The sequence below is a fragment of the Ruegeria sp. CDSA236 genome (assembly GCF_059611285.1).
The window spans coordinates 57,206-114,876 of the sequence record NZ_JBXWPG010000011.1 but is presented as its reverse complement, the minus strand read 5'-3'; the positions used below and the strand labels follow the sequence as shown (position 1 = coordinate 114,876).

Here is a 57,671-nt window from a genome sequence, read left to right as displayed (position 1 = left end):
CGCAAGACCTGCTCGCTGTCTGGCGGCTGAGAAAGTTCAAAACTTTTAGGAAAAACGACCCCCGGATGTCTGAGGGTCGTTTTTTTTATATCACTGGTCGGATGAATGTCGCGCGGTGGGCGCTGATTGCGCCATATGGTGGCAACAGATTCCAAGGGGAGACACCCGGCTATGAAAACCCAAGTCAAAGCACTGGTCGTTGGCGGCGGCGCCGTCGGCACTTCGATTGCCTATCATCTGGCCAAGGCAGGCTGGGACGATGTCATGCTGATCGAGCGGGATGAACTGACATCAGGCTCAACCTGGCATGCGGCGGGTTTGCTGCCGCTGTTCAACATGTCCTATGCTACCACGCATATCCACAAATACTCGGTCGATTTCTACAAGCAGCTTGAAGATGAGACCGGCCTGAACGCGGGTTTCGCCGTGGTTGGCAACCTGCGCATGGCGCAGACCCAGGAGCGCATGGACGAATACATGCTGTACGCGTCCACCGCCGAAACCTGTGACGTTGCCTATGAATGGCTGACTCCGGACCAGATCAAGGAACGCTGGCCGCTGATCGAGACCTCGGACCTGAAGGGCGCGATATATCACACCGAGGACGGCTATATTAACCCAGCAGACGTGACACAGGCGATGGCCAAGGGTGCGCGTCAACGCGGTGTTGAGATCGTTCGCAAGCTGCAGGCCGATGCCTTCCATTGGAATGGCACTCATTGGGAAGTCACCTGCACCAAAATGGTCGAGAAGGGCGGTAACCTCATTCCGTCGGATGAGCAGGTGGTTATCACCGCCGAGCATGTCGTGACCGCATCGGGCAACCACGCACAGCGGACCGCGAAAATGCTGGGCATCAAGATGCCCGCGATCCCGGTCGAACACACCTTCATCGTCATGGACAAAGACCCTGAGCTGGTCAAATGGCGTGAAGCGGGCAACCCCGAACACCCTGTTGTCCGCGATGCCGACAACGAATCCTACGCACGCGAGGAACGCGGCGGCTGGATTTTGGGGATCTATGAACATGGTGCGCCGGCGCAGTTCGAACACGGCGTGCCGGACAGCTTCCGTGCTGATCTGTTCCCGCTCGATCTGGACCGGATTGCGGATCAGTACATGGCGATGGCCGAACGTGTGCCGTCCTGTGCTGAATCCGGTCTGAAAGACGATTTCAACGGCCCGATCTGCTACACCCCCGACGGTAACCCGCTGGTTGGACCCGCGCCGGGTCTGCGCAATATGTGGCTGGCCGAGGGCTTCAGCTTTGGTATCACCGCTGCGGGTGGCACCGGTTATTATCTGGCCCAGATGATGGTCGATGGAGAAGCCGAGATCGACATGGCCTCGCTGGACCCCAAACGCTATAGCAGCAACTGGATGACCACCGAGTTCGCGGCGCGCAAGAACGAAGAGTGCTATGAGCACGTCTATATCCTGCACCACCCCGATGAAGAACGTGCTGCCTGCCGCCCGCTGCGGACTGTTCCGGCCTATGACCGTCAGAAAGCGCGTGGCGCACAGTTTGGCTGGGTTAACGGCTGGGAGCGCCCGAACTACTTCGGTCCGCTGGATGCACCCGAAAACTTCGACCATGATGCCCGCTCGTTCCGCCGCGGTGGCTGGTGGCAGCATGCCGTTGACGAAGCAAAGGCGATCCGCGAAGGCGTTGGCCTGATCGACGCATCGGCCTTCACAAAGCATGTCGTCAAAGGCCCCGGAGCGACCCAGTTCCTGGATTGGTTCACCTGCAACAAGCTGCCCAAGGTCGGTCGCATCAACCTGACCTACGCGTTGACCTCGCACGGTACCACCCGCACCGAATACACCATCGTCCGCAACGGCGAGAACAACTACTATATCGTCTCTGCCGGGGCATGGACCGAGTACGACGCCGATTACCTGCGCAAGGCGGCCGAGGACAAGATGGAGGAGTTCGGTTACATCGAGATCCAGGATGTGACCACTCAGTGGGGCGTTTTTGCCATTGCCGGACCCAAATCGCGGGACGTTCTGAAAGAGGTCATCAAAGACGCCGATCCGGAAACCGCACTGTCCAACAAGCGCTTCCCATGGCTGTCGGCCCGTCAGATCGAACTGGGCATGTGCCCGGTCAACGCGATCCGCGTGGCCTATACCGGTGAGCTTGGCTGGGAACTGCACCACCCGATTGAAATGCAGAACTACCTGTTCGACCTGCTGGAAAAAGCGGGTGAGAAGCATGGCATGAAGCTGGTCGGCGCACGCGCCCAGAACTGGCTGCGTCAGGAGAAATCCTATCGTGCCTTCGGCACCGAACTGGGCCGCGACGCGACCCCGCTGGAAGCCGACCTGCCACGCTTTGTTGACCTGTCCAAGGACTTCTATGGCAAGACCAAGCTGGAAGAGACCGGCGTGCGCGTGAAATGCTGCACCCTGCTGATCGACGGACCGGAGGATGCCGATCCGTGGGGCCGTGAAGTGTTGTATACGCCGGAAGGTGAACGCGTCGGTCGTCTGACTTCGGGTGGCTATTCAGTAGCCTTCGAGAAATCCATCGGCATGGGCTATGTGAAGCCCGATCTGGCGGTGGAAGGCACCAAGCTGAAGGTCAAGCTTCAGGACAAATTGTGGGATGCGGTCGTCACCTGCGACAGCCCCTATGATCCGAAAAACGAGGTCATCCGCAAGGACGGCTGATCTGGATAAGAACGGCGGCACCTTTTTGGTGCCGCCTTCAAATGCCCGCGGCACGCGGGCTTTTTTCATGCACTCAGCTCGTCGAAGCAGTCCAGCGCCTTAGAGGCGTACATCATCGACGGCCCGCCCCCCATCTGAACCGCCATGGACAGAACGTCCGAAACCTCGTCACGTGACGCGCCGGCTTTGATCAAAGCTTCGGTGTGCAGCATGATACAGGGTTCGCATCGGTCCGCTATGGATATGCCAAGAGCGATGAATTCTTTGGTCTTGTAGTCCAGCGTTCCGCCTTGCTTGACCGCCGCGCCAAGCGCACCGAAGGCGCGGGCGGTATCAGGGATTGCGCCGTTCAAATTGCGAAGACCTTTTCGCGTGTCGTTGATCTTTTCCTGCCAGGGCATGCTACATTCCATTTAACATCGTGTGTTTGGAATATGTTTAGTTGGCCTCGGTCGGGCTTTGATCTGGATCAGGTGTCAGATTTTTCCACGATGAAGGCCAGGTTATTTGCAGGCATCTCCGCGACTTCCAGGATTTTCAGGTCGTGATTGGCCAAAAGCTCAGAAACGTCTCCGTCGTTTTTATATCCGATTTCAGCATCCTGCTGGACCAGAGCTGCATGAAATCGTTGATCCCCCGCGCTGGTCAGGCGATTGTTGCGCATGAAGGGACCATAGAGGATCAACCGGCCATTCGCGTTCAGTGCTTGAGCTGCCTCGCCGACAAGCGTTTCCACTTCGGCCCAGCTGATCAGGTGCAAGAGATTGATCAGAACGATCAGATCCCTGCCGCCAAACGGCTGATGCCAACCCTCGATGGTTGCATCCAGAGCGACTGCTTTAGACACATTCGGCAGGCCCGCGGTGTAGGCATTGATGCTGGCCTGCCGTTCGGATTCAACCTCACTGGGTTGCCAATGCATGCTGGGGCGGCATTCGGCAAAGGCTGCGATGTGCTGACCGGTGCCACTTGCCAGTTCCAGCGCTTGTCCGGTCAAAGGGGCGAACCGGTCCAGAAGATCGCACAAAGCCCCGACGTTACGGCTGGCTGCCGGAGCGACCAACTGACCGTTCTCTCCTACAGTCGCGACGCTGGCGTTGGAGGGTAACGGGCGCTTGTTCATCTATGCAACCTGTCTGGTCTCAGAGAGGCGATGGTCGCCGTGTCCAGACTTGATTGGTTGCCGACTGTCAGATCCGCTACCAGTTGGGATGCAGCAGGGGCCGTCTGAAACCCGTAACCGCCCTGACCGGCAGACCAGATAAACGTAGGATCGGTCGGATCGGGCCCCAAAACCAGGCTGCCATCCGGTGCGAAACTGCGCAAGCCCGCCCAGTTGGTTTCGACCCGCGTCACAGGCTCGGTGACCATTGCCTCGTACCGGGCCAAGCCCTCGGCCAGAACCATGTCATCGGCAAACGCATCATGGGCGGCGGTCGGATCGGCATCGGCAGGTGAGACCAGCAATTTGCCCGCGTCGGGTTTAGCATACCAGCTTTCGCCCGCACCCAACATCATGGGCCAGGCGCGCAAGTCATGCCCGCCGGGGGCCGGGATACGGGCCATTGAGCGGCGGCGCGGCTGGATACCAATCGGCGCGATACCGGCCATCGCCGCGATTTCGTCAACCCAGGCGCCGGCTGCATTGACGATGTGTCGTGCCTCAAAGCTCTCGGTGGCCTCGACGATCCAGTGCCTATGTTTGCGAATTGCCGTGACGCTTTGCCGGGTCAGAACGGATCCACCATTCCCACGGATCGTCCGGGCGAAATCCTGCATCATGCGGTCGGTATCTATATCTTGTTCACTGTCGCTGTGCGCCGCGAACCCGACGGTTTCGGGGTTCAGGATCGGGATAAGGGATTGTGCCGCGTCAAAGGAAATCTGTCGGCCGCCAAGTTGATCGGCATCCCGGTGAAACACATCGTGTTGGTCTTTCCCGCCGATCAGAACCCAGCCGCGTGGCGACAGATAGTCATTCGTCTCAAAATGCGCTGCGCTGGCAAGGTTGAGGGCAATAACAGCAGGCGGACCATAGGCGGGTGCAAACATAGCCGCGGACCGGCCTGATGCGTGATAGCCCAGCGCCTCTTCGCCTTCGAGCACGGTGACCTGGCCGCGCTCTGACAACCGCGCGCCCGCGCTAAGCCCGGCAATACCGCCGCCGATAATCAGGAAATCTATCATGTCGCCCCTTTGCTGGCCGCAGTCGTGATTTTCTGACGTCGAATGCGCCCTGCACGACCGTAGAATTCTAATTGAGACTTTAAGCAGGGTTGAATTTGCGCATCAACCCATCCAAAGAAGTGGAAAGCATTTAGAGGAGGGCAGGGTGAGCACAGCAGATTTACACCCATTGGCCACGGGGCACATTCCGTCTTACGTGACCCAGGCGGATGGCAGCGATTTTCTTTTGACGGTCATGTTCATTTTCACGGTTGTGGTGATCATCCTGATCGGCGTTGGCTATTTCACCCTGCATTCGATCCCCGAAAAGCTCGCGCATGAATCCAACCACCCGCAGTTTCAGCTTGTGGGAATTCTTGCGCTGCTGGCTTTGTTCACTCATAACGGATTGTTCTGGATTGCAGCCATTCTGGTCGCCGGATTCCAGTTTCCCGACATAGGTGCGCCCTTGCGTGCCATTGCCGATGCGATCCGATCTTTGGCGCCGCAACCGCCTGCTGATCCCGATCCCGTTCCATCCCCCGAACCCGTCGCGCAGCAGGAGCAATAGGACATGCTTGAAACACTGATGTGCGCGCTGGTCACAGTGCTGCCCGATTATCTGTTCCGCCGCTTTGTGCAGGGAAAACGCATCGGGCATGAGATAACCCTGTTCACCATGTGGTACGAGCTGCGCTGGGGTCTGACAACCTGTGCCATTATGGCGCTGACCGTGATCACCACTCTGTTCTATTTTCACCCGGCCAGCAAAACTGCGGCGTCGTATTTCCGCACGGTTACGATCTTGCCGCAACTGGGTGGGCGAGTGTCCGAGGTCTATGTCTCCAACAACCAACAGGTCGTTGCTGGGCAGCCAATCTTCCGGATCGAGGACTTTACTCAGACTGCAATGGTTGAGGCAGCGCATGCGCAGATCGCGCAAGTTCAGGCATCACTGAAAGTTGCGGAGACCGATCTGGCCGAGGCCGCCGCCGGGATCGCGGGCGCAAAAGCGGCGCTGGATCAGGCGCTAGAGGACTTGCAACGCAATACGACCCTGCGGGACGAAGGGTCAAGCGCCGTCCGCCTGGCCGAGATTGACCGGCTGGAAAACCTTGTCGCTGAACGAGAGGCCAAGCTGGTTGCGGCTGAATCGCAACGCGCTGCCGTCGTACAGCAAATCGAAGAGCTGATCCCGGCCCAACTGGCCAGCGCCAATGCGAACCTGGATGCTGCTTTGACCGAGCTGGACAAGACTGTGATCAACGCGGGTGTGACGGGGAGGATCGAACAGTTCGGCTTGCAGGTTGGCGATTACGTCAGTCCTCTGCTACGTCCAGCAGGTATTCTTGTGCCGTCAAATTCCGGGCATGACCGCTTTCAGGCTGCGTTCAATCAGATGTCAGCGCAGGTTATCAAGCCCGGCATGGTCGGAGAGCTGGGCTGCATGACCAAGCCGTTCACGGTTATTCCGGTTGTGGTGGTCGAAGTTCAGGATGTGATCCCTTCGGGACAAATTCGCCCGTCAGACGAGCTTAGAGACGTGCAGTCCAACAAGGTGCCGGGCTCGATCCTGGTTTATTTTGAACCGCTTTATAAGGGCATGGCGGATGATATCCCGCCCGGCAGCAACTGTCTGGCGAATGTCTACACCGATAACCACGAGCGGCTGGAGCATGAAGATTTGGGCTTTTGGCAATCTGCTTTCCTGCATGTGGTCGACACGATCGGCGTGGTTCATGCGGCGGGTCTGCGCCTGCGTTTGATCCTGATGCCGGTGAACACGCTGGTTCTGACTGGGCATTAACGGCTCTTACGTAGATCAGAATTTGCCGTTGTCATTCGTCCACTCGCTACGGGGCGCTATGGTTTCCATAGTGCCCCAATGCTCGACGATCACGCCGTCAGCGACCCGAAACAGATCATAAAAGCTGGTATGTTTTCCGTGACTGGCACCTTCGCTCATGCACAGGACGAAATTCCCTTCTGCCAGCACACGATGGACGCGGTGATACTGAACGATCAACTCCGCGTCTGATCTAGCTTCAAGCACCATGCGATAGGCGTCGATGCCGTCAACGCCATCGGGATCGTGTTGTATCAGGTTCGCATCAACAAACGCCTTCATCCGCTGGGTTTTCCGGTCTATCAGGACCGTTTGCGAGAAGTTGCCAACCAATTCCCGGTTCTGTTCGGTTCTGTCAATATCTGTGATTTCAGTTGGCCCATCAAGCATGCCGCGTCCCGAAGCGTTTGGGCCGCGCAGGGGCTGAATGTTATCCCAGTGCTCAACAGCTTTGCTGTCTTCAAACCGAAAGACCTCGAACGCGGCCTTAACTTCGGCAAAATCATATTCGTTATGGGCAAAAGCGAATTCGCCATCTTCAAAAACGCGAACAAATTTAACCTTGGGATTTGTTTTCGACAGGCGGGCAAACAACGTGGCCAGCCCCTCGCTGCCTTCATGGGTCTGGGGATTGTGCTGGATGTATTTTTCTTCGTTGACGACGGTTGCGGCCTCGGCATCCCCGGTTTCGATACCTTTCAACAGTTTCTGCAGCAATTCGCGTTTTGAATTCATCTGGTCCTCGTTGATCGGTAGAGCCGCGGATCAATGTGCTTGGCGCTGGTTTCGGGCTATCGAAGATCAAGAGTGGCATAAAACAGGTGGCAAAATCAAAAAAGGCCCGCACATGGCGGGCCTTTCTGCGTTATCCTGTGCCGCCTTACTGCGGAATCTCACCTTCCAAGCCTTCGACATAGAAGTTCATGCCGGCCAGTGTACCGTCGTCTGCGGTCTCGCCTTCGGCCAGCCAGTCACTACCGTCCTGCTTTTTCAGCGGTCCGGTGAAGGGGTGGTATTCACCCGCGGCCATGGCCGCTTTCAGCGCCAGTGCCTCTTCTTTGACGTCAGCGGGAACCGCGTCCGAGATTTCGCCGATTGCAACCATGCCTTCGCGGATGCCATCCCATGTATTGGCGCTTTCCCATGTGCCATCCATGACGGCCTGGGTCCGTGCAATATAGTAAGGCGCCCAGTCATCGATGATCGACGAGACGCGCGGGTACGGAGCGTATTCGCTCATGTCCGAGGCCTGGCCGAAAGTGATGACGTTGCCCGCCTCTTGCGCAGCTGCTTGCGGTGCGGTCGAGTCGGTGTGCTGCAGGATCACGTCCGCGCCCTGTTCGATCAGAACAGTGGCGGCATCTGCTTCTTTCGCCGGATCGAACCAAGTGTAGGCCCAGATGATCTTGAACTCGACATCCGGGTTGACCTTCTTGGCGTGGATATAGGCCGAGTTGATTCCGCGGACCACTTCGGGGATCGGATAGGACCCGATATAGCCAACAATGTTCGACTTGGTCATCTTGCCCGCGATATGGCCCTGTACCGCACGACCTTCATAGAAACGTGCCGAATAAACCGAAACGTTGTCGGCTGTTTTATAGCCGGTCGCGTGTTCGAACTTCACGTTCGGGAATTTCTTGGCCACGTTGATGGTCGGATCCATGTATCCGAACGAGGTGGTAAAGATCAGGTCTGCACCTTCCAGCGCCATCTGGGTCATCACCCGCTCTGCATCCGGGCCTTCGGGCACGGATTCAACAAACACGGTTTCGACCTTGTCGCCGAACTCTTCTTCAACCGCCAGACGGCCCTTGTTATGTTCATAGGTCCAGCCACCGTCGCCCACCGGGCCGACAAATACAAAGCCGACCTTGGTTTTGTCTTCGGCTATGGCAGTAGTTGCCAAACCCAGCGCCATGGCGGCGCTTGCCAGAAATGTAGTAATTTTCATGTGTTACTCCCCAAGTTGGTTCAGTTGTCCCCGTCTAATGCGAGGCATGGAATATCCGGCCGAGTGAGGCAGGTGCGCTGCTTTTGTCGGCGGAAAGGATCACAAGCACAAGGATCGTGATGATGTAGGGCGACATTGCCAGATACTCGACCGGGATGGCAACGCCCGCTGCCTGCAAATTCAGCTGCAACACGGTGATACCGCCGAACAAATAGGCACCCAGCAGGGCGCGCCATGGCTTCCAACTGGCGAAGACGACCAAGGCCAAGGCGATCCAGCCGACACCGGCTGTCATGCCCTCGGTCCACTGTGGCACCCGGATCAAGCTGATATAGGCCCCACCCAACCCGGCACAGGCACCGCCGAACAGGATCGCCATGATGCGGATCTTGATCACTTTATAGCCAAGCGCATGCGCCGCATCGTGGTTTTCACCTACCGCGCGCAGGATCAGTCCGACGCGAGTGTATTTAAGCGTAGCCCAGACAGCCGCTGTCAAAGCGATGCCGACATAAAGGATCGGGTCATGCTGAAACAGGATCGGGCCGATCACCGGAATATCGCTGATCACCGGGATATGGATATCGCCCATGCTGGGGGGTTTGACACCCACATAGCTTTGACCGAGCAGGGCGCTGAACCCTAAACCAAACAGAGTCAGCGCCAGGCCGCTGGCAACCTGATTAGCCAGCGCCACCTGCGTCAGCAGCACAAACAGCAGGGACAGTACTGCACCGCCTATGGCGGCGGCGACAAAGCCCAGCCAGGGCGACCCAGTCTCGACCGAGATCGCAAAACCGCTGATCGCGCCAACGATCATCATGCCCTCTACGCCAAGGTTCAGAACTCCTGCTTTTTCGACGACCAATTCACCGATCGCGGCCAGAAGCAGGGGAGTTGCAGCCACCATCAGTGACGCGACCAGAAGTACGGGATTAATCTCACCAAGGTCCATGATTACGCCACCTCGCTACGGGCCGCACGGATGCGGTAGTTGGTCAAAAGGTCGAAGGCCAGCAGGAAGAACAGCAGCATCCCCTGGAATACTTGAATGGCCGCGGCAGGAAGACCCATTTGGGACTGCGCAATTTCACCACCGATATAGGTCAACGCCATTAGGCCACCGGCTAGCAGGATGCCCACCGGATGCAGTCGACCCAGAAAGGCCACGATGATCGCGGTAAAGCCATAGCCGACGTTAAAGTCGATGCTGACAACACCCGAGGGGCCCGAGACTTCGAACATCCCCGCCAGCCCGGCCAGTGCGCCTGACAGGCCAAGACAGAACAGGATCAGTCGTGCTGGGTTTACCCCGGCGAATTTGGCTGCGCGCGGGGCCTCACCCGTCAGGCGGATGTGAAAGCCCAGCATGTGCCGGTTCAGCAGGATATAGGAAAAGATCACGGCTATCAGTGCGGTCACAACGCCCCAATGCATCCCCGATCCTGCGATCAGCTCGGCATTATGCGCACTCTCATAGGATTGCAGATTGCGTGAACCCGGAAAACCGAACCCTTCGGGGTTTTTCAGCAGTCCCAGCGAGACCGAGGCCATCATCTGTTCAGCCACATAGACCAGCATCAGCGAGACCAGAATTTCATTGGTGCCAAAGCGCACCTTCAGAAAGGCCGGAATAGAGGCCCAGAGCCAACCGCCAAGCGCACCTGCCATCACCATGATCGGAAAGACATACCAGGCATCCAGCGGGTAAAAGGCCAGCCCGGCCCCCGCACCAAAGATGGCGCCCATGATATACTGACCCTCGGCGCCGATGTTCCAGATACCGGCGCGGAAGCCTAACGACAGGCCAATCGCAATCAGCACCAACGGCGCGCCCTTCACCAACAGCTGCGGGCGGTAATAAAAGGCGAATTCACCGAACAGAGGCTCCCAGAAAATGGTGCCGATGGCCTGAACCGGGTTTTTACCCAGGACGGCAAACAATATGCCGCCAAACAGCATCGTCGCCAGTACCGCCACAAGCGGGGTCGCATAAGACCACGCCTTGGACGGCTGTGGCCGTTTCTCCAATACAATCATCTGCTCACACCCCCGTCGTCATATTTTGTTTTGCATCAGACATGGGCTACCTCCATGCCATGTGCACCGCCCATCATCAGGCCGATCTCATCCACGGTCAGACCCGTGGTTGTGCGTGGCGCGCTGAGCCTGCCTTCGTTCAGGGCGGCAAAGCTGTCCGAGATTTCCATCAATTCGTCCAGGTCCTGGCTGATGCAGACCACCGCCGTGCCCTTGGCGGCAAGGTCCAGAATGGCCTGCCGGATCGACGCAGCGGCAGCGGCGTCCACCCCCCAAGTGGGTTGGTTCACGACCAGCACATCGGGGTTCTGCAATACCTCGCGTCCGATCACGAATTTCTGTAGGTTGCCGCCTGACAATGACCGGGCCGCATTCTCGGGCCCCGGCGTGCGCACATCAAAGGCGCTGATGATCTTTTCAGCAAAGCTTTTGGTATCTGCCCATTTCAAGAACCCGTTGCTTTCCAACCCTTCGCGGACCGATCCGGTCAGCAGGGCGTTTTCGGTCAGGCTCATGTCTGGGGCGGCTGCATGTCCCAACCGCTCTTCGGGGGCGGTCAGTACGCCCAGCTTGCGCCGTGCGGTTGGGCCCAGTTTGCCAATCGGCTGGCCATCGAATTTGATCGCATCGGCAGCTGTCTGGATTTCGCCAGACAGGACACCCAGCAGTTCGTCCTGTCCGTTGCCGGCAACACCGCCAATTCCCAGCACTTCGCCCTTGCGAACTGTCATGTGGACATTCTTCAGCGCGGTGCCAAATTCAGACGGTGAAGGCACGGAAAGCCCGCTGACATCCAGCGCGACCTCGCCGAACTCGCGGCCCCCGCGCTCAGGTGTTTGCAGGGTTGAACCGACCATCAACTCGGCCATCTCCCGGGCCGAGGTTTCAGACGGAACGCATTCGCCCACATTCTTGCCCAGACGCAAGATCGTAGCGTGGTCGCATAGGGTGCGGATTTCTTCAAGCTTGTGCGAGATATACAGGATCGATGTGCCTTCAGACCGCAATTTATTCAGCGTTTCGAAAAGGATATCGACTTCTTGCGGCGTCAGAACACTGGTCGGTTCATCCATGATCAAAAGCTTTGGATCCTGCAGAAGGCAGCGAATGATCTCAACCCGTTGGCGTTCCCCCGCAGACAGGTCACCGACTGTACGAAAGGGGTCCAGCGGTAGGCCGTAGGTTTCCGAAACTTCCCGAATGCGCGAGGCCAGGTCGCCCATTGGTGGCGGGTTCTCCATCCCCAATGCGATGTTCTCGGCCACGTTCAGCGCGTCGAACAGCGAAAAATGCTGAAATACCATCGCGATTCCGTCAGCACGCGCGGCGCGCGGCTCGGGCGGAGCAAAGGGTTGGCCACGCAACAGCATGGTGCCGCTGTCTGGCTTCACCAAGCCATAGATCATTTTGACCAGTGTAGATTTTCCCGCGCCGTTTTCGCCCAACAGGGCATGAACTTCGCCCTCACCGATGTCAAAGGACACCTGATCATTGGCCACGACGCCGGGATAGGCTTTGGTCAGTCCTTGCAAACTTAGCAGTGGAGTGGTCACGCGCTCAGATCCTTCTTCAAATTGTTTTGCCCGATCGGGCGCAGCAGTTGTGCTGCGACGCCCACGGCAATCATCTGCGGATGCTTGCCCAGGCCCGGGTCGCCAATCGGGCAGGTGATCCGGCTGATCCGCTCGGGCGAGTGCCCCAGCGCCGCCAGCCGGGACCGGAACCGCGCCCATTTCGTAGCCGAGCCGATCAGCCCCGCAAAGCGGAAATCGTGCGAAAGCAGACGGTTGCACAATTCCAAGTCCAGATTGTGTGAATAAGTCAGCACCAGATGTTCAGCATCACGCGACGCATGCCGAACCAGTTCCGCTGGTTTTGCGGCAGGGACGGCGGTGACTCCGTTCGGTACGGTTTCCGGAAACCGCTTGGATCCTGTATCGACCCAAGTGATTGCGAGATCGGGCAGCGGTGACAGGACATCCACCAAGGCGCGACCGACGTGACCCGCGCCCCAGACCCACAGTGTACGCGCGGGTTTGTGGACCGGCTCGACCATCCAGCCTTCGATCAGCTGTGCCTCTGGTGCAATCCCCTGTCCGCGGGCTTCGGTCAACAGGCGTTTGACCGACAGTGGCATGTCCTGGCCCGATGTTGGTCGCGCGATGATGCTGTCGTCCAGATCGTTGATGTTGTTGCGGTCATAGACCTCGCTTAGCAAGGAAACAGCGCCACCGCAGCACTGGCCCATGTCGGGGCCAAGCGCGTGATGGGTCAGGCGCGATTGGGCGGTTTGTATCCGCGCCGCTTCGGCTGCCTGAAACTCAAGTGTGCCGCCGCCGATCGTGCCGGATTGCCCGTCCTGCCAGACCAGCATTGCGGCACCAACCTCACGTGGGGACGAGCCATTGATCCCGGCGATGACTACCCGGATCACGCGCCCATGGGTTTTGACCGCCTCCCTCAAAGTCTCAAGGTCAAATCCCATCAGTCGTCCCCCTTCATCCTTTGGACACCATGCCAGACTTCTTCTGCCGTGGCGGGGGCATCCAATGCGGGGTAGCTGTTTCCGCAGGCCGCCACCGCATTCGACAGTGCCAGCCAAGCGGATATCCCAAGCATGAATGGAGGTTCGCCTACCGCTTTCGAGCGATAGATCGTGTCCTCACGGTTTTCAGCCTCCCAAAGCGCAACGTTGAAGATGTCGGGGCGGTCGGAACAAGCCGGGATCTTGTAGGTCGATGGCGCATGGGTGCGCAGATTGCCTGTGCCATCCCAGACGAGTTCTTCGGTCGTCAACCAACCCGCGCCCTGCACATAGCCACCTTCGACCTGACCGATATCCAGCGCAGGGTTCAGCGACGCGCCCGCGTCATGCAGGATATCCGTGCGCAAGATGCGGTTCTCACCGGTTAGTGTGTCCACGGCAACTTCGGTGATCGAGGCGCCATAGGCGAAGTAGAAAAACGGACGACCTTGGCCTTTGATCCGGTCCCATTCGATCTTGGGTGTCTTATAGAAGCCGGTGGCCGAAAGGCTGATGCGGCCCTGATAGGTCAGCGCAGCCGCTTCGGCAAAGGTATAGCGTTCCTCACCAACCGATACATGACCATCCCCGAAGGTGACAGCCGACGGGTCGGCCTGATGTCGCTCGGCCAGATACTCTGCCATCCGGTCGCGGATTGTGTCACAGGCGGCTTTCACCGCCATGCCGTTGAGATCGCTTCCCGAGGATGCCGCCGTTGCCGAGGTGTTCGGCACTTTGGCCGTGTCTGTGGCGGTGATCTTCACCATCTCTAGCGGAATACCAAAGCGTGAGGCGGCAACCTGGGCCACTTTTTGAAACAGGCCCTGGCCCATCTCGGTGCCGCCATGGTTCAGGTGCACGGACCCGTCCTGGTACACATGCACCAGCGCGCCGGCCTGATTCAGATGGGTCAGGGTGAAGGAAATGCCGAACTTGACCGGAGAGAAGGCGATGCCCTTTTTGATCACGCTGTTCTCGGCATTCCATTTCTGAATTGCTGCCTTGCGCGCGGCATAGTCGCTGGAATTCAACAAGGCTTCGGTCATGCCGTGAAGTTCGAAATCTTCGACTTCCATGCCATAAGGGGTGGTGTTTGGCGTATCGCCGCCATTGCGATCAGGGGCATGGTCATCGGTACCCGCCGGGGCAGCGTAATAGTTCCTGCGGCGCAGTTCGACCGGGTCCAGACCCAGCTCATGCGCGGCGTGGTCCATGACGCGTTCGATTCCAACCATACCCTGAGGGCCTCCAAACCCCCGATAGGCGGTGGCAGATTGGGTGTTGGTTTTCAGCCGGTGACTTTCGATCCGCGCATTGGGCAGCAGATACGCATTGTCGGAATGCAGCATCGCCCGGTCCGCGACGGGCAGCGACAGGTCTTGTGCCCATCCGCATATGGCGTGGTGCAGAAAGGATACCCCCTGAATATGCCCATCCTGATCGAACCCGGCCCTATAGCTAATGCGAAAGGCATGCCGCTTACCGGTGATGATCATGTCGTCATCGCGGTCATAGCGCATCTTGCAGGCTGTGCCGGTTGCCCGCGCAGCCACTGCGCAGGAAACAGCCAGAGCGTTGCCCTGGCTTTCCTTGCCCCCGAACCCGCCGCCCATGCGCCGGGTTTCAACGCGCACAGCATGCATGGGAACGCCCAGAGCCTCTGCCACTTTGTGCTGAATCTCAGTCGGGTGCTGGGTTGAACTGTGGACCAGCATATCAGCACCCTCATTCGGCACCGCCAGTGCAGCCTGACCTTCCAGATAGAAATGCTCTTGCCCGCCAAGCTCAAAACTGCCTTCGATCACATGCGCCGCGCCTGCGATGGCGGCGTCTGCATCACCTTTGGTGTAGATGCGCGGGCCGTCCTCGAACCGACTGTCGGCGGCCAGCGCCTCTTCAATCGTCAGAATTGGTGTTTCTTCAGTATAGTCGATCTTGCCCAGTCGTGCAGCTTTGCGCGCGGCCAGATGGCTGGTGGCGACAACCAAAAATACGGGCTGCCCGATATAGTGGACAGAGCCGTCCGACAACAAAGGTTCATCGTGAATGGACGGTGAGACATCATTCGCAAAGGGCAGGTCTTCGGCGGTCATCACCATGACGACACCGTCGGCGGCTTTGACTGCAGACAGGTCAATCGCGGCGATTGTGCCCTTGGCGATGGGACTGAGACCAAAGGCCAGATGCAACGTGCCTTTTGGTGTTGGGATATCGTCCACATAGCGGGCCGAACCGGACACATGTAGCGGCGCGGCGTCATGAGGCAGTGGTTTTGTCACGCTCATGCCGACACCTCCAGCACATTGGTTACCTGGCCCTGATCTTCAAGGAAATAACGTTCCAGCATCGCTTTCGCCGTCTCAAGGCGGTAATGAGCCGAGGCGCGCATATCTGACATTGGCGCGTAATCCTCGGCAAACATCGTCAGAGCGGATTGAACGGTAGCAGCTGTCCATGGCTTGCCGGTCAACGAAGCTTCGACTTGAGTGGCGCGTTTCGGAACGCCCGCCATGCCGCCAAATGCGATGCGCGCCTGAGTGACGGTACCTTCTGCAACGGTAATGTTGAAACACCCACAAACGGCCGAAATATCCTGATCAAACCGCTTGCTGAGCTTGTAGCATTTCAACCGATCCGCCTGGCGCGGGAAGCTTACGGCTTCGACGAATTCTCCGGGTACGCGATCCTGTTTTCCATAGTCGATGAAGAACTCTTCCAAGGGCAGCGTTCGCCTTGTGTCACCTTTGCGCAGGTGCAGGCTGGCGCCGAGGGCAATCAGTGCAGGTGGGTTGTCACCGATTGGTGACCCATTGGCGATATTACCGCCGACGGTTGCGGCGTGCCGCACCTGTACGCTGGCATAGCGGCGGATCATTTCAGCATAAGAGGGGTGCAGATCCCCCAGCGCTTCGCCCATGCGGTTCATATCGACCATGGCACCAAGGTGAATTTCATCGTCTGTAACCGTGATCTGTTTCAGATCATCGCAACCGTTCATGAAGATTACTGTTTTCAGGTCGCGCAACTGTTTGGTGACCCAAAGGCCTACATCGGTCGCGCCAGCGACCAGGGTGGCCTCTGGGTGTTCGGCATAAATGGCGGCAAGCTCGTCCGAGGACCGCGGCAGCATAGGAGACGCGGCGGGTGCTGCGTCAGGCTTGTCCTTGACCCAGACGGGAACAGGGTGCTTTTCGGCGGCTTTGGCGGCACGGATAATCGGCACATAGCCCGTACAGCGGCACAGGTTCCCGGCCAGCTGTGTGTCGTGATCGGTTGCACCATTCGCATGCCCGGCCACCATCGACATTACAAAGCCGGGGGTGCAAAAGCCACATTGCGACCCGTGCAGATCAACCATTGCCTGCTGAACCGGGTGGGCCTTCCCGTCCGGGCTGCTGGCGCCTTCGACGGTGCGCACCGCTTTGCCGTGGAGCTGAGGCAGGAACAGAATGCAGGAGTTTAGAGCTTTGGCTCCTCCCTGATCCGTCACCATGACAGTGCAGGCACCGCAATCACCTTCGTTGCAGCCCTCTTTGGTGCCGGTCAGAGAGCGATCCTCGCGCAGCCAATCCAACAAGGTGACTGTCGGATCGACATTCGCCAACTCCACTGTCTCTCCGTTCAGAAGAAACGTGATATCCATTCGTGAAACCCGTCGCGTTACCGAATTGCGCCTCTGAATGCTCTCCTTCGATGCGACGTAGAAAGAGTGCGGGCGGATAGCTTGCCACTAGATGTTAGAAACAGCGCAGCCAATCTGGCAAGAAAAACCGCGCTTCTGATGTATCATTTCATTGGTCCGATCCTTGTGTTTCATGTGGTTTCGATGTTCATCACCTTGAAACTAAAAGGTTTTGTAGCATGTTTCATCCTCAGAGTCCGAAGCACCTTATGGATTTCCCGAACAATCAACGCATGTTTTTTTGGCAATCCGAACCTACGGTTCAGGCTTTTGTACCACCACTGGCTGCGATAGCGTGGGCGGCATGAGCAGCACTCCACGATTCATCCACCTCCGCGTTCACACCGAATATTCCCTGCTGGAAGGCGCCGTGCGGCTGAAAAAGCTGCCTGGTCTGTGTGAAAAGCTTGAGATGCCCGCCGTCGCCGTCACGGACACCAACAGCATGTTCTCTGCGTTGGAGTTTTCGGTCACCGCCAGCGGAGCGGGCGTTCAGCCGATCATGGGGTGCCAGGTCGATCTGACCTACCTGCAGGCGCAACCGGGCGAGAAAGCGAAAGCCCCCGCGCCGCTGGTGCTGCTGGCGCAGTCAGAGGCCGGGTATGAAAACCTAATGAAGCTCAGCTCTTGCCTGTATGTGGACAAGGGCGGGCAGTTGCCGCAGGTGACATTGGATGAACTGGCAGAGCGCTCGGATGGTCTGATCTGCCTGTCTGGCGGCCCTGACGGACCGGTGGGTCGCTTGTTGCAGCAAGGGCAGCGCCCAGCGGCCGAGGTCTTGGTGGATCGCCTTGCAACCATGTTCCCGGATCGTCTGTATGTCGAACTACAGCGCCATCCAGGCGAGGGTGGTCAGCCCGAGGCCGAACGTCTGACCGAGCGCGGCCATGTTGAAATGGCCTATGCCAAGAACCTGCCGCTGGTGGCTACCAACGATGTCTACTTCCCGACCACGGACATGTACGAAGCGCATGATGCGCTGATCTGTATTGCCGAGGGCGCTTATGTCGATCAGCAGGATGGCCGCCGCCGTCTGACCGCACAGCATTATTTCAAGTCGCAGCAGGAAATGGCGACCCTGTTCGCCGATCTGCCCGAAGCAATCGAAAACACGGTCGAGATCGCCAGGCGCTGTGCGTTCATGGCCTATCGCCGCGATCCGATCCTGCCGAAATTCGCCGATGACGAGGTGGCCGAGCTGCGCCGCATAGCCAATGAAGGTCTGCAGAAACGTCTGGCCGTGATCCCGCATGCGGTAACCCCTGAAGAGTATCAGAAGCGGCTGGATTTCGAACTGGACATCATCGAGGGCATGGGGTTTCCGGGTTATTTCCTGATCGTTGCCGATTTCATCCAATGGTCAAAGGATCAGGACATCCCGGTTGGGCCGGGGCGGGGCTCGGGCGCGGGGTCGCTGGTGGCCTATGCGCTGACGATCACCGACCTTGATCCGTTGCGTTATTCGCTGCTGTTCGAACGTTTCCTGAACCCCGAACGGGTATCGATGCCTGACTTCGATATCGACTTCTGCATGGACCGCCGCGAAGAGGTGATCCGCTACGTGCAGCAGAAATATGGGCGCGACAAGGTTGGGCAGATCATAACTTTTGGCGCGCTGCTGTCGAAGGCCGCCGTGCGTGACATCGGGCGGGTTTTGCAGATGCCATATGGGCAGGTGGATCGCCTGTCCAAGATGATCCCGGTGGAAGGCGTCAAACCCGTCTCCATCGAGAAGGCGTTGAAAGATGAACCCCGGCTGCGGGAAGAGGCGCGTAACGAGGAGGTTGTGGACCGTCTGCTGACTTATGGCCAGCAGGTCGAGGGGCTGTTGCGAAACGCGTCGACCCACGCGGCTGGTGTGGTGATTGGCGACCGTCCGCTGGATGCGCTGGTGCCGCTGTATCAGGATCCGCGTTCCGACATGCCTGCGACCCAATTCAACATGAAATGGGTAGAACAGGCCGGTCTGGTTAAATTCGACTTTCTGGGTCTGAAAACCCTGACCGTGATCCAGAATGCGATGGATCTGATCTTCAAATCCGGGCGCGACCTGCACATCGCTGCTGATGGCACCGAGCTGTACGAAGCCGCCGAGGGGGCCGCGAACCAGATCAACGCCATCCCGCTGGATGATGAAGCGACTTACAAACTCTACTCAGCGGCCAAGACCGTAGCGGTGTTCCAGGTGGAATCCTCGGGCATGATGGATGCGCTCAAGCGGATGAAACCGGATTGTATCGAGGATATCATCGCCCTCGTCGCGCTATACCGTCCGGGCCCGATGGAGAACATCCCCAAGTTCTGCGAGGTCAAGAACAAGCTGAGCGAACGGGACACGCTGCACCCTTCCATCGACCATATCCTGGACGAAACCCAAGGCATTATCGTCTACCAGGAACAGGTTATGCAGATCGCTCAGGAAATGGCGGGCTATAGCCTTGGCGGAGCGGATTTGTTGCGCCGCGCGATGGGTAAGAAAATTCAGGAGGCGATGGATGCCGAGCGGCCTAAGTTCCTCAAAGGCGCTGCTGAGAATGACGTGGACGAGGCTAAGGCGACCGAGGTCTGGAACCTGTTGGATAAATTCGCCAACTATGGCTTCAACAAATCCCACGCTGCCGCCTATGCCGTGGTCAGCTATCAGACCGGCTGGTTGAAGGCGAACCACCCGGTCGAGTTCATGGCCGGGGTCATGAACTGCGATATCCATCTGACTGACAAGCTGGCGGTTTACTTCGAGGAAGTCCGCAAAGGGTTGGAACTGCCTTACATACCGCCCTGCGTGAACCGCTCGCAATCCACGTTTGACGTGGTGGATCAGCATCTGGTTTACGCGCTGGGCGCGTTGAAAAACGTCGGCGTTGAGGCGATGAATTTGGTAGTAGAAGGACGTGCAGGCAAACCGTTCGTCAACCTCTTCGACTTTGCCCGCCGCGTTGATCTGAAGAAGGTCGGCAAGCGGCCCTTGGAAATGCTGGCGCGTGCTGGCGCGTTTGATGAACTCGACAAGAACCGCCGCCGCGTCTTCGAAAGCCTTGATCCGCTGGTGCAATATTCAGCTGCGATCCACGATCAGAAGAACTCGAACCAGGTATCGCTGTTCGGCGAGGCGGGCGACGACCTGCCCGAGCCACGCCTTTCGCCGACGCCGGACTGGTTGCCTGCCGAGCGTTTGAGCGAAGAGTTCAAGGCCATCGGATTTTACCTGTCCGGCCACCCGCTGGATGATTATATGCCCGCCCTAAAACGCAAGCAGGTACTGACACTGGATGAGGTGATGGAAAAGGCACGCTCGGGTCCGCTGATCGCCAAGATGGCCGGTGTAGTGGCTGGGCGGCAGGAACGGAAATCTGCGCGCGGAAACCGGTTTGCCTTTGCCCAACTTTCTGACCCTACAGGTGCCTATGAGGTCACACTGTTTTCCGAAACGCTGGAGAAATCCCGTGAGTTTCTGGAAACCGGTGCACAGGTGGTGCTGACCGCCGAAGCAACGATGGAGGCCGATCAACTCAAACTGCTAGGCCGGTCCGTCGGGCCGGTAGATGCAGTCGTGGCCGAGGCAGGGGCGACCGGGCTGCGCATTTTTGTTGACCAGTCGCAGGTTCTGCCCACAGTTGCCAAAGTTCTGGAAGATGCCGCTGGCGCAGCCAAGGGGGCTGCGAAAGGGCCTATCCATCTGTGCCTGCTTGATCCTGGCCTGCCGGGAGATGTCGAGATGGACCTCGGCCAGGAATTCCCGATCAACCCGCAGATCAAAGGGGCGATCAAGTCGCTGGACGGCGTGATGTCGGTTGAGGAAATCTGACCGCCCCGGAAAAGTTGCCTGACATTCGCCCGCCGGATAGGCTGAGGACTGAAAGAGATTTTCTGGTGATGCCACAGGAGGGCAACCATATGACGATCCCACATTTCGGTTTTCGAACATTGATATTGGCAGCGTCGGTGGCCTTGGTCACCGCCGGGTCGGTGGTGGCGGACGACAAGAAGAAAAAGAACACCATCGAAGGCGCGTTGATCGGGGCGGGCGTCGGTGCTTTGATTGGTGATGGCAAGGGCGCGGCAATCGGTGGCGTGGCCGGGGCCCTTATTGGACATAACTGGAAATGACTACGATGCGTTTGACCCAAATGAAAACCGCTCTCGCAAGCCTGTGCATGATCGTTCCGGGCATGGCCATCGCCGACGAAGCTGCTGAACAAATGGTTCAGGACGCATTGCCCGTCATGTATCATACCTGTGCAACGGTGGTTGAAGAGTCGGACGGTGATGAGGCCTATATCTATGCGGTTGTCGAGAAGATGACAGCGCTGTCGATCTATAACCGCCAGATTGATATCAATGATCACGCAAGCACGGACGAGGACAAAGCGAAACTGCGCGAGACCTTCATAGCCGCATTGAGAGAGGGCTGCGCCGAGGACCAGCATGCCCTGTTGGGCGGGGTTGTCGACAATGCGGTGAAAACGACGCTCGGCTTGTAATCGCTCAGTAATGCGGCGGGCGTTCGTCTCCTAGGATGATGCCGCCTGATCCTTCTTGTGCCCGTTCACCTTCGCGGCGCATCAGCACCTCAACCCGGCGGGTCAAGTTGTCGATCTCATCCTGCTGGCGCGTGACGATTGTGTTCAGATCTTCGACCGTGCGGGTCAGATGGGCGATCTGCTCTTCCAGATGTTGCATTGGAAACTCCTGTCTCGGGCCGGTCATAACGGCACCGGCTGTGCAAGGCCAGCGAAAGCGCGCCTTGCCCCGAAACGGGCCATGGGATAGACCGCGCGCGGAACACTTAACGCCCAAGGACGCCCCAAATGGCCAAGCCCAAGAAACAGCCCCGCCCCAAGGCCGTAACGCCGAAAGGGTTTCGCGACTATTTTGGCGAGGAAGTCACGCAGCGCACCGAGATGCTGTGGACTATCGCGGGTGTCTATCATCGCTATGGCTTTGATGCTTTGGAGAGCAGCGCGGTCGAAACGGTCGAAGCGCTGGGCAAGTTCCTGCCTGACGTGGATCGCCCGAACGAAGGCGTCTTTGCTTGGCAGGAATTCGATGAGAACGACAAGGGCGATTGGATGGCCCTGCGCTATGACCTGACCGCGCCATTGGCCCGCGTCTATGCGCAGCACCGCAACGATCTGCCGACACCGTATCGCCGCTATGCGATGGGTCCGGTCTGGCGCAACGAAAAGCCAGGCCCGGGGCGGTATCGTCAGTTTTATCAATGTGATGCGGATACGGTGGGTACCGCATCAATGGCGGCGGATGCCGAGATTTGCGCCATGTTGTCGGATACGCTGGAAACCGTGGGCATCCCGCGCGGTGACTATCTGGTGCGGGTGAATAATCGCAAGGTACTGAACGGCGTGCTCGAGGCGATGGGTCTGGGCGAAGACGCCGCCGCCCGTGACAGCGTGCTGCGCACCATCGACAAGTTCGATAAGGTGGGCGAAGCAGGCGTGCGCGAATTGCTGACCAAGGGTCGTCTGGACGCGTCAGGTGCCTTCATCGACGGCGTGGGTCTAAGCGATGATCAGGCAGAACCGGTCATCGCCTTCCTGACCTCCAAAGCTGCAGATACCGCAGGAACGCTGGCCAATCTGCGTGCCGCCGTGGGTGACAGCCAAATCGGTGCGGATGGCATTGGCGAACTGGAACAGATCGGGACCTTGCTGGAAGCCGGCGGCTATGGCGCGGATCGGATCGAGATTGACCCATCGGTCGTGCGTGGGTTGGGCTATTACACCGGTCCGGTCTATGAGGCCGAGTTGACCTTTGATATCTTTGACGAGAAAGGCCGCAAGCGGCAGTTCGGCTCTGTCGCAGGCGGCGGGCGCTATGACGATCTGGTCAAGCGATTCACCGGGCAGGAAGTGCCCGCGACCGGCGTCTCGATCGGGGTTGACCGTCTGCTGGCCGCCCTGCGCGAAAAGGGGCGGATCAGCGCACAGGCCAAGGGGCCGGTGGTTGTCACCGTCATGGATCGCGACCGCATGGCGGATTATCAGGCCATGGTGGCCGAGTTGCGCAATGCGGGCATCCGGGCCGAGGTGTATCTGGGCAACCCCAAGAACTTTGGCAATCAGCTGAAATATGCGGACAAACGGAACTCACCCATTGCGGTGATCGAAGGCGGCGACGAAAAGGCGAACGGGATCCTGCAGATCAAGGACCTGATCCTCGGTGCCAAGATCGCCGAAAGCGCCACGCTTGAGGAATGGAAAGAACGCCCCAGCCAGTTCGAGGTGCCGCGCGGTGATCTGGTCGCCAAGGTGCGCGAAATTCTGGACAGTCAGGACTGAGCCATGGCCAACCGTACTCAGATACAGACGCGCGCAGCAATGATGCGGGTGCGATTTGAGACCGCAGGTGCCCGGGTTGTTGATCCGCCTCTGTTGCAACCGGCTGAAACGTTGCTGGACCTCTATGGGGAAGACATTCGCGCCCGTGCTTACGTGACCTCGGATGCGCTGCATGGTGAACAAATGCTGCGCCCGGATTTCACGCTGCCGGTGGTGCAAATGCACATGTCCGACGGTGCCGAACCGGCGCGCTATACCTATTCGGGTGAGGTGTTTCGACGGCAGGAACACGATCCGGATCGCGCGAATGAATATATCCAGGTCGGGTATGAGGTGTTTGATCGCACCGATCCGGCCAGTGCCGATGCCGAAGTGTTTTCGCTGTTTGCGCTGCAACTGCGTGGGTTGCCCCTGCGGGCGGCAACCGGGGATATCGGTATTCTGACCGCTGCTGTCCAGGGGCTGAGGACTTCCGACCGGCGCAAGGCGGCCCTGATGCGCCATCTGTGGCGGCCCCGCCGTTTTCGCGTCTTGCTGGACCGTTTCGCTGGGCGCAAGCCGGGGCCAGAAGGACGCAAGACCTTACTCGAGGCTGCTGACCCTTTGGCAACCGACGCGCCTATGATCGGCAAGCGCCGCGCCTCTGAAATTCAGGCACGGATCGAAGCCCTGCGTGAGGATCGTGATACCCCACCGATTTCCGACAACGAACTGGCCGGGTTGGAAACCCTGCTGAACGTCCGAGAAACCATGCCCTTTGCGCTTGAGCAGCTGCGCGACGTGGCGGTGGACTTGCCGCAGATCACCCCGGCACTGGACCGGCTTGAGGCGCGGATCGCGGCCTTGCAAGCGCGCGGCGTGGATGTGGACAGGTTGGATTTCGAAGCGTCTTATGGCCGGACCTCGATGGAGTATTATGATGGGTTTGTCTTTGGTTTCTACGCCGAGGGCCGGCCGGATTTGCCGCCCATTGCCACTGGGGGGCGCTATGATGCACTGACCCGCCACTTGGGCAAAGGGGCAGAAATTCCGGCCGTTGGCGGCGTGCTGCGCCCGGACCTGATGCTGGAGATTGAGGAGGACGCGCAATGAGCCTGAAACTGGGCGTGCCTTCAAAGGGCCGGTTGATGGAAAAGACCTTTTCGTGGTTCGAAAAGCGCGGCATCACGCTGTCTCGCAGTGGGTCGGACCGCGAATATGCCGGTAAGGTGGAAGGGATCGAGGGTGTCTCGCTTATCCTGTTATCGGCGGGGGAAATTCCGCGTGAACTGGCCGCTGGTCGCATTCATCTTGGCGTCACCGGAATTGATCTGGTGCATGAAAAACTGCCGCGCTGGGAACAGCAGGTCGAAGAAGTATCTCCGCTTGGGTTTGGCAAGGCCGATCTGATCATCGCTACGCCAGCCTGCTGGGTCGACGTGGACACGCTTGATGACCTTGATGCGGCGGCAGCGGCTTTTCGCAAGACCCACGGCCACCGCCTGCGGATTGCCACCAAATACCACCGGTTGGTGCGTGAATTTCTGACAGATGCGGGCGTGGCCGATTATACGCTGGTCGACAGCCAGGGGGCGACCGAAGGCACGGTAGTGAATGAAACCGCCGAAGCGATTGCCGATATCACATCAACGGGGGAAACCCTGCGCGCCAACCACCTGAAAATCCTGACAGACGGGTTGATCCTGCAATCGCAAGCAACCCTATGGCGCAGCCGGGTGGCCAAGTATACGGACGAAGACAAGGATGTTCTGACTGAGGTGCTCGACCGTCTGGCCTGATTACAGCACGCCGATATCCGCCAGCGCGCGGTTCAGATCATCGGGCAGGGCATCGTCCTGCGCGCGGGTTTTTGGCAGATCGGCGGGGGTGTCCTCGGGCTTGAGATAACGCCACCCCTGAAAGGGGCGCTTCAGGGCGTTCTGGGTGCGATGAACCTCAGGATCCAGAATAATGGCGCAGCGGCGAATGCCGTCATCCCCGATCACTTCGTCCATACGTAGGATGCGCTGACGGCATTGCACAACGCCTTTGATCACCCAATAGATTGATCCGCCATTCAGAATCTCTGCCTCGCGTTTGGGCCACATGCGTGTCACGTGGCGCGGCAATCCGTCCTCGTACATAGGCATGCGACTCTCCTGCCATGCGATCAGCGTGTCGACGCTTTCTGATCCGACGGACAGTTTTATGAGGTTTACGTACTTATCCACAGCTTTCCCACAGAGTCGTCCCAAGGCTACCTTTATATTGTAGCCTTCTGCACCGCTTCATCAAGGTGTTGTGGTGAAGGTGCGAATTGGGCTAATCTGGATACCTCTTTCAAGACAGGGAATCACCAATGAGCCGCTTTGCCGCCCCCATCGCCGAGCAGATCTGGGACATGAAATACCGCTTTAAACAGGCGGATGGAACACCCATCGACCAAACGGTTGAAGACAGCTGGCGCCGTATCGCTCGCGATCTGGCCCGCGTGGAACAGGACCCTGCTCATTGGGAAGACAAGTTCTTTGAGGCGTTGGAGGATTTCAAATATCTGCCCGCCGGACGCATCACCGCCGGTGCGGGCACTGCACGCCGGGTGACCCTGTTCAACTGTTTTGTCATGGGAACCATACCAGACAGCATGGGCGGTATTTTCGATATGTTGAAAGAGGCCGCCCTGACCATGCAGCAGGGTGGGGGGATCGGCTATGATTTCTCAACCATTCGTCCGCGTGGGGCGGATGTACACGGGGTGGCGGCGGACGCCTCGGGGCCGCTGAGCTTTATGGATGTGTGGGACGCGATGTGCCGCACGATCATGTCCGCGGGGTCGCGCCGCGGGGCGATGATGGCGACCATGCGCTGCGATCATCCCGATATCGAACAGTTCATCACCGCCAAATCCGACCCGGCCCGTCTGCGCATGTTCAACATGTCGGTTCTGGTGACAGATCCGTTCATGGAGGCAGTCAAGGCCGATGGCCCGTGGGAACTGGTGTTTGATGGCAAGGTCTATCACACCATCCAGGCCCGCGATCTATGGAACAAGATCATGCAGGCCACTTACGACTATGCCGAGCCAGGTGTGATCTTCATCGATCGGATCAATGCGGCCAACAACCTCAGCTATGTCGAGACCATCGCGGCGACGAACCCCTGCGGTGAACAGCCCCTGCCGCCGTATGGCGCCTGTCTGTTGGGCTCGATCAACCTGGCGCGTCTGGTGACCGGACCGTTCGAGGATGCCGCACATCTCGATGAGGCCGCGCTGCAAGAGCTGGTCGCCACCGCCGTTCGCATGATGGACAATGTGGTCGACGCCTCGAAATTCCCGCTGGCCGAACAAGAGGCCGAGGCGCAAGATAAACGCCGCATTGGTTTGGGTGTCACCGGGCTGGCCGATGCACTGTTGATGCTGGGTCTACGCTATGGCTCTGACGAGGCGGCGCGTCAGACCGAGCGCTGGTTGCACGCAATCGCCCGCGCCGCGTATCTGGCGTCGGTCGATTTGGCAAAGGAAAAGGGGGCGTTTCCCTTGTTCGAAGCCGAGAAGTACCTGGCCAGCGGCACAATGCTGCAGATGGATGACGACGTACGCGATGCGATCCGCGAACACGGCATCCGCAACGCGCTGCTGACGTCGATTGCCCCGACGGGGACGATTTCCCTGTACGCGGGCAACGTCTCTTCGGGGATCGAGCCGGTCTTTGCCTATGCGTATACGCGCAAGGTCCTGCAAAAAGATGGCTCACGCACCGAAGAAGAAGTCGTGGATTACGCTGTTCAGATGTGGCGCGACAAGTTTGGTGATAAGGACCTGCCCGACTATTTCGTCAACGCGCAGACGCTGCCTCCGTCTGATCATGTCAAGATGCAGGCGGCGGCACAGAAATGGATCGACAGCTCGATTTCCAAGACGATCAACTGCCCCGAGGATATCAGCTTTGACGCTTTCAAAGATGTCTACATGCAGGCCTGGGATCAGGGCTGCAAAGGGTGCACGACCTATCGCCCCAACGATGTGACGGGGTCGGTTCTGACCGTATCAGAGAGTGCCGACAAAGCTCCTGGAGAAAGTGCGGATGCGCCGCACGAGGTTGATGGCGGCGATGTCATCTATATGTCCGAACCGCTGGACCGCCCACAATCGCTAGAGGGGTCAACATATAAGTTGAAATGGCCCGACAGCGAGCATGCGATTTACCTGACCATAAATGACATTGTCATTGGCGGCCGCCGTCGTCCGTTCGAGGTATTCATCAACTCCAAGAACATGGAGCATTATGCATGGACGCTTGCGCTGACCCGCATGATCTCGGCCGTGTTCCGTCGGGGCGGTGATGTGTCCTTTGTGGTCGAGGAACTCAAGGCGGTGTTCGACCCGCGTGGCGGGGCCTGGGTGAAAGGCAAATACATCCCCTCGATCCTGGCCGCGATTGGCGGAGTGATCGAGCAGCACCTGATCAATATAGGCTTCCTTGAGGGCGAAGGGATGGGGCTGAAATCCGACCCTCAGGCGCAAGTGGTCAACCTCGACGGCCCCCGCGGCAAAGCCTGCCCGTCCTGCGGTCAGTTCGACATGGTGATGATCGAAGGATGCATGACCTGCCGTAGCTGCGGTCACTCTAAATGCGGGTGATCTGAAGTAGTGGGTTTGTTGTTGATACACCAAGCAATTGAGACCCAAATCAGCGATTTTTTCGCCCAAAGACAAGGTCTTTGTCGCCCAAGTATCAAAATCCCCTTGTTATCATAGGGGCGGGAAAGCGTTTGATGTTTCTTAACAGATGCTTTCTCAGCCAGTATCAATAGTACGAAGGTATTAGCGTGCGTCCGGCAATAGGGCTGTTTCATTCTATGACGACATCACAGCATATCTTTCTCATACGATTTTTCTGATCTGCCCCTGTTAGGGCCGACCGGTAGCTGCTGATAATTTATCTTCTTTTGCGCTCGTTTTCGGTCGGTTTGTCTCACTGGATAGATGAGGGAACTGCTATGAAGACCATCAAACTCCTACTTGCCACGGATCCCAACTTTGAAAATCGTGCACTCACGCATCGATTCACTGAATATTTGAAGAAATAGCGCAAAACGCGGCTGGCCAGAGAATTCATCGGAGACGATGAACATTCGGTCGATCTCGGCGGAGATGATTTCGATAAAGTTGCTCGCGAACTATCGGATAGTGTCGCGCTAACTTGAGATGACAAGCGGCGCATCAAAAATCTAGTTCAGCGCATCCCACAACACAGGGCTGAAGCCTCAGGTCTTGGGCATCTCTCGGAGAAAGAAATCCAACGACTGCGCCCACTAATGAATGAGGTTCGCTTGGTGGAGCCGAGAGGCGAGCACTGGGTGGACGAGACAGTATCTTCTTTACATGAAGAAATGCCGTGGATGTCTGCCGCCACCAATGAGGGCTGGCACGCGTTGCGGCGCATCTCTAGTACCAAAGATACAATCTCGTTGCCGAAGGACAGGTCCGTGTACATATAGTCGGTGAGAAAGCTCCATTTCCCGTTACTGGCGGCAAAGGCTCCCATAAAGGCAAAGTCCAGATTCTCAAGCGCGTCGCCAAACATGAGTGCGCCCTTGATCTGCCCTGAGGGTGTATCGATTGCGGTTTTGGTCTCGGGCGCGAACAGGTAGATCGTTGCCTCGTAGTTCCAGTCAGTATTCTGAGCAGACGCGGGCCCGGATGCCGGCAACTGCCGGCACGATTGCGGTCAAGATCGTCTTCATAGGCAGTGCCTTTTGAGCTAACATTTCATTGTGTGCCGGGTGGCTTCAGAGATAGCAGAAGCTGAGCAGCTCAGCGGTCCGCTCTGAGGTTCCGGATTCTGGCAAGAGCAGTCACTCGCTATCTCCTTGCGGCGCAGGTTTTCCTTCCAGCTCTGCCTGTGTGGCCAGAAGTGTGGGATGTTCCGGATTGGCTGACAGAGCTTCTGCCACAACCGCGGCGGCAGCAACGCGTCCTTGGGTTGCCGCTGTGATCCTGGCCAGCATCATCCATGCATCCAGCCGTTGCGGATCCAGCCGCACCACCTCACGGAACGCGGATGTGGCCATGCCCATGTTGCGCATGGTCAGTGCCACACCGCCCAGTTGGAGGTGGGTTTCAGGAAAATCGAGCCGGTTTGCCATGGCATACTGCCATTCAGCCATGGCGGCTTGCAGCTCTCTGGCGGTTCCATTCTGGAGGCCGTTCTCCGTATCACCCAGCATCGCGCGGGCAGCGGCCATGCGCACATTGCGGGCAGGGTCGGCAAAGACATCGGCCAGGCGCTTGCCCCTTTCCTGAAGCGGTGCAAGGCGCTGCAGAGAGGCCGCGGCAGCGCGGACAAGCGGATCCGGGTCCCGCAGCAGGTCCGTCAGCCTAGCGGCGAACAGCGGGTCGTTGGACTGCTCCAGAAGCCAGAGCGCAGTGGCCCGCACGATGCCCGGCTGGCTGGTATTCTGCGCAAGCGTGGTCAAGTCGCCGGCCGCCGCTGCTGCATCGGCACGTCCCCGCGCCAGCACCTCCCCGTAATGCCGGCCACGGTTTCTGTCGTCCGGATACCAAGCGGAAATCTGTGCAGCTGCCCAGGCTGCGTCCTGGCCGCGGTGGCAGGCGGTGCAGGCATCCGGTGCTCCCGTCACCGGCGAAAGATCCGGCCGGGGAATGCGGAAGGAGTGATCGGCGCGCCAGTCGTTGCCCATGTAGACGCGTTCTGGCATGTGGCAGGACTGGCACTTCGCTCCGGCGCTGCTTTCCGGGTGGAAGTGATGTGCAGGGCTGTCGTAGTCCGCTGCTGTGAGTGTTGGGAAGTCCGGATTACCCGCTGGGCTGTGGCATTGGGTGCAAAGGCCGTTGCCTTCTGCCTTCAGGTCCAGACTGTGTGCGCCGTGGCAATTCAGGCAAGTCACGCCCCGAGCGTGCATCTTAGATTGCAGAAAGGAGCCGTAGACATAGACCTCGTCCTGGATCTGCCCGTCCGCGTGGTAAAGTCCTGGGCGCAAAAGTGCGAGCGTGTAGGCATCATGAAAACGCGTGCCTGGCACCGGGTTGCCGTCCAAGTTGGCTTCGCGTCTGGAATGGCACGTCGCACATTGTTCGACTGCCTGCCGAGGATCGGCGAAATCCACAGGAAATCCATGGTTTGCGGGCGGCGGTGTCCTTGTCGTTTCCCACGTATCAGCCCAATCAACGTGGTCCTTTCCCGGTCCGTGGCAGGCCTCGCAGCCAACGCCTATTTCGACCTGGGTTGATGCATAGCTTAAACGGCGTGCGTCGTAGTTTTTGCGGAACCCGGTGGCGTGGCACTCCGCACAGCGCGCATTCCAGGTCTTGTAGGGACCCGTCCAATGCAGACCATCCAACGGGGGCAGGGTCTGGTCCGGATAAAGGTGGAACCACTTCCCCTCTTCGGTGTCCCAGACCACGTCAAAACTCTGCAGCTGCCCCGGTTCGGTCTCGAGAAGATATTGCTGCAGCGGTTCGATCCCCGCAACCGAATGCACTTTGTATTCCGCCTGCGATCCATCCTTTTCGATCACCTCGACGTAGTATCCGCCCTCAGCTCCTGTCTGAAACCGGGCGGTCATACCGTCATGGTGAAAGGCCGTTCCGCCGAAGTCACCTGCGACCGTCTCCCGCGAAGGCGTTGTCCAGGCCTGAGCGTGATGCGATCCTGCCCAGCCTGCGGCACTGTCCTTATGGCAACCGGTGCAACGATCCGACCCCAAGTAGCCGTCAAGGCTCTGGGCCATCGCTGGCAGACCCAGCAGCAAGAGAAGGATCAAGACTACAATCTGCATTTTCAGAGGGCCATCCGATTTTCTGGGTCGTTCATGGACAGGGATGGTGCAGGGCTTCATTCGCGGCTCGGCCAGATCCGCTCCCAATCACGGGCCATGTCGATTACCAGCCAACCGCGGCTGGCTGCTTCATCAAGTCCGCGTGCAAGCTGCCCGATATGGCTTTCACGGCCGTAAGCGTATTCGCGTTCGCTGTCAGTATGGTGCAGCAGGATGCCCAGCCGCGCACCATCGCCCGCAGTAGTCCACTCAAGCATCTGGAAGTCTCCATCGGAATTTCCCACTGCGATCACCGGCCGGCGCCCGATGCGGGCCTCGATAGCAACGGGCTTACCTGCCTTGTCGTCGATGAAGAATAAACCGGGGTCCTTCATCACCCGCGGCGGTCCGTCCCCGGCGGAATAACTGCCATTTCCGATGGATCCGATGACCTGCTCGGGCGGAATGTTATAGGCGCTTTCAGAGAACACCCGGATGAAATGCAGGCCGCCGCCTGAGGCGATGTAGGTACGGAAGCCTTCATCGCGTAGATAGGTCAAGAGCTCCAGCATGGGTTGATAGACCATTTGGTCATAGGCCAGGCCTGTGCCGGAATGCCTGGCCGTGTCCAGCCAGCTGCGCACGACCGCCTGGAACTCGTCCACCGTCAGGCCGGAGTGGGTGGTGGAGACGATTTCCAACAGTCCCTCAGTGCCCGAGGCGGCCACTGTCTCCATGTCGCCTTCGACTGCGGCCCGCAGCACGTCAGACGTGAGCACCCCGGGATCAGCGGCAGCCATTTCTTTCAATCGGTCGATGGCAAATAGCAGTTGAAAGTAGACCGGCTGTTCTGCCCAGAGCGTGCCGTCATTGTCGAAGGTCGCAATACGCGCGGCCGGGGTGACATAATCAGGTGAATCCGGGTCCGTTATGCCTTCGACAAACGCAATGATCCGATCCTTGGTGGCCGTATCCGTCCAAGACGGCAAAGGGTCAGCGAGCGGAGCTGATGCAAACAGAATTGTCAAAGGAATTGAAATTAGCAGAGCACGCATAGGGACAACCTCCGCAAATGCAGGGAAAGGGATGCCGAGGCAACCGGAAAATTAGGCGCCCCGACGGAATACTCCGTCGGGACGAAGTGGGATGAGTCTACTGCGAGCCGCCCGGCTGCGACAGCTTCTCCATTACCTTGTCGAGGCTGAACGAAGCCGCCTCCTGCCGTGGCGGGTATTCTTCGAAGGTTGCCAGGAACTGCCCAACATAAGCCTGGGCCGGCACCAGCATGAAGGCGTGGTCCATCAGCCAGTCGTAATAGGTGTTCGACGTCCGGTAACCGCGTTCATAAGGGTCGCGGCGCAGGTTGAAGATCAGCGGCACGCGCAGCGGCGTCAGCGGCTCCATCCAGGCCCGGAGAGTTCCCCAGGCCTTCTGCTCGAGGAAGGTGATCTTCCAGTTGTTGAGCCGGATCGCCGCGAGGTCGCCGTCGTCAGTGAAGTAGAAGATCTCATTACGCGGGCTCTTGTCCGTGTCACCCTTGAGCATTGGCAATAGGTTGTAGCCGTCGAGATGGACGCGATACTCGCGGCCTGCCATTTCCGGAACGGTGATGCCTTCGAGCAAATCTTCCTTGATGGTTTCATTGCCTGCAGCGGCCAGGAATGTTGGCAGCCAATCCATGTGATGCACGATCTCGTTCGAGATCGTTCCGGGCGCGATATTACTGGGCCAGCGGACCATAGCAGGCACCCGCCAGGCGCCTTCCCACTGGGTGTTCTTCTCGCCCCAGAACGGGGTCATTCCGGCATCCGGCCATGTGTTCATATGGACGCCGTTATCAGTAGAATAGAACACGATGGTATTATCGGCGATGCCGAGTTCGTCAAGCTTTTCGAGGAACTTGCCGATATCCATGTCGTGTTCGATCATGCCGGCAGTGTATTCATCAGCTTTTTCCCCATTGTATAACTCATCCGCGAACGCGCGGTTCTCTTCGCTGACGTGGGTACGGAAATGCATCCGTGTGCCGCTCCACCACAGGAACCAAGGGGTGCCGGCGTTGGTCTGTTCCTCCATCCAGGCAATTGCAGCATCTGATGTCTCGTCGTCCACAATCTCCATCCGCTTCCGGGTCAGAGCCCCGGTATCCTCGATATTCTGCGTGATTTCATTTTCGCCGTAGGTCGCGGTCACGTTCAAAACACCACGCGGACCGAACCGTTCAAGGAACGTCGTGCCGTCTGCGAACACCATATCCTTCGGGTAGTCCTCGTTTTCCGGCTCTTCTTCGGCGTTCAGATGGTAGAGATTTCCGAAAAACACATCGAAACCGTGGTTCGTCGGAAGGTGTTCATCCCGGTCTCCCAGATGGTTCTTGCCGAATTGACCGGTGGCATAGCCTTCGGCTTTGAGGAGGCCGGCAATGGTGGGATCTTCGATCTGCATACCTTCCTTGGCACCGGGCAGGCCGACCTTGGAAAGGCCGGTGCGGAAGACCGACTGGCCCATGATAAAGGATGACCGGCCAGCCGTGCAGGATTGTTCACCGTAGTAGTCGGTGAAGATCATACCTTCTCTGGCAACCCGGTCGATATTCGGCGTTTGATAACCCATCAACCCCATTGTGTATGCGGAGATATTGGACTGGCCGATGTCGTCGCCCCAAATGACGAGAACGTTCGGCTTGCCGCCCGCGCTGCCTTCTTGGGCAAGCGCCGGCGCAATCCCAATGCTTAAAATCAGGAACCCGGCCGCGACGGCCCTGTTCAAATACGAAACTGGCATAATCGGTCACTCCCTCACATTCGCTAACAGTGAAACTTGAGTTGGTCGCAGACAAGCACCAAGCGAGAGGCTTTGCTTGCCTTTGTCCGCCCGTAGAACATTTCGAGTGGGATCAACTATCCATAAGTTGAATGTATGGCGCAACACTTTCTTTTTTTTGGCAATCTTTCGGTTGTCGGCCATTGTGTCTAGGCCGTTGCGGACCGGCACGTCATCAGGAACTGCCATGGCCTGCAAGCGGAGTCCTTGGCGCACAAGCCGGAGGCCCACGCGCACAGCAGGCTTTCCGGTCATCTTTGCCGATAAAAGTCAGGACACAGACCCGGCCTTTGTGGATGCGCTCCGCGAAGTGGCGCAGGCGGTTTCACTAGGCTTCTGTATCGGCTTCTTCGGCGATCCGGAGCAGAAAATTTACATGCAAGGTGCCTGACAAATTCCGCCTGAAGAGGGATGGGAGATGTCTGACGTCAGCGCCAACCCGACGTTGACGTATTACAATATCATCGAATGCTGCGTTTGCTTCGATGGCCGCTATGAGCCGATTGTGTTGAAAAACTCGAGTATCTGACGGCTGCATTTTTCCGCCAGAATCCGTTACGGCGGCTAAATTGAAACCCTGTGCTTGGTAGGGGCCCTGAGAGCTCCGGACAATGTCAACGCGAGTTCCCCCTCGACGAATTCTCGGAAAGGCCTCCTGCAAGCAAGTATTTCACCCATCTTCACGAAAATCGGAGTTTTTCAACACGATCAGCCCAGTCTGCACTAAGGTGAGATGCACCAACCTAGAGTCCGGGTTGCTGGAGCGAACATTCATAGGGCAGCGTCTACGCGTAAGTCTGCACAGGACTAAGACGTTTGGCGATCAACAGATAGTCCACGGCACTTGCGGCGTCCCCCGCAAACTGGAGATAGAAACCCATGAAGAGGTTAGCCTCGTATCCGTTAGGTTCGAGGATAAGTGACTGATGCACAGCGTCGACAGCTGCATTTGCCTCACCGCTGGCGACATACACGCCTCCCAGAGCAATGTGCCCGCACGCAAAATCCTTGTCGAGCGTCATCCAAATGCCGTGACGGGCGACTAAACTTCTGAAAGTGGCGCATCCTTCCAGTAGCCCGAATGGCAGATTTCGGGATCAGCCGAGAAGATCGAACCTTTGGCTCAACTGCAGCTTTGGGCCGTTACTTTGACGATGGAACCATCCAAAGAACGATGCAATGTCTGGCTGTGTGTCCGGCTAACCAACTTTTACGACCATCTTTCCAAAGTTTCCGCCGGCCAGCAGTTGATTGAATGCTTCCGGAGCATTTTCAAGCCCCTCAACCACATGTTCCTTGTAGCTTATTGAACCGTTTTTGAGCCAAGCCGTCATATCGCGGACAAACTCCTGATACACGTCGGCACCAAAGTTGTCGAAGATTATGAAACCCTGCATTCTGACTTTCATCCGCAGGATCGTGCCCATGATCGCAGGGCCCATATCCGGGCCGTCCGGTAGGCCGGGCAGGTTGTACCAGGATACAATCCCGCAGACGGGCACCCGTGCAAACGGGTTCAAGAGCGGCAATACGGCATAGAGAACTTTGCCGCCAACGTTTTCGAAATACACGTCAATTCCACTTGGACAAGCCTCGCGCAGTTGCGCCGCCAGATCATCAGATCGATGGTCCAAACACGCGTCAAATCCAAGGTTTTTGACTACATGAGCACATTTTTCAGAACCGCCTGCGATGCCCACTACGCGACATCCTTTTAGCTTTGCGATCTGACCGACTGTTGCGCCTACCGGGCCGGCTGCGGCAGCCACAACAACTGTTTCACCGGCTTTTGGCTCCCCGATTTTCAGAAGCCCGGCATAAGCCGTGTAGCCTGGCATTCCGAGAATTCCGAGCGACCAAGACGGGTTGTCCGGGGATTTCCCCAACTTAACGACCTGCGTTCCGTCTGAGACAGCAAAATCCTGCCACCCGCTTGTATTGAGCACATACTCACCGACTTCGTATCCTTCGATGTTGGATTTGACCACCTGCCCGACGACCTGCGCCGTCATAACACCGCCAATCGGAACGGGTTCGGCATAGGATTTTGCGTCATTCATTCGGCCACGCATGTAAGGATCCAACGACAGATACACCGTACGTACCAGCATTTCGTCTGGTCCAGGTTCAGGAACGCTCGTGGTTTCCAGGCGCAATGTATTCTCGTCCGGTTGTCCGGTTGGGCGATTGGCGAGAACAATACGACGATTGGTGGCGGATGTTTGGGGCATTGTGACCTCTCATAAGACGGCTTTCTTGCAACAGAGACCAAATTCCGCTGCAGAGCAACACGACAGCACCAACGAGTTCGAAAAACCTATAGACGTGGCCCAATCACGCACGATCTGCGCATTGAAATGCCCGAACGCTCATGGAAACGCCCTGCTAAAAAGTAATCAAACCCGACCCTAGGTTCGTCTTCCATTCACCTCTCGACTGAGGTTCTGGTTCCTTCATGAATCTCGAAGTGGAGGGGTCTCTGAGTCTTGCTTTGCGGATCCGAAGCCTGCTCATGGAACTGACCAGAAGCCATGACATCATAGACTTCAATCGTGACCAAGTCACAGCCGCACAATTTACTGTCGATAGCCATATCGAAGAGAGCGAGATCGCGTTGGTTAGCTGCAAGCGCACGCAGCGTCTCAAATGCAGCGCGAGTGGAGGATCTGGTGCCGCTGTTCAGCGGAAAGGATAACCATTCATGCAGACCGTAGCGACGATTAGTGGTCGAATTTCCAGGTCGCAGGACAAAGCCAACTGTTGTCTCTATTGACCAAATGACTGGTTTTGGCCCAAGCAGTTAGGTCAGATCTGTGGGCTTTTCCGAATGCCATTATCCGTTGCTTTGTGTCAAAAGCAATTCTCGCAATAGTGATAGCTGGCCAACAATCACCAAGTAATTCGTATTGGCGACATCGCCCAGACCATTGTGGCCTCTTTGTCAGTCCGGTTGCGGAACCGATGCGCGATCATTGAAGGGTAGGAAAAGCTGTCGCCTTTGCGAAGAACTATGATTTCTTCACCAAGGCGCAGCTCCACTTCGCCACTCAAGACGATCGCATGTTGCTCGCCCTCGAAAGAATAACCTTCCTGGGGTTCAGGCGGTGTACCGGCTCCTGGGCGGAACCGTGACAGGATCAGATAGCATTGTCCGGATAGTGTGCTGGATAGCAGTTCGTCTTCGAATCCCAACTCCTGGGTTGTTCGCGTGTACATGTTGGAAAGCGCCCTGCGATTTTCTTTGCGTACGACATGTTTGCGTTCCAATGGTCCGACACCCGATTGCTTGGGAAAGAACCAGTTGGGATCGACCGAGAGCGCTTCACTGATCTCTCGCAGAAGCTCCGCCGATGCTTTTGCTGATCCCAGCTCGATCCGGCTCAGATACGCCGTCGAGCAGGATACCGTTTCCGAAAGGTCTTGTAACGTCAGGCCACGCGCCTTGCGCACTTCGCGGATTTCGCTGCCAAGCCGTTGAGTGTCAGTATCAGTAACGTTGCTATTCATGCATTCGGGATAAGAGATTTTTGTTGATTTTTCGAGTAAAATTCAACTTAGTTGAAAATTGGGTGATAATTCAACTTACCACATCTGTCCGGGAGATCGCTATGCGCTTTGATTTGATTGCCAATTTCAGTCCTGGTGAGACGATTCCCTGGATCCGGACACTGGAGATGATCCTCGAACAATGTTCGCTGGCAGAGCAGGCTGGATTCACGACCGCCTGGTTCACAGAACATCACTTTGCCCATAACGGCTATATGAACGCGCCGCCCAACCCGATCCAGATGGGTACGCATGTGGCTGCTCATTGCACAAAACTGCGGGTTGGAACGGCGCCCATCATCTTGCCGGACTGGCACCCATTGCGCGTGGCCGAAGACGCGGCGATGCTGGATAACATGTCGCTGGGCCGGTTCGATTTTGGTGTCGCCAAGGGCATCAATGAGCGCTCGACCATCCAGTTCAACTCGGATGCGGATCGGCGCGACAACGCCAAGGTGATGCGCCTCTATCAAGAGAGCCTGGATATTATTCTGAAGGCGTGGACCAACGACGCCTTCACCCATCAAGGTGAGTTCTATGAGTTCCCAGTTCCAGGCTGGAAAGAAACCAACCGTTTTTTTGAACCGCTGGACCCGCGCTATCACGACGAGAATGGCGAGTACAAAGCGATATACGTGCATCCACGCCCGTATTCTGATCCGCACCCGCCGGTCTGGCTCATGTCGAATGCGCCTCCCACATTCAAGCTTGCTGGTGAAAAAGGGTGGGGTGTGATCTCGATGGCCGCTGGACCCAAGGCGACACTGGCCTGCTGGGAACCCTACCGCGAGGCGCTGTCCAAACGTGAAGGGCGCGATGTGAAACCAGGAGAAGGCGTTGGCGTCTGCACGGCGTTCTATGTCGGTGAAAGCATGGAGGAGGCGGTGAACACCATTCGTGGCCCGATCAATGCCTATTACGAATTCCTCGGCGGGTCGCGCCCCAAGGGCGAGTGGACAAAACATGGCTATCTTGATGTCGGCGAAGAGATGACTTCTGAGGACGAAGAGATGGATTGGTTCGATTTCCTCAATAAACGCGGGATCATTGTGGTTGGTGACGCCGAATATGTAGCGGATCGTTTTGCCGAGCGGCAGGAAACCATCGGCCTCGACCACCTCATGTTGATGCAGCAATACACTGGCGTTCCCTACGAGAAAATCCTGTCCAGTTGGCATCGACTGTTTGAGCATGTCGTTCCAAAATTCGGGACACAATCCATCGCGCAGAAAAGGATGTTGGAGCATGCTTGAAATTTGGGGGCGGCCCTACTCATCAAACGTTATTCCGGTGATTTGGACAGCCAATGAGTTGGGATTGGACTATACGCTGCAACTGGCCGGGGGCAGCTTTGGCAAGCTCGACACTGATATGTACGCGCAGATCAATCCCAACAAAATGATCCCGGCGATCCGCGATGGGGATTTCGCGCTTTGGGAAAGCCTCGCCATTGTGCGGTATCTCTGCGACCGGTACGGCGCGGGAACGTTTAGCCCCTCTGACCTACAGACCCGCGCCATCGCGGATCAATGGATGGAGTGGTCCGCCAGCCGCGCCTTCGGGCCGGTGATTTACCTGTTTTTTGCAACTGTGCGCACCCAATCCGACCAACGGGACCAGGAACAGATCGCCAAACTTCGCGATGAGGCGCATGAAGCGCTGACCATTCTGGATCAGCACCTTGCGGATAAGGCCTATGTCTGTGGCGACAGCTTTACCATGGCGGATATTCCGCTGGGTTGCGTGGCGTATCGCTATTTCAATGTCGAGGTCGACCGCCCACCGTTGCCCAATGTCGAAGCGTGGTATGAACGATTGGCGGAACGCCCTGCATACCGGGGTCACGTCATGCGCCATTTTGGCACAAACCCGGATGAGTGGGCCGCCCTTGAAAAGGCCTGCGTCAGCGAAGGAGTTCTGTGATGGACCTGCGTGACTTTCGCCGTGCGCTTGGCGCTTTTCCGACAGGGGTCACAATCGTGGCCACTTATGACCCCGAGGGCATGCCATGGGGCCTGACCGCCAACTCCTTCACCTCGGTCTCACTCGAACCGCCTGTGATCTCTGTCTGTGTCGCAAAATCGGGTCGCGTGTTCCCGACGCTGTCCAGGTCTGATCATTTCGCGGTCAACATCCTGTCCGCGGATCAGAAAGCTTTGGCGTTGCATTTTGCCAGCAATGTGGAAAACCGGTTTGCCGATACGGAATGGACTCCTGGGGCCAAGACGCCTTTGGTCCCCGGTGCATCTGCGCATCTGGAATGCACCGTGCACAACCGGGTTGATGCGGGTGATCATGAAATCCTCTTGGGACGTGTCGTGAACTATGCCCATGCACCCGTTCCTCCGCTGGTCTTTTGTCGCGGCGCGTTCTTTTCCGCGCCCCAATCGGAGGCAGTATCATGAGTGATCACCTGACTTTCCACACCCGGTTCAGCCCTGACGAATTCGACGCGCAGTACAATTTGCGGGCTGGGCGGCCGGACTATGAAGTGACCGTCATTCCCGGGTGGAGCCGCGACAGCGCGCACGCGCGTGCAACATCCGATTGCAGCCTAGATATCCGCTATGGAGAAGGTGAAAAACAAAAGCTGGATGTCTTCCGCTGCGCGGACACCGCCGCACCGACATTGGTCTATTTCCACGGCGGCTATTGGCAGCGTGGCGACAAATCGATCTACAGCTTCATTGCGCCGCCGTTTGTTGAGGCGGGGTTCAATGTTGTTGTCATCGGATACGATCTTTGCCCGTCTGTGACCATCACGAGAATTTCAGGAGAAGCGCGTGAGGCCATGTCCTTTGTCTGGCGCAACGCGGGCGCATTGGGCATCAATCCAGACCGTCTCTGCGTTATGGGCCATTCCGCTGGCGGCCATATTACCCAGATGATGATGGCGACCGATTGGCCGGCATTTGACGATGACTTGCCAACAGACCTGATTAAATCTGGCATTCCGGTCTCACCGCTCAGCTATCTTGAGCCGGTCCGCCTGACCGAGGCTTTGAATGCGGGCATCCAAATGGATCCGGCAGAAGCCCAGGCCGAAAGCCCGATGACCAAGCACCCACCGGGTACCAATGCCCCTCAGCTGGTCGTCGTCGGCGGCGCGGAAACCGATGAGTTCCACAGGCAGGCACGAATGTATGTCGAAAAATACGAAACAGCAGACCGCAAGATGGGTCTCTATTTCGTGCCCGATGTGGATCACTTTGACGAACTGAATGTGCTGGTCGACCCGACGAGCCCCTTCTTCAAACACACTTGCGATATGCTTCAAGGAAAAGGACCGAAATCATGACCGCTTTGACCCGAGACCTAGTCGACTCTGTCGGTGACGCGTTTAACGCCAATGACATCGATGCCGTAATGAGACACTTCGCAACCGACGCTACATTTGATCACGCTGTTGGCCCCGAAGAACATGGCGTGCGTCTGGAAGGAGCCGAAACCATTCGTGGTGCTTTTGCAGCCCTGTTTGAAAAGGTCGCGAACGTGCATTGGGAAACGCTCGACTGCGCTATTTCCGGCAACAAGGCTTATTGCGAATATCGCCGTACAGCCGTGCACAAGGATGGTTCAAAAGAAGAGTTTCTAAGCGTTGACATCCTGACCTACCGAGACGGGCTGATTGTCCATAAAGACACGTACTACAAGCAACGTACAAGCTGACCCGACAGCCTTTGATGCAGCCAAGCACGCAGCAGTTTTGTAAGAGGGAACCTATCTCGCTTTGACAAACCGCTGCATCGGCAATCAAGCTCCGTTTCGCGCAATCCGTTATTGCGTAATGAAAAGATGCGAAAACAGCTAAGGCCCAAACTTGGCATTACCAATGGGAACAAGGATCGGTTCGAGGAACTGCACAGGATTGTCGAAGAGAGCGAGAAGAAGCGCTTTACCATCATCGGATGATGAAAAGCTGCTCAGGGGCACGCTGAAGATGTAGATTTCTAACTAGATCCTGAGACGCCATCGGAAGCACTGCATCACAGTATTCAGCTCTTAGCTTAAAAGTACCGGTGTCACAGTAAATGGGGGAGAGGTCACATAGCCTCCAAGGTATGCGCGAGGCCATTTCGAATGTGGTCTTCCAATAACCTCTTTGCCGTGTTCGCGTCTCTGGCCAATGCTGCATCGAACATACCCTTATGCTCCTTGATGGCTTCTTCGCCACGATTGGTCAGCACGAGCATCTGATAACGTAAGTATTTGTCGTAGATGATCGAGTGCAGAGACAGAAGGTTCTTGGAGTTGCAGGCCGCGATCATCGCTTGGTGGAACTCCCAATCATAACGTTTCCAGGTTTCTTTCTCGGATTCGTCGCCCTTGAGAAGTTGCCGTTCTATCAGGTGCAGTTTGTGATGTGCGGCAACGAGGTTGCCTTCCCAATCCGTGTCGCCGTTCGCAATGGACAACTCCAACGCGTGGCATTCCAACAGGACACGCAGCTCTGATATTTCGGTCAGGTCTTCTCGGGAGACCGGCGCAACCAGGAATCCCCGTTGTTCGGGAGCTTCGACAAACCCATCGCTGGCAAGCCTGTTTAGGGTTTCACGAAGTGTCGAAAGGCTCGCCGCATAGCGTTCCTTCAATGCGTCCAGCTTCAGTTTGGAACCGGGTTGCAGCGCCCCGAAGATGATATCCCGCTTGATGCGCTGATAGGTGCTTGCACCTATCGTAGACGGCTGTTTCGCCATGCGTTTCACCCGATATTCTCAGTTTCTTCGTCCAATTAGCATTTTTCAGAGACATCAGCAATCCCAACTGATGTATGGTAAAAATAAAAATATCATACATTATTGCGGAATCGCGAAAACCCCAATACCTTCATGTTCAAATTGAGCAATGCAGCTCAGTCGCAAATGTCGGTTTCGGGATTTTTCGAACCATCCGGAAGGAAGCAAAAGTGTCTAAGAACTTTCGCATTGCCATTGTTGGCATTGGCCTTGTTGGACGCCGCCACGCAGACGCTATCCGGGCGTTGCGCCATGTTGACCTTGTTGCGGTCGTCGATCCCAGTGACGAAGGCCGTGCTTACGCCGTTGAGCACGGGGTGGCATGCTACGAGACCCTTGAGGAAATGTTTGCAACTCAGACGCCGGACGGCGCTGTGCTTGCGACTCCTACGACGCTTCATGTCGAACAAGGCCTTACATGTGTGCGACATGGGTGTCCTGTTCTCGTCGAAAAACCGATCGCCGTGGAAGCTGCGGCAGCACTGGAGCTTGTCCAGGAAGCGGAGAGGGCCAATGTGCCTCTGATGGTCGGACATCATCGTCGGCATAACCCCCTGATCAAGTCAGCCAAAGAAGCTATTGTTGATGGGAGGATTGGGGATGTTCGTGCTGTCCACGCGAATTGCTGGTTCTATAAGCCCGACGAATATTTTGATGCCGCGCCCTGGCGAAAGAAACCCGGTGCAGGACCCATTTCGGTCAATCTTGTCCATGATGTAGACCTTCTGCGGTATCTGGCCGGAGAGGTCGTGACGGTACAGGCGCAGTCGGCTTCATCGCAACGCGGTTATGACAACGAAGATGTCGCCGGGGCGCTGTTGACGTTTGAAAGCGGAGCGATTGGGACCATAAGCGTGTCCGACAGCATCGTCGCCCCGTGGAGCTGGGAGATGACGTCTCAGGAATATCCAATCTATCCGTCGACAGCGGAGAGTAGCTACATGATCGGTGGTTCTCATGGGTCGTTGTCCGTACCTGATCTTCGACTATGGAACTACCAAGGTGATCATCGGGATTGGTGGACGCCAATCTCATCAACCGTGTTGAAGAAGGGTGCATCTGATCCGCTGGTCAATCAACTCAGGCACTTTGTTGAAGTTGCTCGGCACGAAGCAGATCCGATTGTGTCCGGATGGGAAGGTTTCAGAACACTTCAAGTCATTGAAGCTATACAGAATTCCTGCAGAATGGGCGAGAAGGTCAGGATAAAAAGCCTGCAAAATACGCCAAAGGCAAATGTATCAGTAGTATAAAATATCTGATATTTTGTAAAAAATCTTGCAAAATGTCCAAAATAGGTCAAAACTCTGAATCGCAAAAAAGAAGCTTCATGATGTCTCAGGGAGGAGCAAAGTGATTACCAAACTTACCCGTAGGGCTGCAGTATCAGCCCTGGTCGCAACCGGTGTTCTGTTTAGCGCAACAAGTGGTGCGCTGGCGGAAGACAAAGTGCAACTTCGCCTCGCAACATCAGGATCGGAGACCGACCAGCGCTCGGTCGCCATGGCAGATATCTTCGCGCCAATGGTTGCCGAATTCGCAAATTATGAGCCCAGCTATAACGGCACAATCTTTGCACAGGGCACCGAACTTGACGCCATCAGCCGGGGCAACCTGGAAATGTCGATTACCTCGGCGCAGGAACTCGCGCAGTTCTTCCCCGAGTTTTCGATCTTTACTGCTGGCTATGTCCACCAGGACGCCGCGCATCAGGTGGCTGTCTTTACCGATCCCTTGATGGATGCGTTCAAGCAAAAGGCTGAGGAAGAGCTGGGTGTTAAACTCCTGTCGGTTATGTATCTGGGCCGACGTCAGGTGAACCTGCGCCAGCCCAAAGATGAACTGACTGTGACGACACCAGCGGACTTGGACGGCGTGAATCTTCGGATGCCGGGCACTGACGCATGGCAATTTCTAGGCAAGGCGCTGGGTGCAGCCCCGACGCCAATGGCCTTCTCAGAGGTTTACACCGCTCTGTCGACAGGAGCGGTTGACGGTCAGGACAACCCACTGCCGACCGTGGTTGACGCCAAGTTCTATGAAGTGACCAATCAGATCGTTCTGACGTCGCATCTGGTGGACCTTAACTATATCGCCATTGGCAAGGGTGTCTGGGACGGGCTGACACCGGAACAGCAGGCTAAAGTTCAGGAAGCCGCAGATGCAGCCGCGGAATCTGGTCGCCAAAAGCAGCTTCAGAAAGAAGAGGACCTTGTCAGCTTCCTGAAAGAGCAAGGGATGGAGATCTACGAACCTGATCTCGCTGCGTTCCGCAATCAGGTACAGTCCATGTATCTGGACAGCGAATTCGCTGGCTCTTGGCCCGAGGGGGTTCTGGATCGGATTAACGCTCTGGGCAACTAAGTCCAGCAAGACAAGAGAGGGAGAACCGCAATGAAGGCCTTTATCAAGGGGTTCTCCCGACTGACCGAAGCGATTGCCGGCGGGATGCTGGCGGCAATCTTCCTGATCTTCCTTCTGCAAATTCTCTTGCGGTATTTTTTTACACCCGCCGGTTGGACGCTAGAATTGATCGGCATTCTTTGGGTCTGGGTGATCTTCTTCAGCTGCGCCTTTATTGTGCGCGAACGGGATCATGTGAAGTTCGACATCATCTATCTTTCGGTGCCGACGCGCGTACGCCAGGTCTTTGCAATGCTGGCGGCCGCAGCGATCGTGATCGGGATGCTCTATAGCTTCCTGCCGACCTGGGACTACATCGACTGGATGAAAATCCGCAAGACAGCGACTGTCCGCAATCCGTTCTCGGGCGAGAAGATACCGTTGCGCACTGTGTTTTCGATATATGCGGTATTCATGCTGGTCGTAGCAGCGCGATACGCGTGGTTATTCTTCGACGTTTTGCGCAATGGCCCTCCAAAAACAGAGTTGGAACTGGTCGTTGGGTACAACGTGGTTGACGATCATCCCCGTGTCGACGTCGTAGACGACGAGGAAGCTAATAAATGAGTATCGAACTTCTTTCCTGCCTGCTCGCTCTTTTTCTTCTGGCGGGCATTGGGACACCTATTGGGTATTCCATCCTCTTAGCCTCATTGGTGTATTTAGGCACGGCCGGACTGGATGTCGCCCTGGCGGGCGAGAAGATCCTACAAGGCTTCTACAAAAGCACGATCCTGCTTGCCGTGCCTTTGTTTATTGTCGCCGCCAATATCATGAATGCGGGGTCGATCACTGACCGCCTGCTGAACTTCTGCGTTGCGGCGGTCGGGCGTTTCAAGGGTGGCCTCGGACACGTAAACGTAGTGGCATCTCTGATCTTTTCCGGCATGTCCGGCTCTGCTGTCGCGGATGCGGCGGGAATTGGTAAAATCATCATTGAGATGATGACCAAAGATGGCCGCTATAGCCGAGGCTATGCAGCCGCAATCACGGCGGCCTCGGCAACAATCGGCCCTATCATTCCGCCCTCAATCCCGATGGTATTGTACGCGCTTGTTTCCAAGGCCTCTATCGGTTCGTTATTTCTGGCCGGTATTCTGCCAGGCCTGATAATGGGCGTCGTCCTCATGGCGATGAACTATTATCTGGCAGGAAAGCGGAACTTTGCCTTGGAAGAACCTGTTCCGTTGCGCGAATTGCCCGCCAAAACCGCCAATGCGTTTCCTGCGCTGCTAATGCCCGCCATCCTGCTCTATGGCATCTACGGGGGTGTCACGACACCGACCGAGGCCGCGGCCGTGGCCGCACTCTATGCCCTGCTGCTGGCAGGGTTCTTCTATCGCGCCTTGTCGTTCCGTGGCCTTTATCAGGTCTTCGTTGACAGCGCCCGTTCTTCTGCAGCGGTTGGAGTTGTCATTGGTGGAGCGTTCATTTTGAATTTCATCGTGATTCAGGAGCAAATCCCACAGTCTATCTCGGCGCTGCTGGAAGGTTCGGATGTCAGTCCGATCGTCTTCTTGATCCTCGTCAACCTGCTGATCCTTGCCCTGGGGTGCGTTTTGGACGCGACAACGATCATTCTGGTGATTGTGCCCTTGTTCATCCCGACTTGCGAAGCGCTTGGTATTGATCTGGTGCATTTCGGTGTGCTGGTCGTCGTGAATTCGATGATCGGTCTGATCACGCCGCCCTACGGGATTCTGCTGTTCGTAATTAATGCTGTTTCGGATATTCCACTGCGTGAAATCATTTCCGAGATTTGGGCCTTCTTGGCGGTGTTGATTTTCGCCTTGGTGATCATGATGTTGATGCCCGATCTGGTTCTGTGGTTGCCGCGTATGTTTGGGTATCAGGGGTAATGTGTCTCTCGGTTTCGACAACGTCGATCCCCGGTGATCTGGCCGAAAAACTAAGTGCAATCGCTGATGCGGGCTTTAGCGGTGTCGAGTTGCATGAACCGGATTTGACCGCTTTTGACGGGCCACCATCGCGAATTCGGGACATTGCATCAGATCTCGGACTAAAGATTTGTCTGCTGCAACCCTTCCATAACCTTGAAGGCCAGGCCGACAGCGAGCGGGAACGTGCCTTTGATCGGCTGAAGCGCAAACTCGATCTGATGAGCGAGTTGGGAACGGATCTGCTGCTAATTGGCTCTGCATTCGAAGTGGACCCTGCTGCCACCGAGGATCAGGTGATCTCAGACCTCAGCGAAGCGACCGAGATTGCAAAAGGGATGGGGCTTCGCTTGGCCTATATGGGTTTGCCGTGGTCCGATCTCATTCGCTCGGACGAACAGGCGTTGCGCGTCGTCGAGGCGATTGACAGCCCTTACTTTGGACTGGCTTTAAACTCTTTCTTCTCGCTCGCTGACGGTTCCAAACCCGCCCGCCTTAGGGACATTCCCGGAGAGCGACTGTTCCATGTGCAACTGTCCGATGCGCCCCGGCTTGAGATGGATATTCGCAGACTCAAACGGCACTTCGGGCTTCTACCTGGGCTTGGATCACTTAACCTAGCAGGCTTCGTGCGCGTGCTGGCCAGGGCAGGCTACATAGGACCCTGGTCTATCGCCCGTGTGAACGAAGTGGCGGCACAGCCCGGTGCCCGAACACTGGCCCGGGACAGCTATAGGTCCCTGGTCAACCTTTTGGACGAGGTATCACGGACCGAGCCGAAAGCAGACTTTGGAACCCCAAACCTGCCAGAACGCGTTTATGCGTCCGGCTTCGAATTCGTAGAGTTTGCAGCCGATGAAACAAGCGGGGCACAACTGGCAGACTTGCTGTCAGCAATGTGTTTTCGAATGGAGCGAAAGCACGTCACCAAGTCTGTCGAATTGTGGCGGCAAGGCGCGATCAACATCGTTGTGAATACCGAAAAAGAAGGGTTTGCCCATTCGGCGTTTCTGGGCCATGGCCCATCGGTCTGTGACATGGGATTGCGTGTCAAAGATGCGGATCAGACGGTTCAACGTGCAACCGCGCTGGGCGCCCCGAATTTCTTACAACCGGTGGGAACAGGAGAGCTGGATATCCCTGCAATCCGTGGTGTTGGTGGCAACGTCGTTCATTTCATCGATGAGAAATCCGATCTGCATCGGGTATGGGATATCGAATTCGAGCCGGTTGCCAAAACCAAAGCCATGCAACCCGCCGGATTGCGCCGTATCGACCATCTGGCACAGACAATGCGCCACGATGAAATGCAAAGCTGGCTGCTGTATTACATCTCGACCTTCGACATGGCAAAGTCGCCAATCGTGAACGTGGCTGACCCGTCGGGCGTCGTGCAAAGCCAGGCCATCGAAAGCCCCGAAGGCGAAGTGCGTCTGAACTTGAACGGGGCCGTCGGTCGCCGAACGCTGGCGGCATCGTTCCTTGAAGTAGGCTTTGGGGCAGGCGTTCAACATATCGCCTTCCAGTCCGACGATATTTTTGAAACCTCTGCTCAACTGCTTAAGTCTGGTTTCCCCAGCCTGACTATTCCAGAAAACTATTATGCTGATCTGCAGGCGACTTTTGGGGTGAGTGACGACCTGATCACCCAACTGCATGGGAGCAATATCCTCTATGATCGCGCGGGGGGAGCAGAGTATTTTCAGATCTATAGCCGTCCCGTTTTCAACGGCTTTTTCTTTGAAATCGTTGAACGCCGCGCTGGATATGCAGGTTTTGGCGCGCGCAACGCCCCTATTCGCCTCGCCGCGCAAAGGAAAACTCAGGCGGCGAAAGAGGTGCAAACGCCATGAGCGCACTGGATGAAAACATGACAAGTGATGAGCGCGCCGTTCGCCAATGGTGGCGCACCTCCATCATCGATATGAAGCCCGGGTACATCGCATTTCGTGGCAACGCCATAGAGGACCTGATCGGGAATGTATCCTTTCCGCAGATGATCTGGATGATGGTGCGAGGCGATCTGCCGGGCGATGCTCAGGCGCGCCTGTTTGAGGCCGCTCTGGTCGCCGGTGTGGATCACGGCCCGCAGGCTCCCTCGATTGCGGCTGCGCGCATGGCTGCTACTTGTGGAGTAGGTCTCAATAATGCGATGGCGACTGCAGTGAATATGCTGGGCGATGTACATGGCGGAGCAGGCGAGCAGTGCGCCGAGCTTTATTATGATATCGCCGATCGCATAGATGCCGGGGCATCGCTGAATGATGCTGTTCGGAATGGTCTGGACAGTTGGCGCGAGACTTACGGCAAGATCGTTTCAGGTTTCGGACACCGGTTTCACAAGCCCGTCGATCCGCGTGCACCCCGGCTGATGCAGCTCGTTCGCAATGCAGCAAATGAAGGCACCGTTTCAGGTCGCTTTGCAGACATCGGAGAAGGGGTTCAGGCCGAACTTGGTCGTCAACGGGGCGGTCGGCCGATTGCGATGAACATCGATGGCGCGACAGCCGTGATCTTTTGCGAACTTGGCTTTCCCGCGCCCCTGTCGCGGGGGCTGTTTTGCTTGTCCCGTTCGGTTGGAATACTTGCCCACGCCTGGGAACAGATGAACCAGGGCGGTCGGAACAAAGGCCCTGTGCCCCCGAATTACTTACCCCTCTACGAAGACAGGAATGATGAGATGTGAGACATCGAAATCTTTCCGGTCCGGCCCTGTTGGCGTTGGTCGTGTAAACGATGTCGATCTAAAACCACATTCAAAAATTCCCAATGCCAAAGTCATGATCTGCGGCAACCTCGATCTTCTAGAAAACCGCACCAAGGCCGATCAATACGGCATCGCCAGAGCCTGCGCGCCTTGATGGCGCCAGGGTTCCGGCTGATTGGCCTGCCTATCCCGGTGGTGATCACGGCGCAGACGCGTCCGATTTAACGATGCCTCTGTGGGGCCTCGCCAGTTCAGAACGATTGGATCATCATATAAGCTTTTGTAAAAAAATGATTAAACCCGCTCGAGAGCCCGTCCGGTGGTTTCAGTTTAAGTCGCGTCGCTAAGAGTTGATATTTTAAAAAATATCAGATATTTTTTACTAAGTATGATGAAAATTAGATTCGCAGACGTATGGAGCTGTCGTTCATGGTGAAACCCGAAGAGGCCGGCTCATGCCCCTCTCTCTATTCCTTGGCGCATCTGACGCTGATCGGCTGCACGCCGCCCGAGCTAGTCTACATTGCTGCCCGGTCCGGTTACGATGCCGTCAGCCCGCGTTTCATTCCGATGCATGTGCCCGGTGAGTTTACTCAATCCCCGATCGACAAGGCACAGGTGCAGGCCACCAAAACCGCTCTTTCTACTACGGGTTTGAAAGTTCTTGATGTCGAGCTTGCGCGCATCACCGAAGATGTCGACCCGCGCAGTTTTGAACCCTCTCTGGAAATAGGCGGAGAGCTTGGTGCAAAGCGTATGATCATGAGCGCGTGGACCAACACCCGCGATGATCGCGACTTCCTGATTGACGTCTATTCCGAGACCTGCGAACTGGCCGCGCCCTACGGGCTGACGGTCGATCTGGAGTTCCCCAGCTTTTCACGCCTGCGTACACTGGACGAGGCGCTGGATATTGTCCGCGCCTCCGATCAGCCGAATGGCGGTATTCTGGTCGATACGCTTTATCTGCACCTAAGCCGGGTGGATCTAGGAGAACTGCTGCACGTCCCTTCGGACCTGTTTCACTTTCTGCATATCTCTGACTGTCTACCAGGCATCGCGGATACGCGTGAGGGCATGATCCAACTGGCCCGCGATGCGCGGCTTTATCCCGGTGAAGGTTGGATTGATTTCACCGGCATCATCGAGCGGATGCCCCCTGTCGACTATTCCATTGAACTGCCCAACCAAAGCCGCGTTGCCGAGTTGGGATACGAAGAGCACGCGCGTCGCTGTCTGAGCCACGCCAAGCGAACATTCGGTGAGGCGCGATCTCAGCGCCGCATGCCCAATGCAGCAATTCTAAAACACCAAGAGGACCATCATGGGCAAAGAGCTCACTGAAGACGACCGCCGACTGGCGGCTGATATGTTGGAACGTGCCCGCGCGGCCATGGCCAAAATCGAGGATTGGGAACAGGACAGGCTGGACCGTCTGTCTCAGGCCATAGCGTGGTACGCGGGGAACGAAAAAACCTTTACGCGATTGGCTCAGCAGGGTGTGGATGAAAGCGGCATTGGTGACCGCGAAGGACGCCCTGCAAAGCGCTTCAAAATACATATGGTACTGCGCGATGTCCTGCGCACCCCGTCGACTGGGATCGTCGAGGTTGATGAGGAAAAAGGCCTGGTGAAATACGCCAAGCCTGCGGGTGTGATCGCATCCCTGATTCCAATGACAAACCCGGCGATGACACCACCGGTGACCGGTGTTTCCGCCGCTAACGCCCGTAATGCGGTCATCTTCAGCCCGCATCCACGCACAGCAGTCACGACCTATGAAATGGTCGAGGTTATGCGCGCAGCCTGTCGAGCAGCAGGAGCCCCGGAAGACTTGTTCCAATCGATCCGCAAACCTTCGATCCCTCTTACCCAGCACCTGATGGAGATTTGTGATCTGACGCTGGCAACAGGTGGGAAGCCGATGGTCAAAGCGGCCTATAGTTCAGGGCGTCCGGCTTACGGTGTCGGCGCAGGCAATTCGTCCATTGTCATCGATGAAACTGCGGATCTGGATATCGCTGCCCAGAATACACGGATTTCAAAAACGTCTGACTTTGGGTCTGGTTGTTCGGCAGATGGCAACATTATCATTCAGCGCTCGGTTTACGTTGATATGGTTAAGGCGCTTGAAGCCGAAGGTGGTTATCTTTGTTCTGACGTAGAGAAGGCCATGCTTGAAGCAGCCATGTGGGATGAGAAAGGAAACCGTACGTTCCCGACCATCGCCTGTCCGCCTCAGCAAACGGCCAAAGTCGCCGGTTTCTCGATCCCAGAAGATCGCAAATTCCTGATGGTTGAAAATCAGGGGCAAATCGGGCCGCAGCACAAGTTCTCCAAGGAAAAACTGACCACGCTGATGGCGCTATATCACTTCGACACATTCGATGACGCGCTGGAAACGGTCAGCCAAATCTATAACACCGGAGGTAAGGGCCATTCCTGCGGGATTTATAGCCATAATGACGATCACATCGACCGGTTGGCGCGTCTGGCTCCGGTCAGCCGCATGATGGTTCGACAGCCTCAGTCCAAGGCCAATGCGGGTGCCTGGACCAATGGCATGCCTATGACCAGCAGCCTCGGCTGCGGCATCTGGGGCGGCAACATCACCAATGAAAACGTCACCATGAAACATATGATGAACTACACTTGGGTCAGTCGTCCTACGCCTGAGGATCGCCCCTCGGAGCCGGACCTGTTCGGTGAATTCTACGGACAGGAGGTCGCGTGATGGACGGAGCGAAACTGGAAGGCAAAACCGTTGCCGAACATATCGTTGATTTCCTCGAACGCCGTGAGGTCAAGCACGTATTCGGCCTGTGCGGGCACACGAACATCGCGGTTCTGGCCGCGCTGGCGGAAAGTCCTATCGATTTCGTAACTGTGCGGCACGAACAGATCGCCAGCCACGCGGCGGACGCTTATGCGCGGGTTACAGGCAAGGCCTCGGTGGTGCTGTCCCATCTCTCCCCGGGACTAACTAATTGCGCCACCGGGGTCGCCAACGCGGCGTTGGATTGTATCCCCATGGTCGTGATCGCGGGTGACATTCCTACGCATTACTATGGCAAGCATCCGCATCAGGAGGTTAACCTGCACGCGGACGCTGCCCAGTGGGAGATTTATCGCCCCTTTGTCAAACGCGCCTGGCGGGTGGACCGCGCAGACCTGATGGCTGAGATACTGGAGAAGGCGTTCCATCTGGCCGAAAGTGGCCAGCCCGGGCCGGTGCTGGTCAATGTCCCTATGGACATTTTTTCAGAGGTGATCTCCGCGGACAGTTTCGACCGTATCCGCGACAACACGCGCGCGCTCAAGAAACCGTCGATTGACGACGAGACAGCGCGAGAGATTGTCGAAGCGTTGGTTAAAGCCGAAAACCCAGTCGCTTATGTCGGTGGTGGTATTCTTCTGGCACAGGCCAGCGAAGAGTTGCGAGAATTCGTTGAACATATGGGCCTACCAGTCGCGCATTCCCTGATGGGGAAAGGCGCGTTGCGGGACGACCATCCACTTGTGCTGGGAATGACTGGGTTTTGGGGCACCGAATTGGTCAACCAGTCCTGCCTGAATGCGGACTACATCTTTGCCGTTGGCACTCGGTTCAAAGAGGCCGATTGCTCCAGTTGGTATCCCGGATACACGTTCAATATTCCCGGCTCAAAGGTCATCCATATCGACATTGAGCCGCAGGAGATCGGTCGGAACTATCCCACCGAGATCGGCGTTGTTGCGGATGCCAAGGCCGCATTGCGCGTCCTTAACCGGGTTGCCCGCAAAATGTATCCCGGCGGTTTCAAGCGCCCCGCCGTTGAACAAAAGATTGCTGATTTCCGGATGGGCTTCAAAGCGCGCAATGTGGAAATGGCCACCTCATCAGCGTTTCCGATGATGCCCGAGCGTATTCTGGCAGATACCCGCAAGGCACTGCCCGAGGATGCCATCATCACGACGGACGTTGGTTGGAACAAGAACGGCGTCGGACAACAGTTCGACATCCTGACACCCGGTTCGATCCTGACCCCAGGTGGTTTTGCCACAATGGGTTTTGGCCCTCCGGGCGCGATCGGCGCGAAGCTGGCAGCACCTGATCGTGTGGTGATCAGCCTGGTTGGTGATGGTGGTTTCGGCCAAAACCCGTCGATGCTTGCGACTGCGGTCGAACTTGATCTGGGTATCATCTGGCTGGTTATGAACAACAACGCCTTCGGCACGATCGCAGGTCTTCAGAAGGCGCATTACGGTTTGACCTATGGTACAACCTTCCCAGGGTCGGCCGAAGCGCCGGCCAACGGACCGGGTTATGCAGAAATTGCACGGGCCTACGGCGCAGAGGGGCACAGGCTGGGCGCTGCTGACGAGCTGTTGCCCGCATTGGAAGCGGCAATAGCCAGCGGCAAACCCACTGTTCTTGATGTCCCAATGATCAATAACCCGACACCAACGACCGGACATTGGAACATCTTGGACATATACTCACCAGACAAAGATGTATCCCACGTTGCGACGTGAAAAGCCTGTTCGAGGAATGCCTCACCGGGGGTGTGCCTCGAACAGGCCTGCAGTGGTTTCATTCTCGCAGAGGTGAGCGAAGAAACATCAAACAGCATCACCAGTAGCGGGCTACAAAAAGAGGAACACCTCCAAAGCGCCGGGGTCCTTCAGACATTGCGTGGCAACATTTGGCGCATGATGTTGAATGCGGAGTTTAGTGGCCGGGTTTAACTCCTGCTTTCCTCATCCCAAGGAATTCCGCTAGTGTCGGCACCGACCTGATATGAGTGATGCCGCCACATGATCGAAATCCGCGACCTGCAACTGCTCAGCGCTTTGGCGCGGCACCGGCATTTTGCAAAGGCAGCCGAGGAATGCGGGATTTCCCAGCCTGCGTTTTCAATGCGTATTCGCAACCTAGAGGATCGGTTGGGCGTGTCCATCGTCCGCCGTGCCAACCGGTTTCAGGGCCTGACCGAAGAGGGCGAGATGATTGTCCAGCGGGCGCGGCGCATTCTGGACGACACCAAGGCCTTGGAACAGCAGGTGCAGGCGGCAAAGGGGGAAATCACGGGGACTCTGATACTGGGCGTGATCCCGACCGCAATCGCCTTTACGGGCCGGTTGATCAAGCGTCTGCAGCAGGCGCATCCGCGCATCATCACTCGGATCGAAACGATGTCGGCTACGGCCATTCAACATCGGCTGGACGAAGGCAGTCTGGATGCGGGCATCACATATGGCGACAGTATCGGCACCGATTTGCGGCAGGTACAGTCGCTGTATGAAGAAACCTATGTCCTGTTGATCCCGTCTCATATGACAGACGAAACGGGGCCAATTCCCTGGGCGCGGGTCGCCGAATTTCCGGTCAGCCTGCTTGAACCGCAGATGCAGAACCGCCGCATATTAGACCGGATTTTCGCCGAACAGGGCCTGCATCCTCATGTGGTCGCGGAAACCAGCGGGTTCACTGCCTCAATGGTCATGGCGCGTGAGGGATTGGCGGCCACCGTGGTGCCACGCGTGTTGGTACGGGCGTTGGGGGATCTGAAAGGAACAAAGGTTCTGCCTTTGGTCGATCCGGTGGTCAGCAAACCTATCTGTCTGGCGACCCTGACACGTGATCCGGAACTGCCAACGGTTGGAGCGTTGCGCGCGGTGGTGACGTCTTTGCGGTGATAAGGTGTCGTTATCGTGCGATTGAAATATGCGATTTGACGATATGCTAGTCTGATGAGACACGGGGCCTGAATCGGAGGGCATCATGGCACCATTAGATACCAAGCCATCAGGCGCGCCAAAGGGCGTCTGGAAGTCAGGTAAAGGCAAGGGGCGGCACACGCCCAAAGGCCGTCAGTTCACGGATGAGGCGGCGGCCGAGATTGCGCGCTTGCTGGGGGATCGCCCCCGCCGTCGCGACCTTTTGATCGAATTCCTGCATCTGATTCAGGACGAACACGGCCATATCAGCGCTGACCACATTGCCGCGCTTGCAGTCGAGATGCGGATCGGTCAGGCAGAGATCTATGAGACCGCCACCTTCTATGCCCATTTCGATGTGGTGAAAGAGGATGAAGCCCCGCCGCCCGCGCTGACCATCCGCGTCTGCGATTCCCTGTCCTGCGAAATGGCCGGTGCCCAGCAGTTGCAAAAGGCGTTGGAAGACGGTCTTGATCCTTCCAACGTCCGTGTCCTGCGTGCGCCTTGCATGGGTCGTTGCGATACTGCGCCTGTGCTGGAGATCGGGCATAACCATATCGACCATGCCACCCCTGAAAAGGTGCAGGCGGCGATTGCTGCGGATGATACCCACGCCCATTTACCCGCCTATGAAACCTTTGCAGCATATGAAGCAAACGGCGGCTATGCCAAGCTGAAGGAGCTGCGCGAGAGCGGTGATTGGGAGAAAGTACAGGAAGACATCCTGTCCTCGGGCTTGCGCGGTCTGGGTGGTGCTGGCTTCCCGTCCGGCAAGAAATGGGGCTTCGTTCGCATGAACGAAGGCACCCGCTATCTGGTAGTGAATGGCGATGAAGGCGAGCCTGGCACGTTCAAAGATCGCTTCTACCTCGAGCGCACGCCGCATGTCTTCCTTGAAGGCATGCTGATAGCTGCCTGGGCGGTAGAGGCCGAGACCTGCTTTATCTACATGCGCGATGAATATCCGGCGGTGCTGGAAATTCTACGCCGCGAGATTGCCGAGCTGGAACAAGCTGGCCTGGTTGAAAAGGGATATATCGATCTGCGCCGGGGCGCCGGTGCCTATATATGCGGCGAAGAATCCGCGATGATCGAGTCGATCGAAGGCAAGAAAGGCTTGCCGCGTCACCGGCCTCCGTTTGTGGCGCAGGTTGGGGTCTTTAACCGTCCGACCTTGGTGCACAATGTCGAGACGCTCTATTGGGTGTCGAAAATCTGCCGCGAAGGGCCCCAAGTGCTGAACAGCACGGAAAAGAATGGGCGCACGGGTCTGCGCAGCTATTCGGTCTCGGGCCGGGTGGCGCAGCCGGGCGTCTATCTGTTGCCTGCGGGATCGACCATATTGGATGTGATTGAGGCCGCTGGTGGCATGGCCGAGGGTCACGTTTTCAAAGCCTATCAACCGGGCGGGCCGTCTTCGGGCCTGTTGCCTGCGTCAATCGACGACGTGCCGCTGGATTTCGACACGCTGCAACCTCTGGGTACGTTTATCGGGTCGGCCGCCGTGGTGGTGCTGTCCGATCAGGACACTGCCCGCGACGCGGCGCTGAATATGCTGCGGTTTTTCGAGGATGAAAGCTGTGGCCAATGCACGCCCTGCCGGGCGGGCTGCGAAAAGGCGGTTAAGCTGATGCAGGCTGACACGTGGGACCAGGATTTACTGGAAGACCTGTGTCAGGTCATGGGCGATGCCTCGATCTGCGGTCTGGGGCAGGCGGCCCCGAACCCGATCCGCCTGGTCATGAAACATTTCGCTGACGAAATCTGAGGGAGACAGAGCCATGCTTGATGCAAGCCCAACCAAGACCGTCACCTTCAACCTGAACGGCGATGACGTCACCGTCCCCGAGGGCTGGACCATCTGGGAAGCCGCCAAGGGGCAGGGGTTCACCATTCCGCACCTGTGTCATAAGCCGCAGCCGGGCTATAAACCCGACGGCAACTGCCGCGCCTGCATGGTCGAGGTGGAAGGCGAGCGCACTCTTGTCGCTTCGTGCATTCGCCCTGCGGCGGACGGCATGGTGGTGAAAACCGACAGCGACCGTGCCGAGAAATCGCGCGCAATGGTCATGGAATTGCTGGTCGCCGATCAACCCGAAGAGGCGCACGATAAATCCAGCCATTTCTGGGACATGGCCGAACTGAACGATGTCAGCAACAGCCGGTTCCCTGCCAAAGAGGCCGAGAAAATCCCGTTGCTGGATGACAGCCATATCGCGATGCGGGTTAATCTGGATGCTTGCATCAACTGCAACCTCTGCGTCCGGGCCTGCCGGGATGTGCAGGTCAATGATGTGATCGGGATGGCCGGGCGTGGTCACACCGCGCAAGTGGTGTTCGATCAGAACGACCCGATGGGCGATTCAACTTGTGTGGCCTGTGGTGAATGCGTTCAGGCCTGTCCGACCGGTGCATTGATGCCAGCCACTGTGTTGGACGAAAAGCAGCAGGGCGACAGCAAGGATTATGATTCCGAGACCGAAAGCGTCTGCCCGTTCTGCGGCGTCGGCTGCAAGGTCTCGCTGAAGGTCAAGGACGGCAAGGTCAAGTATGTCGAAGGCATCAACGGCCCGGCCAACGAAGGCCGCTTGTGCGTCAAAGGCCGCTTTGGTTTCGACTACATCCACCACCCACACCGCCTGACCAAACCGCTGATCCGGCGTGAGGATGCGCCCGCCAAGGGGTTGAATGTCGACCCTTCGAACCTGTCGACCCATTTCCGCGAAGCGACCTGGGAAGAGGCGATGGACCTGGCGTCCTCCAGACTGAAGGTGTTGCGCGATCAGGACCCACGCAATGTCGCGGGCTTTGGCTCGGCCAAATGCACCAACGAAGAAGCATATCTGTTCCAGAAGTTCATTCGTCAGGGATTTGGGCACAACAATGTCGACCACTGCACGCGTCTGTGCC

49 protein-coding genes (2 of these 49 running past the window's edge) are annotated in these 57,671 nt (G+C 57.2%); 28 read left to right on the top strand and 21 right to left on the bottom strand.

The annotated features are described in order from the left end of the window. Both AC2FLB_RS16635 and AC2FLB_RS16630 read left to right on the top strand, forming a co-directional pair. A protein-coding gene (locus tag AC2FLB_RS16635; RefSeq protein ID WP_496709681.1) for a hypothetical protein crosses the window boundary here: on the top strand, positions 1-30 show its final stretch. The gene continues 1,317 nt to the left of window position 1, outside the view; 30 of the gene's 1,347 nt are visible here — the last part of the coding sequence; the start codon falls outside the window, past its left edge; its stop codon occupies positions 28-30. 141 nt (positions 31-171) lie between these two features. Next, positions 172-2,679 (top strand): GcvT family protein, encoded by a 2,508-nt coding sequence (locus AC2FLB_RS16630; RefSeq protein ID WP_496692264.1) that lies wholly within the window; start codon positions 172-174, stop codon positions 2,677-2,679. Between the two features lie 65 nt (positions 2,680-2,744). On the opposite strand, the gene AC2FLB_RS16625 is transcribed toward AC2FLB_RS16630, so the two are convergent. From AC2FLB_RS16625 to AC2FLB_RS16615, 3 genes are all read right to left on the bottom strand, one after another. After that, entirely contained in the window at positions 2,745-3,080 is a 336-nt protein-coding gene (locus AC2FLB_RS16625) for a carboxymuconolactone decarboxylase family protein (protein WP_142638962.1), read from the bottom strand. Positions 3,081-3,148: 68 nt separating this feature from the next. Beyond that, the gene (locus tag AC2FLB_RS16620) at positions 3,149-3,802 is read right to left on the bottom strand and encodes a DUF938 domain-containing protein (protein WP_496703856.1); all 654 of its coding nucleotides are present in this window, start codon (positions 3,800-3,802) and stop codon (positions 3,149-3,151) included. Further along, a complete protein-coding gene (locus AC2FLB_RS16615; protein WP_281973636.1) occupies positions 3,799-4,866 on the bottom strand; it encodes an NAD(P)/FAD-dependent oxidoreductase in 1,068 nt (355 codons plus the stop codon). The genes AC2FLB_RS16620 and AC2FLB_RS16615 overlap by 4 nt, the downstream gene beginning before the upstream one ends. A 145-nt stretch (positions 4,867-5,011) precedes the next feature. Here AC2FLB_RS16615 and AC2FLB_RS16610 point away from each other — a divergent pair, with 145 nt between their 5' ends. Together AC2FLB_RS16610 and AC2FLB_RS16605 are read left to right on the top strand one after the other, a co-directional pair. After that, positions 5,012-5,416, top strand: coding sequence for a hypothetical protein (locus AC2FLB_RS16610; RefSeq protein WP_142638956.1), 405 nt, complete (start codon positions 5,012-5,014; stop codon positions 5,414-5,416). 3 nt (positions 5,417-5,419) lie between these two features. Next, complete coding sequence (locus AC2FLB_RS16605; protein ID WP_496703855.1) at positions 5,420-6,652, top strand: HlyD family secretion protein; 1,233 nt, start codon at positions 5,420-5,422, stop codon at positions 6,650-6,652. Between the two features lie 15 nt (positions 6,653-6,667). On the opposite strand, the gene AC2FLB_RS16600 is transcribed toward AC2FLB_RS16605, so the two are convergent. From AC2FLB_RS16600 to xdhA, 8 genes are all read right to left on the bottom strand, one after another. Further along, complete coding sequence (locus tag AC2FLB_RS16600; protein ID WP_496709680.1) at positions 6,668-7,426, bottom strand: nuclear transport factor 2 family protein; 759 nt, start codon at positions 7,424-7,426, stop codon at positions 6,668-6,670. A 145-nt stretch (positions 7,427-7,571) separates the two neighbouring features. Then, positions 7,572-8,645: a BMP family ABC transporter substrate-binding protein gene (locus tag AC2FLB_RS16595; RefSeq protein ID WP_281973637.1), complete on the bottom strand. Its 1,074-nt coding sequence runs from the start codon at positions 8,643-8,645 to the stop codon at positions 7,572-7,574. A 34-nt stretch (positions 8,646-8,679) separates the two neighbouring features. Next, a complete protein-coding gene (locus AC2FLB_RS16590) occupies positions 8,680-9,600 on the bottom strand; it encodes an ABC transporter permease (protein WP_142638949.1) in 921 nt (306 codons plus the stop codon). A 2-nt stretch (positions 9,601-9,602) separates the two neighbouring features. Then, on the bottom strand, positions 9,603-10,685 hold the full coding sequence (locus AC2FLB_RS16585) for an ABC transporter permease (protein WP_142638948.1): 1,083 nt from the start codon (positions 10,683-10,685) through the stop codon (positions 9,603-9,605). A 35-nt stretch (positions 10,686-10,720) separates the two neighbouring features. After that, positions 10,721-12,238: an ABC transporter ATP-binding protein gene (locus tag AC2FLB_RS16580; protein ID WP_142638946.1), complete on the bottom strand. Its 1,518-nt coding sequence runs from the start codon at positions 12,236-12,238 to the stop codon at positions 10,721-10,723. Continuing rightward, positions 12,235-13,170, bottom strand: a complete 936-nt coding sequence (gene xdhC / locus AC2FLB_RS16575; RefSeq protein ID WP_496709679.1) for a xanthine dehydrogenase accessory protein XdhC — start codon at positions 13,168-13,170, stop codon at positions 12,235-12,237. Before xdhC ends, AC2FLB_RS16580 begins: the two co-directional genes overlap by 4 nt. Then, positions 13,170-15,494 carry a xanthine dehydrogenase molybdopterin binding subunit gene (xdhB, locus tag AC2FLB_RS16570; RefSeq protein WP_496709678.1) on the bottom strand — a complete coding sequence of 775 codons (2,325 nt, stop codon included), beginning with the start codon at positions 15,492-15,494 and terminating at the stop codon, positions 13,170-13,172. Before xdhB ends, xdhC begins: the two co-directional genes overlap by 1 nt. After that, a complete protein-coding gene (xdhA, locus tag AC2FLB_RS16565; RefSeq protein WP_496709677.1) occupies positions 15,491-16,852 on the bottom strand; it encodes a xanthine dehydrogenase small subunit in 1,362 nt (453 codons plus the stop codon). Before xdhA ends, xdhB begins: the two co-directional genes overlap by 4 nt. 343 nt (positions 16,853-17,195) lie before the next feature. Here xdhA and dnaE point away from each other — a divergent pair, with 343 nt between their 5' ends. The 3 genes from dnaE to AC2FLB_RS16550 all read left to right on the top strand — a co-directional run bounded on the left by dnaE (position 17,196) and on the right by AC2FLB_RS16550 (position 21,372). Continuing rightward, positions 17,196-20,696 (top strand): DNA polymerase III subunit alpha, encoded by a 3,501-nt coding sequence (gene dnaE / locus AC2FLB_RS16560; protein ID WP_496709676.1) that lies wholly within the window; start codon positions 17,196-17,198, stop codon positions 20,694-20,696. Between the two features lie 89 nt (positions 20,697-20,785). Next, complete coding sequence (locus AC2FLB_RS16555) at positions 20,786-20,998, top strand: YMGG-like glycine zipper-containing protein (RefSeq protein ID WP_496709675.1); 213 nt, start codon at positions 20,786-20,788, stop codon at positions 20,996-20,998. Between the two features lie 20 nt (positions 20,999-21,018). Beyond that, positions 21,019-21,372 carry a hypothetical protein gene (locus tag AC2FLB_RS16550; protein WP_496692277.1) on the top strand — a complete coding sequence of 118 codons (354 nt, stop codon included), beginning with the start codon at positions 21,019-21,021 and terminating at the stop codon, positions 21,370-21,372. A gap of 4 nt (positions 21,373-21,376) precedes the next feature. On the opposite strand, the gene AC2FLB_RS16545 is transcribed toward AC2FLB_RS16550, so the two are convergent. Next, on the bottom strand, positions 21,377-21,571 hold the full coding sequence (locus tag AC2FLB_RS16545) for a SlyX family protein (protein WP_142638896.1): 195 nt from the start codon (positions 21,569-21,571) through the stop codon (positions 21,377-21,379). A gap of 128 nt (positions 21,572-21,699) precedes the next feature. Here AC2FLB_RS16545 and hisS point away from each other — a divergent pair, with 128 nt between their 5' ends. From hisS to hisG, 3 genes are read left to right on the top strand one after another with little or no spacing between them, the layout of a single operon-like run. Further along, a complete protein-coding gene (gene hisS / locus AC2FLB_RS16540; RefSeq protein ID WP_496709674.1) occupies positions 21,700-23,187 on the top strand; it encodes a histidine--tRNA ligase in 1,488 nt (495 codons plus the stop codon). A gap of 3 nt (positions 23,188-23,190) precedes the next feature. Next, positions 23,191-24,279 carry an ATP phosphoribosyltransferase regulatory subunit gene (locus AC2FLB_RS16535; protein WP_142638892.1) on the top strand — a complete coding sequence of 363 codons (1,089 nt, stop codon included), beginning with the start codon at positions 23,191-23,193 and terminating at the stop codon, positions 24,277-24,279. Beyond that, on the top strand, positions 24,276-24,965 hold the full coding sequence (gene hisG, locus AC2FLB_RS16530) for an ATP phosphoribosyltransferase (protein ID WP_496703847.1): 690 nt from the start codon (positions 24,276-24,278) through the stop codon (positions 24,963-24,965). The genes AC2FLB_RS16535 and hisG overlap by 4 nt, the downstream gene beginning before the upstream one ends. Here hisG and AC2FLB_RS16525 read toward each other — a convergent pair whose 3' ends face one another. Continuing rightward, entirely contained in the window at positions 24,966-25,397 is a 432-nt protein-coding gene (locus AC2FLB_RS16525) for a DUF1489 family protein (RefSeq protein WP_496692280.1), read from the bottom strand. It abuts the gene before it with no gap. A gap of 128 nt (positions 25,398-25,525) precedes the next feature. On the opposite strand from AC2FLB_RS16525, the gene AC2FLB_RS16520 reads away from it, so the two are divergent. Further along, positions 25,526-27,808, top strand: a complete 2,283-nt coding sequence (locus AC2FLB_RS16520; RefSeq protein ID WP_271952531.1) for an adenosylcobalamin-dependent ribonucleoside-diphosphate reductase — start codon at positions 25,526-25,528, stop codon at positions 27,806-27,808. 595 nt (positions 27,809-28,403) lie between these two features. On the opposite strand, the gene AC2FLB_RS16515 is transcribed toward AC2FLB_RS16520, so the two are convergent. The 7 genes from AC2FLB_RS16515 to AC2FLB_RS16485 all read right to left on the bottom strand — a co-directional run bounded on the left by AC2FLB_RS16515 (position 28,404) and on the right by AC2FLB_RS16485 (position 37,278). Continuing rightward, positions 28,404-28,754, bottom strand: a complete 351-nt coding sequence (locus tag AC2FLB_RS16515) for a hypothetical protein (RefSeq protein WP_496692288.1) — start codon at positions 28,752-28,754, stop codon at positions 28,404-28,406. 271 nt (positions 28,755-29,025) lie between these two features. Beyond that, on the bottom strand, positions 29,026-30,969 hold the full coding sequence (locus tag AC2FLB_RS16510) for a multiheme c-type cytochrome (protein ID WP_496709673.1): 1,944 nt from the start codon (positions 30,967-30,969) through the stop codon (positions 29,026-29,028). 56 nt (positions 30,970-31,025) lie between these two features. Then, positions 31,026-32,003 carry an HAD family hydrolase gene (locus AC2FLB_RS16505; protein WP_142638883.1) on the bottom strand — a complete coding sequence of 326 codons (978 nt, stop codon included), beginning with the start codon at positions 32,001-32,003 and terminating at the stop codon, positions 31,026-31,028. A 97-nt stretch (positions 32,004-32,100) separates the two neighbouring features. Continuing rightward, the gene (locus AC2FLB_RS16500) at positions 32,101-33,732 is read right to left on the bottom strand and encodes an arylsulfatase (protein WP_496709672.1); all 1,632 of its coding nucleotides are present in this window, start codon (positions 33,730-33,732) and stop codon (positions 32,101-32,103) included. Positions 33,733-34,556: 824 nt separating this feature from the next. Next, positions 34,557-34,793, bottom strand: a complete 237-nt coding sequence (locus AC2FLB_RS16495; RefSeq protein WP_496709671.1) for a tetratricopeptide repeat protein — start codon at positions 34,791-34,793, stop codon at positions 34,557-34,559. A 177-nt stretch (positions 34,794-34,970) separates the two neighbouring features. Then, complete coding sequence (curA, locus tag AC2FLB_RS16490) at positions 34,971-36,002, bottom strand: NADPH-dependent curcumin/dihydrocurcumin reductase (RefSeq protein ID WP_496709670.1); 1,032 nt, start codon at positions 36,000-36,002, stop codon at positions 34,971-34,973. 658 nt (positions 36,003-36,660) lie between these two features. Then, complete coding sequence (locus tag AC2FLB_RS16485) at positions 36,661-37,278, bottom strand: helix-turn-helix domain-containing protein (protein WP_496692294.1); 618 nt, start codon at positions 37,276-37,278, stop codon at positions 36,661-36,663. Positions 37,279-37,379: 101 nt separating this feature from the next. Between AC2FLB_RS16485 and AC2FLB_RS16480 the strand changes: the two genes are divergently transcribed. Genes AC2FLB_RS16480 through AC2FLB_RS16460 form a run of 5 tightly spaced genes read left to right on the top strand, consistent with a single transcriptional unit; the run spans position 37,380 to position 40,986 of the window. Further along, positions 37,380-38,570, top strand: a complete 1,191-nt coding sequence (locus AC2FLB_RS16480; RefSeq protein ID WP_496709669.1) for an LLM class flavin-dependent oxidoreductase — start codon at positions 37,380-37,382, stop codon at positions 38,568-38,570. Next, positions 38,563-39,240 carry a glutathione S-transferase family protein gene (locus AC2FLB_RS16475; protein WP_496692296.1) on the top strand — a complete coding sequence of 226 codons (678 nt, stop codon included), beginning with the start codon at positions 38,563-38,565 and terminating at the stop codon, positions 39,238-39,240. Before AC2FLB_RS16480 ends, AC2FLB_RS16475 begins: the two co-directional genes overlap by 8 nt. Continuing rightward, the gene (locus AC2FLB_RS16470; RefSeq protein WP_281973656.1) at positions 39,240-39,722 is read left to right on the top strand and encodes a flavin reductase family protein; all 483 of its coding nucleotides are present in this window, start codon (positions 39,240-39,242) and stop codon (positions 39,720-39,722) included. The genes AC2FLB_RS16475 and AC2FLB_RS16470 overlap by 1 nt, the downstream gene beginning before the upstream one ends. After that, complete coding sequence (locus tag AC2FLB_RS16465; RefSeq protein ID WP_496709668.1) at positions 39,719-40,615, top strand: alpha/beta hydrolase; 897 nt, start codon at positions 39,719-39,721, stop codon at positions 40,613-40,615. Before AC2FLB_RS16470 ends, AC2FLB_RS16465 begins: the two co-directional genes overlap by 4 nt. Further along, complete coding sequence (locus tag AC2FLB_RS16460) at positions 40,612-40,986, top strand: nuclear transport factor 2 family protein (RefSeq protein ID WP_271952617.1); 375 nt, start codon at positions 40,612-40,614, stop codon at positions 40,984-40,986. Before AC2FLB_RS16465 ends, AC2FLB_RS16460 begins: the two co-directional genes overlap by 4 nt. Before the next feature lie 374 nt (positions 40,987-41,360). On the opposite strand, the gene AC2FLB_RS16455 is transcribed toward AC2FLB_RS16460, so the two are convergent. Continuing rightward, complete coding sequence (locus AC2FLB_RS16455; protein WP_496692299.1) at positions 41,361-42,014, bottom strand: GntR family transcriptional regulator; 654 nt, start codon at positions 42,012-42,014, stop codon at positions 41,361-41,363. Positions 42,015-42,088: 74 nt separating this feature from the next. On the opposite strand from AC2FLB_RS16455, the gene AC2FLB_RS16450 reads away from it, so the two are divergent. The 12 genes from AC2FLB_RS16450 to fdhF form a co-directional block, all read left to right on the top strand. Next, positions 42,089-43,306 carry a Gfo/Idh/MocA family protein gene (locus tag AC2FLB_RS16450; RefSeq protein WP_496709667.1) on the top strand — a complete coding sequence of 406 codons (1,218 nt, stop codon included), beginning with the start codon at positions 42,089-42,091 and terminating at the stop codon, positions 43,304-43,306. 100 nt (positions 43,307-43,406) lie between these two features. After that, entirely contained in the window at positions 43,407-44,417 is a 1,011-nt protein-coding gene (gene dctP / locus AC2FLB_RS16445; RefSeq protein WP_496701104.1) for a TRAP transporter substrate-binding protein DctP, read from the top strand. A gap of 30 nt (positions 44,418-44,447) precedes the next feature. Next, on the top strand, positions 44,448-45,023 hold the full coding sequence (locus tag AC2FLB_RS16440) for a TRAP transporter small permease (protein WP_496709666.1): 576 nt from the start codon (positions 44,448-44,450) through the stop codon (positions 45,021-45,023). Beyond that, the gene (locus AC2FLB_RS16435; RefSeq protein ID WP_496705417.1) at positions 45,020-46,315 is read left to right on the top strand and encodes a TRAP transporter large permease; all 1,296 of its coding nucleotides are present in this window, start codon (positions 45,020-45,022) and stop codon (positions 46,313-46,315) included. Before AC2FLB_RS16440 ends, AC2FLB_RS16435 begins: the two co-directional genes overlap by 4 nt. Continuing rightward, the gene (locus AC2FLB_RS16430; RefSeq protein ID WP_496709665.1) at positions 46,315-48,207 is read left to right on the top strand and encodes a bifunctional sugar phosphate isomerase/epimerase/4-hydroxyphenylpyruvate dioxygenase family protein; all 1,893 of its coding nucleotides are present in this window, start codon (positions 46,315-46,317) and stop codon (positions 48,205-48,207) included. The genes AC2FLB_RS16435 and AC2FLB_RS16430 overlap by 1 nt, the downstream gene beginning before the upstream one ends. Next, positions 48,204-49,040, top strand: coding sequence for a citryl-CoA lyase (locus tag AC2FLB_RS16425; protein ID WP_496692305.1), 837 nt, complete (start codon positions 48,204-48,206; stop codon positions 49,038-49,040). The genes AC2FLB_RS16430 and AC2FLB_RS16425 overlap by 4 nt, the downstream gene beginning before the upstream one ends. 435 nt (positions 49,041-49,475) lie before the next feature. Further along, positions 49,476-50,405 (top strand): sugar phosphate isomerase/epimerase family protein, encoded by a 930-nt coding sequence (locus AC2FLB_RS16420; protein WP_496692306.1) that lies wholly within the window; start codon positions 49,476-49,478, stop codon positions 50,403-50,405. Further along, entirely contained in the window at positions 50,386-51,795 is a 1,410-nt protein-coding gene (locus AC2FLB_RS16415) for an aldehyde dehydrogenase family protein (RefSeq protein ID WP_496709664.1), read from the top strand. The genes AC2FLB_RS16420 and AC2FLB_RS16415 overlap by 20 nt, the downstream gene beginning before the upstream one ends. Then, positions 51,795-53,576: a thiamine pyrophosphate-binding protein gene (locus tag AC2FLB_RS16410; RefSeq protein ID WP_496709663.1), complete on the top strand. Its 1,782-nt coding sequence runs from the start codon at positions 51,795-51,797 to the stop codon at positions 53,574-53,576. Before AC2FLB_RS16415 ends, AC2FLB_RS16410 begins: the two co-directional genes overlap by 1 nt. A gap of 282 nt (positions 53,577-53,858) precedes the next feature. Then, on the top strand, positions 53,859-54,740 hold the full coding sequence (locus tag AC2FLB_RS16405; protein ID WP_142640095.1) for a LysR family transcriptional regulator: 882 nt from the start codon (positions 53,859-53,861) through the stop codon (positions 54,738-54,740). Positions 54,741-54,825: 85 nt separating this feature from the next. Further along, a complete protein-coding gene (locus AC2FLB_RS16400; RefSeq protein WP_496709662.1) occupies positions 54,826-56,529 on the top strand; it encodes an NAD(P)H-dependent oxidoreductase subunit E in 1,704 nt (567 codons plus the stop codon). 13 nt (positions 56,530-56,542) lie between these two features. Then, positions 56,543-57,671 carry the start of a formate dehydrogenase subunit alpha gene (gene fdhF, locus AC2FLB_RS16395; protein ID WP_496692310.1) on the top strand. Its footprint extends 1,655 nt past the window's final position, so only the first 1,129 of its 2,784 coding nucleotides appear in the window; the start codon lies at positions 56,543-56,545; its stop codon lies beyond the right edge, outside the window.

Excerpts from the sequence above, each read along its gene's own strand:
- AC2FLB_RS16630 (WP_496692264.1), top strand. The coding sequence starts at position 172 with ATGAAAACCCAAGTCAAAGCACTGGTCGTTGGCGGCGGCGCCGTCGGC.
- AC2FLB_RS16625 (WP_142638962.1), bottom strand. The coding sequence starts at position 3,080 with ATGCCCTGGCAGGAAAAGATCAACGACACGCGAAAAGGTCTTCGCAAT.
- AC2FLB_RS16620 (WP_496703856.1), bottom strand. The coding sequence starts at position 3,802 with ATGAACAAGCGCCCGTTACCCTCCAACGCCAGCGTCGCGACTGTAGGA.
- AC2FLB_RS16615 (WP_281973636.1), bottom strand. The coding sequence starts at position 4,866 with ATGATAGATTTCCTGATTATCGGCGGCGGTATTGCCGGGCTTAGCGCG.
- AC2FLB_RS16605 (WP_496703855.1), top strand. The coding sequence starts at position 5,420 with ATGCTTGAAACACTGATGTGCGCGCTGGTCACAGTGCTGCCCGATTAT.
- AC2FLB_RS16600 (WP_496709680.1), bottom strand. The coding sequence starts at position 7,426 with ATGAATTCAAAACGCGAATTGCTGCAGAAACTGTTGAAAGGTATCGAA.
- AC2FLB_RS16595 (WP_281973637.1), bottom strand. The coding sequence starts at position 8,645 with ATGAAAATTACTACATTTCTGGCAAGCGCCGCCATGGCGCTGGGTTTG.
- AC2FLB_RS16590 (WP_142638949.1), bottom strand. The coding sequence starts at position 9,600 with ATGGACCTTGGTGAGATTAATCCCGTACTTCTGGTCGCGTCACTGATG.
- AC2FLB_RS16585 (WP_142638948.1), bottom strand. The coding sequence starts at position 10,685 with ATGATTGTATTGGAGAAACGGCCACAGCCGTCCAAGGCGTGGTCTTAT.
- xdhC (WP_496709679.1), bottom strand. The coding sequence starts at position 13,170 with ATGGGATTTGACCTTGAGACTTTGAGGGAGGCGGTCAAAACCCATGGG.
- xdhB (WP_496709678.1), bottom strand. The coding sequence starts at position 15,494 with ATGAGCGTGACAAAACCACTGCCTCATGACGCCGCGCCGCTACATGTG.
- xdhA (WP_496709677.1), bottom strand. The coding sequence starts at position 16,852 with ATGGATATCACGTTTCTTCTGAACGGAGAGACAGTGGAGTTGGCGAAT.
- dnaE (WP_496709676.1), top strand. The coding sequence starts at position 17,196 with ATGAGCAGCACTCCACGATTCATCCACCTCCGCGTTCACACCGAATAT.
- AC2FLB_RS16555 (WP_496709675.1), top strand. The coding sequence starts at position 20,786 with ATGACGATCCCACATTTCGGTTTTCGAACATTGATATTGGCAGCGTCG.
- AC2FLB_RS16550 (WP_496692277.1), top strand. The coding sequence starts at position 21,019 with ATGAAAACCGCTCTCGCAAGCCTGTGCATGATCGTTCCGGGCATGGCC.
- AC2FLB_RS16545 (WP_142638896.1), bottom strand. The coding sequence starts at position 21,571 with ATGCAACATCTGGAAGAGCAGATCGCCCATCTGACCCGCACGGTCGAA.
- hisS (WP_496709674.1), top strand. The coding sequence starts at position 21,700 with ATGGCCAAGCCCAAGAAACAGCCCCGCCCCAAGGCCGTAACGCCGAAA.
- AC2FLB_RS16535 (WP_142638892.1), top strand. The coding sequence starts at position 23,191 with ATGGCCAACCGTACTCAGATACAGACGCGCGCAGCAATGATGCGGGTG.
- hisG (WP_496703847.1), top strand. The coding sequence starts at position 24,276 with ATGAGCCTGAAACTGGGCGTGCCTTCAAAGGGCCGGTTGATGGAAAAG.
- AC2FLB_RS16520 (WP_271952531.1), top strand. The coding sequence starts at position 25,526 with ATGAGCCGCTTTGCCGCCCCCATCGCCGAGCAGATCTGGGACATGAAA.
- AC2FLB_RS16515 (WP_496692288.1), bottom strand. The coding sequence starts at position 28,754 with ATGTTTGGCGACGCGCTTGAGAATCTGGACTTTGCCTTTATGGGAGCC.
- AC2FLB_RS16510 (WP_496709673.1), bottom strand. The coding sequence starts at position 30,969 with ATGCAGATTGTAGTCTTGATCCTTCTCTTGCTGCTGGGTCTGCCAGCG.
- AC2FLB_RS16505 (WP_142638883.1), bottom strand. The coding sequence starts at position 32,003 with ATGCGTGCTCTGCTAATTTCAATTCCTTTGACAATTCTGTTTGCATCA.
- AC2FLB_RS16500 (WP_496709672.1), bottom strand. The coding sequence starts at position 33,732 with ATGCCAGTTTCGTATTTGAACAGGGCCGTCGCGGCCGGGTTCCTGATT.
- AC2FLB_RS16495 (WP_496709671.1), bottom strand. The coding sequence starts at position 34,793 with ATGACGCTCGACAAGGATTTTGCGTGCGGGCACATTGCTCTGGGAGGC.
- curA (WP_496709670.1), bottom strand. The coding sequence starts at position 36,002 with ATGCCCCAAACATCCGCCACCAATCGTCGTATTGTTCTCGCCAATCGC.
- AC2FLB_RS16485 (WP_496692294.1), bottom strand. The coding sequence starts at position 37,278 with ATGAATAGCAACGTTACTGATACTGACACTCAACGGCTTGGCAGCGAA.
- AC2FLB_RS16480 (WP_496709669.1), top strand. The coding sequence starts at position 37,380 with ATGCGCTTTGATTTGATTGCCAATTTCAGTCCTGGTGAGACGATTCCC.
- AC2FLB_RS16475 (WP_496692296.1), top strand. The coding sequence starts at position 38,563 with ATGCTTGAAATTTGGGGGCGGCCCTACTCATCAAACGTTATTCCGGTG.
- AC2FLB_RS16470 (WP_281973656.1), top strand. The coding sequence starts at position 39,240 with ATGGACCTGCGTGACTTTCGCCGTGCGCTTGGCGCTTTTCCGACAGGG.
- AC2FLB_RS16465 (WP_496709668.1), top strand. The coding sequence starts at position 39,719 with ATGAGTGATCACCTGACTTTCCACACCCGGTTCAGCCCTGACGAATTC.
- AC2FLB_RS16460 (WP_271952617.1), top strand. The coding sequence starts at position 40,612 with ATGACCGCTTTGACCCGAGACCTAGTCGACTCTGTCGGTGACGCGTTT.
- AC2FLB_RS16455 (WP_496692299.1), bottom strand. The coding sequence starts at position 42,014 with ATGGCGAAACAGCCGTCTACGATAGGTGCAAGCACCTATCAGCGCATC.
- AC2FLB_RS16450 (WP_496709667.1), top strand. The coding sequence starts at position 42,089 with ATGGTAAAAATAAAAATATCATACATTATTGCGGAATCGCGAAAACCC.
- AC2FLB_RS16440 (WP_496709666.1), top strand. The coding sequence starts at position 44,448 with ATGAAGGCCTTTATCAAGGGGTTCTCCCGACTGACCGAAGCGATTGCC.
- AC2FLB_RS16435 (WP_496705417.1), top strand. The coding sequence starts at position 45,020 with ATGAGTATCGAACTTCTTTCCTGCCTGCTCGCTCTTTTTCTTCTGGCG.
- AC2FLB_RS16430 (WP_496709665.1), top strand. The coding sequence starts at position 46,315 with ATGTGTCTCTCGGTTTCGACAACGTCGATCCCCGGTGATCTGGCCGAA.
- AC2FLB_RS16425 (WP_496692305.1), top strand. The coding sequence starts at position 48,204 with ATGAGCGCACTGGATGAAAACATGACAAGTGATGAGCGCGCCGTTCGC.
- AC2FLB_RS16420 (WP_496692306.1), top strand. The coding sequence starts at position 49,476 with ATGGAGCTGTCGTTCATGGTGAAACCCGAAGAGGCCGGCTCATGCCCC.
- AC2FLB_RS16415 (WP_496709664.1), top strand. The coding sequence starts at position 50,386 with ATGGGCAAAGAGCTCACTGAAGACGACCGCCGACTGGCGGCTGATATG.
- AC2FLB_RS16410 (WP_496709663.1), top strand. The coding sequence starts at position 51,795 with ATGGACGGAGCGAAACTGGAAGGCAAAACCGTTGCCGAACATATCGTT.
- AC2FLB_RS16405 (WP_142640095.1), top strand. The coding sequence starts at position 53,859 with ATGATCGAAATCCGCGACCTGCAACTGCTCAGCGCTTTGGCGCGGCAC.
- AC2FLB_RS16400 (WP_496709662.1), top strand. The coding sequence starts at position 54,826 with ATGGCACCATTAGATACCAAGCCATCAGGCGCGCCAAAGGGCGTCTGG.